Source organism: Corynebacterium sp. c7Ub_26 (assembly GCF_053760365.1).
In genome coordinates, this window is record NZ_JBSNBL010000002.1 from 57,672 (window position 1) to 115,342 (window position 57,671).

A 57,671-nucleotide genomic window follows, 5' to 3' on the forward strand; every position below is an offset into this window, starting at 1 on the left:
ATCGACGCGACTAACGAGGACGACTCCCGTAAAGACATTGAGTCCGAACTTGATCGATTGGGAGTCGACGACATTGTCACTCTCAAAGGCGATTCGCTAGGCTCGCTGGCTTCGTCGGCGAAGACTCACGAAACGACGCCTGATTCGTGGCCAGATGGATTAGACAAAGGTCAATACTCTTTCCGTGACCTTGTGATCATTCCGGATGCCCCCATTGAAGGCGACGGCTCCGGGACTGCGCCGGCAGCGGCGGCCAGTGCGGCGGCGAGCACATCGAGCACCACAAGCTCGTCGAAGCCGTCGTCCAGCGCTAAAAAGAGCGCGAGCAGCAGCGCACCGAGTACTCCCAACCTTCCGACCACATCGGATGGTGCACCGTACACTCCCCGCCCGGTTCTCACGGCGCCGTGGAACCCGGACAGCAAAGCGGACAAAGAGCCTGACTCTGACGGACACGTGTTCGTCGCTCCCGACACGAGCCCCGCAAGTTTCACTAACGCATCCGTCGCGGGCCAGAACGTCGTTCGCCTTCCCGCAGCCGACCCCCGCGCCACCCATGAGTCGATCGAGATCGTCAAAAAAGACGACCATGTCATTGCCCTGGGCGAATTGTTCGGCGACAAGGACACACTTTCTCGTCGTATCGACAAAGCCAAGAACGTTGACAAAGAACAGCCTGGCGGAGGGGGACTCGTCACGCCTGGCCGGCACATCGTCGCACTTTACGGCTCCACCGACGGGCCCGATCTCGGGTGCCTCGGGGAACAAGGAAAAGATGCGTCCGTCGCTCGGGCGAAGAAAATGGCCAAGAGCTATGAAGCCTTCACAGATCAGCCTGTGATCCCGGCGTTTGAAATCATCGTGACTGTTGCGTCGTCGGAACCAGAAAAGGACAATTCCTACAGTCGCTTCATCGATTCCGACACCGTCGAGCCGTGGATTGATGCTATTAACAAGGCCGGCGGGTATGCGGTCATTGACCTTCAGCCTGGGCGCATGACTCTCCTGGAACAGGCAAAGAAGTACGAGAAGCTGCTCAAGAAGCCCTATGTCGGACTGGCGCTCGACCCCGAGTGGCGTCTCTACGGCAACGAACTGCCCATGGAGCAGATCGGTCACGTCGATGCCCAGGAAATCAACGACGTTGTTAAGTGGCTGGACAAGCTCACTGAGGGCAACAAACTGCCACAAAAGCCCCTGGTCGTTCACCAGTTCAAGGTTCATATGATTCGCAACCGCGACAAGATGATCCCAGGCACCGATAACATTGCGATGGTTATCCACATCGATGGCCACGGATCGCAATCCATCAAACTGGATACCTGGCACGTGATCCAGCAGGATTTGAACCCCAAGATCAGCCTCGGGTGGAAGAACTTCTACGACGAGGACAAGCCCATGCTCGATCCGAAGGACACGATGGTAATTAAACCTCGCCCGGACTTCATAAGCTATCAGTAACTCACCCGGTGCCCCAGGGGCAGATTGCTGCCTAACTCTATCGAGCATGGTGCGCCTACACTGGTAAAGCACATCGCGTCCGATCAGTGAACGGATACGGTTCACCAGAAGATGGAGGAAAAGAATGACAAACACTGCAGATATAGAATCCATCGCTCATGTTCGTGCCCCCGGTGCAGCCATTGCAGAGTTGCTTGATGCCAACCCGACCGACCTCAGTTGGCAGCAAGAGTTCTATACCTGGATGCATTCTCATCCCGAGTTGTCTGAACGCGAAGAAAAAACTGCGATTGCCATATGCGAGCGGTTATCTCACTACAACTGCACCGTGTCACGTCCCATAGGTGGGCATGGGCTGGTGGCAACGATCTCTAACGGCGAGGGGCCGACGATTCTCTCACGCGCGGATTTCGACGCCCTATCCGTCACCGAAGATACCGGCGCGCCCTACGCTTCCACTGTTCGCACGACTGGGCGTGATGGCAACGAGACTGGTGTCATGCATGCCTGTGGGCACGATATGCACACCACCGCTTTGCTCGGGGCGGTTGCCATTCTCGACGCTACACGTCAGCGCTGGTCAGGAACCTTCCACGCCCTGTTCCAACCTGCCGAAGAAGTCACCGCTGGGGCGGGCGCCATGGTCCGCGATGGCCTGGCCGATGAGATTTCGCGCCCTGACCTCTGCCTGGGCCAGCACATTGTTCCTGGAAAAGCCGGAACGATTATGAGTATGCCCGGGGCCGCCCTCGCAGCGTGTGACTCCATCACGGTCACCATTCATGGAACGAGCGCTCATGCGTCGAGTCCTCATCAATCCGTGGATCCCATTTATGTTGCGGCGCACGTCATTCTTCGTTTACAAGGGATCGTCGGCCGAGAAGTCGACCCCGGCGAATTCGCCGTCGTCTCGGTCGGCCAAATCCACGCCGGTAACACGAATAATTCCATCCCTGACACCGCTACCCTGACGTTGAACTGCCGGTTCTACAACACCGACGTCCGCGATCATGTTTATCGCGCTATCGAGCGAGTGATCCGCGCCGAGTGTGAGGCGTCGGGGTGCCCCGCCGAGCCGGACATAGAGTACTGGGCTCACGGCGAACTGACCGTCAATGACCCCGCCGTGTTTTCCCATGTCCGCGAGACATTTGATGCTGTCTTTGGGGATTCCTCCATTGATGCTGAGCGATGGACAGCGTCGGAGGACTTTTCTGAGATACCGCGGCACTTTGATGTACCCTATTTGTTCTGGACTGCCGGCATCACCCCGGATGAACAATGGGAGAAGCGCGACGAGACGCCTGTTCCCGCCAACCATATGGCGACCTTCCTCCCCGATCTCTCGACTATTTCATCGACGACGAAGGCTGCGGCGGCAGCACCGCTCAGCTTCCTTTTCAAGGAATAACGCGTAACTGGGGAAAGGTTCGAAGCGCGAGGCATAGAAAAACCGGGCCGCACACATCATGGTGCGACCCGGTTTCGCGTTCTGATTGGCATCCGCCACAGCCCAGCCATCGCGATACCTCGCAATGGTTACGGTGTGGGAACCGACAATCTAGCGCTCGTGGCCTTCGAGGTCTTCACCCAACATGTGAACGTGAATCATGTTGGTGTTGCCTTCAACTCCGGGAGGAGAACCGGCAGCGATGACGACCGTGTCGCCGCGCTCATAGCCGTCGATAGCCAGCAGAGCTTTATCAACCTCAGCGACCATCTCGTCAGTGGTCTTGACCTCAGGCGTCAAGAAGGTCTCCGCGCCCCACGTGACAGCCAACTGCGACCGCACGGCGGGGTTCGGGGTGAACACCAACAGCGGCAGGAAGCTGTGGAGGCGAGCCACACGACGTGCTGTATCGCCTGAACTGGTGAACGCAACAACTGCACGAGCGTTCAAACGCTCCGCAATATCGCGTGCCGCGTAAGACACAACGCCACGCTTGGTGCGCGGAACGTGGCTGAGCGGCGGCACCGTGCCGTCCTGCTCGGCAGCCTTCACGATGCGGGCCATGGTCTTGACGGTCTCTACCGGGTACTTACCGACGGAAATCTCGCCGGACAGCATGACCGCGTCCGTGCCGTCCAAGACAGCGTTAGCAACATCGGACGCTTCAGCACGCGTAGGACGTGAATTCGTGATCATGGAATCCAGCATCTGCGTTGCCACGATGACTGGCTTAGCGTTTTCACGAGCAATCTGGATGGCGCGCTTCTGAACCATCGGCACGTCTTCGAGCGGAACCTCGACACCCATGTCACCACGGGCAATCATGATGGCGTCGAAGGCCATAATGATGGGCTCCAGGGCATCAATGGCTTCAGGCTTCTCCAACTTCGCGATGACCGGAAGTCGACGGCCCTCCTCGTCCATGATCTTGTGGACGAGCTCAACATCTGCCGGCGAACGGACAAACGACAGAGCGATAACGTCGACACCCAAGCGAAGTGCGAAGCGAAGGTCCTCAATATCTTTTTCAGATAATGCCGGGACGGAGATATCCATGCCAGGCAGGGACACGCCCTTGTGGTCTGACACGGGGCCACCCTCAGTGACCTCACAAATCACGTCGTTGCCTTCAACGGCCTTGCAGACCAGGCCAACCTTGCCATCATCGACGAGGAGGCGGTCACCGGGCTTAGCATCCTTGGCGAGATTCTTGTACGTCGTGGATACACGGTCGTGCGTACCCTCAATCTCGTCAACGGTAATGCGCACCGTTTCGCCGGTTTCCCACATTTCCTCGTGGTTCTTGAACCAGCCCAACCGGATTTTCGGCCCCTGGAGGTCAGCCAAAATCCCGACGGCGCGGCCGGTTTCGTCGGAAGCCTGCCGAACCCACTTGTAGTTCTGTTCGTGGTCTGCGTGAACGCCGTGTGAGCAGTTCAGTCGTGCTACGTCCATTCCTGCGTCAACCAGAGCACGGATCTTTTCCGCACTGGCTACCGCCGGACCCAATGTACAAACAATTTTCGTTCTTCTATCCACGAGCACCAGGTTAGCCCGCTCCACCCGGATTAGCTACTACAAAACGGTCGAAATAAGCTTTACGGCGCCACGGCGAAAAACGAAAAAAGTCGGTGACCAGGGAAAATTATTTTCCGATACGGTCACCAAAATCACTTTTTTCCTAGATTTATGCCCGATTATGTCCGAAGTTCTTCAGGGGTCTCGCGACGGCGTGACCGCGTCCACACCAGAAAAATCACTGCGCACACGAAGCAGACGGCCGACGTGATGGTATTAATGCGGAGCCCAAACACATGCGTGGCGGTGTCCGCACGCAGAAGCTCGATCCAAAATCGACCTGCTGTGTACCCGGCAACATACAAGGCAAAAACTCGGCCGCCACCCAATCTGAACTTGCGGTCAATCCATACGATCAGAGCGGCGATGGCAAAGTTCCACAGCATCTCGTAGAGAAAGGTCGGCTGAACGACGGCGATAACGTGGCCGTTCGAATGCCCCAGTACTGGGTCCAGAACACCGTGGTCGTCGACGCGCTCAAAAATCTTTAGCCCCCAGGGCAGATCGGTGGGTCGACCATATAATTCCTGATTAAACCAGTTGCCTAGGCGTCCAATGCCCTGCGCGACCAGAATCGGTGGCGCCACCGAATCTGCAAATGGCGCCAGGGCTAGATGCTTCCATCGGAGAACCGCCCAGGCAGCCAATCCGCCGCCAATGACGGCTCCCCATATTCCCAGGCCGCCGTTGGTGATCTTCCACCAATCTCCGGGTGTTCCGTTGGGGCCCCAGTACGTGCGCCAATCCGTCGCTAAGTGGTAGAGGCGCCCACCGATAATGCCTGCTGGGACAGCGGCGAGTGCCACGTCGAGAACCACCTCGCGGTTACCGCCGCGTGCGGCATAGCGTCGCTGCGACCACAGCACTGCGCCGAGAATTCCCACGAGGATCGACAGGGCATATCCGCGGATCGGAAAACCGCCGACCATCCACACACCTTGGGAGGGTGACGGAATCGCAGCTGATAGCGTCACATCGGGCGAATGCCCACCTAGTCCCCCGTCGTGAGGAACTAGTCCGTTCTGCTGGACAATAGTGGCCTGGACGTTAGTCACCCCTAACCCCTTCGCTGAGTTCTTTCACCAACGCCTCGAACGAGTGGAGCCCATCCTTCGCCGCGCGGATAAGTGCCGAACCGACGATGACGCCGTCGGCATACTGCGCGATCTCTGCGGCTTGCTGCCCATTGCTGACGCCCAACCCGACGGCAACGGGGAGGTCGGTGTACTCCCGCACGCGATTCACAAGGTCACGAGCGCCGCTGCTTACTGATTGCTGAGCACCTGTGACCCCCATGTGCGAGGCTGCGTACACAAAGCCATCACCGGCTCCCACTGTGAGTGCCATCCGCTCAGGGCTCGTCGACGGAGCGACGAGGTAGATGGGTGCCAATCCGTGCTTGTGGCATGCCTGTGCCCAGGGCGCCGATTCTTCGGGGAGGAGGTCGGGGATGATTGTCCCCAGTCCTCCCGACTCGGCCAGCTCTTCGGCGTATCTTTCCGGGCCATACTGCAAGATCGGATTCCAGTAACTCATGACAACGCTTCGACCACCGGCGTCGGTAATCTTGCGGACAGAGCTGAGTGAATCTTTGACGCGAAAACCTGCTTTCAATGCAGCCATGCCGGCTTCCTGGATGACAGGACCGTCCATCATGGGGTCAGAGAACGGGATCCCGACCTCAATGACGTCGGCGTAGGACGCCAGGCACGCCATCAACTTGTCAGAGTCGTGCTTCGTCGGGTACCCCGAGGGAAGATAACCAATAAACGCAGCTCGTTGCTCACGGCGGGCCTGTGCGAAAACGTCGCGAAGCGCCTCTGCGGGGGAATCAGAAGAAAATGCCGCCATTAGTCCAGCTCCTCCTTGGGTTTAAGGTCAAACCACTTCGCGGCGGTATCCACATCTTTATCGCCGCGGCCCGACACGTTAACAATCAGAAGCGGGCCGTCATCTGAGTCATGATCCCAGCGATCGGCATAGACTCGCGCTGCTGCAAGAGCATGCGAAGACTCAATAGCCGGGATAATTCCCTCGGTCTTACACAAGAGCATGAACGCATCCATGGCTTGTGCATCCGTGATAGGAAGGTACGCAGCGCGCCCGACATGGTGAAGATACGAGTGCTCCGGCCCTACACCCGGATAATCTAGCCCGGCCGAAATGGAATGGGACTCGGCGATTTGGCCATCCTCATCTTCCATGAGTGCGGCGTACGAGCCCTGGAAGACACCTTCATTACCCGCAGTAATCGTCGCAGCGTGGCGGCCAGTCTCAAAACCGTCACCGCCGGCTTCGGCACCGATGAGATGAACAGAGGAATCGTCGATAAAGCGATGGAAAAGACCGATCGCATTCGACCCACCACCAACACACGCGACGACGGCGTCGGGAAGACGATTTTCCGCCTGCAGGATTTGCTCACGCGCTTCGTACCCGATGATTCTCTGGAGGTCCCGAACCATTTGGGGGAAGGGATGTGGGCCGGCTGCAGTGCCAAAGCAGTAGTACGTGTCATCGGCATGCGATACCCAAAAACGCATGGCCTCGTTGATGGCATCCTTAAGAGTCTGGGACCCGATGGTGACAGCTGTGACCTCAGCCCCCAGTAGACGCATGCGCGCAGTATTCAGGGCCTGACGCCGCGCATCCACGGCCCCCATGTAGATGTGACACTCTAAACCGAGCAATGCACATGCGGTAGCAGTTGCGACACCATGCTGGCCGGCACCCGTCTCAGCGATAACACGCTTTTTACCCATGCGTTGAGCCAACAGCACCTGGCCGAGGACGTTATTAATCTTGTGGGACCCGGTGTGGTTTAAGTCCTCCCGCTTTAAATACACCCGAGCATGGATAGCGGCGGAAAAGCACGAAGCATAATACAGTGGCGACGGCCGACCCGAATAATGGAAATGCAGGTCATTCAACTGCTCAATGTACTCAGGGTCAGTTCTCGCCTTGTTCCACGCGTCGGTAACTTCGGTAATGACCCCCATCAGGGCTTCCGGAATATACCGGCCACCGTATTCACCCCAATGGCCACGATCATCGGGCTCAGTCGATGTCGTCTCCGCGAATACATCGGCGATAGTAGGCAGGTCACTATACGGATTGCGATGAACTGATTCTGAGTTACTCACGCACACCAGTGTGCCTTATCACTCGCATAGACACGGCATCCAGGTGACGGCAGATTACTCAGCGAGATTCTTCGGACATGCCGGGTGAATGCCCGCAGCGACCAAACTCTTACACGCTAAACCGGGATTACCTGCAGTAACCAGCCCCTCGCCGACCAAGACCGCATCCGCCCCGGCACCAGCATAGGCCAGCAAATCATTGCGATCTTTCACCCCCGATTCAGCGATCTTAATGACATCCGACGGCAAACCCGGCGCGATAGTGCCAAACACGGAGGTATCGACATCGAGTGTTTTGAGGTTGCGGGCGTTGACTCCCATGACTTTTGCGCCTGCGGCAATGGCTCGCTCCGCTTCTTCTTCGGTGTGGACTTCAACGATGGCAGTCATCCCGAGGGATTCGGTGCGGTCGAGAAGCGATTCAAGCTGGGGCTGCTGTAGTGCTGCCACGATGAGGAGAATGAGGTCCGCTCCATGAACGCGGGCTTCATGAATTTGGTAGGGAGTGACAACGAAATCTTTTCGAAGGACCGGAATATCGACGGCTGCTCGTACGGCATCCAGATCAGCCAAGCTGCCTTTGAAGCGTCGTTCTTCGGTGAGGCAGGAAATGACTCTGGCACCATTGGCTTCATATTGCCGAGCGAGCTCGGCCGGTTCGGGGATCCGCGCCAGGCTTCCTTTGGATGGGCTTGCCCTTTTGACTTCGGCGATCACTCCCACACCGGGAGCAGACAATGCGGACATGGCATCGCGAGGGGTGGGCGTGTCATGCGATTGTGCTTTGATGTCCGCAAAACTGACGCGAGCTTCACGGGTTGCAAGATCGTCTAAGACGCCATCGACGATAGTGTCTAAAACCGAACTCATCTTCTACTCCTCAGCCCGTGTTACAGCGGTGTACTTAATCCTAAAGGCAGCACTGACTGGCGCATAAATCGGCACGATGATGCCTGTCTGACATTCCCCGCATATGTGGACTTTAGTTGTGCAGCCCACGACGCCGGGCTGCATCAACCGCATCGTCTTGTGTTGGGTCAACCCCAGCATCCATCGCATCCCACAGCACGCGCCCTGATTCTCTATCGTTCTCGAGGTCGGTCGCCAGTGAATCGCGCCGGGCTGAGGTGGTGTCGTATTTACTTCCTTTAACGGTGTCTATTCCTGGCCATAGGAACAGGATGATTGCACCGGCGATGGTGATAACGGACGCTATGAGGGCCAAGATGACCGCTACTTTGTGGACATCGACTCCCGTGACGACGGCCCATTCGGTCAAGGTCTGCGGATCGTTTTTCTTTTGGGTTGCTTGCCCGTTGACAAGAAGATTTCGCGCGCGTGTCGTACTTGGTGAGGTGAGGAGCACATTGAGGGGGATCCATAAGGAGGCAGCACCGATGACTGCCGACACTGCTGCGAGTATCCGTCGGCCTGTTCTCTTGAGAACCAGGGTGGCAAGGCATGCTGCAATGAGGGCAATAGCGATCGCATCAGTGCTGGGGGCCCACGTGGATCCGACCAAGGTGCGTGTTACTTCACCCTGTTTATCGTCGCTGGCATGAACGGTCATCCAGGTCATACGGGATGTTCCACCGATAGCGACTGCCCCAATCGCAACCAGGGCTAGGCCTAACCAGCGTCGCTTGGTGTGGGGAGAACTCGACGTTTCCGTGTCTGTCGGCATCGTGTTGACGGCCTCGTGTCCGTCCGCATTGGTCGGGTTTGAGGCGATTTCTTCCGACGCGTTTGCTGCTGTTGCGTCGTCCCGACGCGAGTCATGTGAACCCATTCATTCTCCCTAACGTCACCGCACTAATTCCCTATCGTCACTCATTTCCCGACGTCACCACGCTCGCCCGGTGCGCCGCCGAGTGTCCACCACGTGTCCAATAGGCTACTCAGCGCATATAGCGTCGTCACTCTTGGCCACTCGCACTCGAAGACGACGCAGCCACACCGGAAACCGGGCGGGCGACAACACGGCGGGCGACAACTCACAGAGAGCCATCAACGTCGACAATTGTTTCGGCAGCTGCCGTTGCCCGCAAAACGGCTGCAGCCTTGTTCCGCGTTTCTTCATCTTCGGCAACAGGATCCGAATCGGCGACGATCCCGCCACCGGCCTGGACATACATCGTTCCGTCTTTGAGAACCCCTGTCCTGATGGCAATTGCTTGATCGGTGTTCCCCGAAAAATCGAAATATCCGACGGTTCCGCCGTAGATGCCGCGGCGCGTGTCCTCGAGCTGGTCAATGATGGTTAATGCGCTCGTTTTGGGTGCCCCGGATAAAGTTCCCGCGGGGAATGCCGCCATGAAGGCGTCGACCGCTGTCATGTCCGGAGCCAACTGTCCCGTGACCATAGAGACCAGGTGCATGATGTGGCTATACCGCTCGATATGACGGAAATCATCGACCTCGACCGTTCCAGGGACGCAGACTTTACCCAGGTCATTGCGTCCCAGGTCAACCAGCATGAGGTGTTCGGAATTCTCTTTAGAGTCGGCAGCTAACTCGCGCTCAAGCTGGAGATCAGCTTTCCTTGTGGAGCCGCGAGGCCGAGAACCAGCGATGGGGTGCGTCGTCACCACATTGTTATCGACAGCAATCAGTGATTCAGGCGACGACCCAACAATAGTGAACTCCACCGACGAAAAGTCATCCGACGGAATATTCATCAAGTACATGTAGGGGCTGGGGTTCGAATACTTCAGCATCCGATACACATCACGAGCCCGCACATCCGTGTCAATCTCGAAGCGCTGTGACAGGACGATTTGGAAGGCGTCCCCGGCGCGAATGTGTTCTTTACACAACTCGATCCGGCGCATGTGCTCGTCGGCAGTGCGTTGGCGGCGGACTACCGGTTCAGGCGTCGTAAAACTGTTTACCATAGGTTCACGCGCTGCCTTCAGGCGCTCGGTTAATGAATCCAATCGGCGGACGGCGTCGTCATAGGCCTCGTCGACATTGTCGTCGGAACCATTGAAATTGAATGCATTAGCGATCAGCCACATCGTCCCTTCGTGGTGGTCCAAGGCGACCATGTCCGCGACAAGGAACTGCATCATTTCCGGAATCTTGAGGTCATTGTCGCAGGTATCGGGGATATCTTCGATGAAGCGAATCGCGTCGTGGCCACAATATCCCACCATTCCCGACGTCATCGGTGGCATTCCCTCGATGGGGTCGGTGTGCAATTCCTTCAGCACGGACTTCAAAGCGTCGAAGGGATTGCCTCCTGTCTGGACACCTTCAGGAGTGGTGCCCAGCCATGCTGCTTCCCCATCGCGGACGGTTAATGCCGATCTTGCTCCTGTGCCGATAAACGACCACCGTGACCAGGAACGTCCCGGTTCAGCCGACTCGAAGAGGAACGTGCCTGGCTTGTCCTGGGCCAAGGCATTGTATGCGCTGAGCGGTGTTTCTCCATCGGCTAAAATTTTGCGCGCTACGGGCACGACCCTGTGGTGAGCGGCTAATTCGCGAAACTGTTCCCGCGTCGTCGTTGTGCGGCCGGCTCCGAGATCCGGAACCCCCACGGGTGCCAACGAACGAGCAGAATCGTTCAGTTCGGCGCCGTCCTCAGGCCTTTCAGTCGTACTACCGGACTCATCGGCATGGTTTTTGTTTGACGTGGTCTCGCCATCTGAAAACTCTGCGCCCGGTGTAGAAGAATCCGCGCCGGATGTAGATGATGAATCGGTCAAAACAAGGTAACTATCGAAACACGTATGGGTTCCGGTGTGGCACGCCGCGCCCGTCTGGTCAACCTTCAACAGAATGGTGTCACCATCACAATCCAGCCGAACCTCGCGAACGTTCTGGACGTGACCACTGGTCATTCCTTTGACCCAATATTCGGACCGCGACCGTGACCAATATGTTCCCCGCCGAGTTGCCAGAGTATAAGCCAATGCGTGGTCGTCCATCCACGCCTGCATTAATACCTCTCCAGAATGTACATCCTGGACGACAGCGGGAACCAATCCCCTATCGTTGCGCTTCAAACGGGCAGCAATTGACGGGTCGAGTAGGTAGTCGGCGGGACCGGTATGCCGGACCTCATGCCCCGCCGCTGCCAACGCACTCTTAACCTCAGAAACACTCACATCACCGAAGTGGAAAATCGAGGCAGCTAACACCGCATTTGCCCCTGAATCAATGGCCGGGGGAAAATGGCTCGCTTCGCCGGCACCACCTGACGCTATGACGGGGATATGAACCACTTGGCGAACGGCGGAAATAAGCTCGCTATCGAATCCTTGCTTAACACCGTCGCTATCCATGGAATTGAGAAGAATTTCTCCGACACCTAATTCTTCACCACGACGAGCCCACTCGATCGCATCAATCCCTGCGCTCCGTGTGCCGCCGTGGGTCGTGACTTCAAAACCACTCGGTTGAGGCGTTCCGCCGTCAGGAACACGCCGGGCATCCACCGACAAGACGACACATTGTGATCCAAAGCGCTGGGAAAGTTCCCGCAACAGTTCCGGCCTCTTAATGGCCGCGGTATTGATGCTGACTTTATCTGCACCGGCACGTAATAGCTGGTCGACGTCGTCAGCGCTACGGACCCCACCGCCAACAGTGAGCGGGATAAACACTTCATCCGCAGTGCGTCGAACCACGTCCAGCATCGTTCCCCGTGCTTCCGTCGAGGCTGACACGTCGAGGAAGGTCAGTTCGTCGGCGCCCTCTTTGTCATAGCGGGACGCCAATTCAACGGGATCGCCGGCGTCGCGAAGGTTCTCGAAATTGACCCCCTTGACGACGCGACCATGAGACACATCAAGACACGGAATAACTCGGACTGCTACGGACATGAAAACGCCTTTCGGCAATAAGGTAACTATTATTCACGAACGAGATTAATGAAAGGCCACGTAAAGCAAACACGCGCTAGTAACACTAGACACGTCCAAAATGACTAACCGCTTCACGCGACGACATAAGCATCTAGCTTAGTGGTTCGAAAGGCCGCGGAACCGCATGGATCCTCGCCAGCAGCGTCGAGTGAATGCTCGGGGATCCCGCGACCAGACCAATAGTTCCAGGTGTCCAAGGCTCACCATCAAGGTTCGTGACGACGCCACCAGCGGCTTGAACTAAGCAGATACCTGCTGCGTTATCCCACAGGTTAGGGCTGAACGTCAGGGTCCCCGCAAAAACACCGCCGGCTGTAAAAGCTAAGTCGGCACCCACAGAGCCCGTCACACGCATACGCGGATATGATTCACCGATACTGAAAAGTAAATTCTGGCGATATTGCCGCGGAACGTGACCACGTCGGCCCGACAAAATAGAGCCGAAACCAATTTGGATCACTTCTGGGTCATCTTTCGGCAATGGCGGAAATGGCTCACCATTAACATGTAATGGCCCACCGCGAACAGCGCTATAAAACTGTCCCAACAGGGGTAACGACGTCAACCCAATAACTGGTTCTCCCTTATGAATAAGTGAGACCAAAATGCCACACATCGGGTTGGCGACGGTGTAATTGGACGTTCCGTCCACCGGATCGATACACCACATTGTTTCGGGCTGCTTACCGCCGCCCATGCTGTTGACCGAAACATCCCCGGAAGCCGTCGATCCACCCTTCAAACCGAATTCCTCGCCCAAAACGGGAAACCCAGTTTCTTTCACAAGTTGTTCGCAAAACTGCTGTTCTAGTGACAGATCAACGTCGGTTGCGAAATCCTAGAGATCTTCGTTCTTAATAACAGAGGGCTGGGCACCAATGTTCACACAAAAAAGATCTTCAGAAGATTTGACTAAGCGCTCGGCAATAGACAAATATGCCACCAAGTCAGAATGTTCAATCACGGTTCCGTCACCTAGCCTTTCACTACCGATAACCCGGGGAGCCTATTTCGCAGGCCCCTCAGGAACGGCTCCATCAGGAATCTTGTGCGACTGCTAATGCTTCTTCAAGGATAAAGTTCCCTGCATACAGGGCTTTGCCAATGATGGCTGAATCAATGCCCTCGTCCACGCAGGCCGCAAGCTGGCGAATGTCGTCGAGAGTTGATACTCCGCCCGAAGCAACAACAGGGGCATCTGTGGCCATCGCGACGTCGCGAAGAAGGTCAATATTGGGGCCTTCTAATGTGCCATCGCGCCCGACATCGGTAACGACGAGGCGGGATATCCCCTCCGAATCTAAGCGCTCAAGGACTTCCCACAGATTGCCGCCGTCGGAAACCCATCCTCGACCACGCAACCGCCACTCGCCGTCGATGAGCTTGGTATCCAAACCGATGGCGACGCGGTCGCCGTACTCCCCGATGATCCGACGACACCACTCAGGATCTTCCAGCGCAGCAGTGCCGATATTCACCCGTCGGCAACCAGTATCTAATGCCCTGCGCAGCGAGTCATCATCCCTGATTCCCCCGGATAATTCGATGTTAACGTCTACCCGCTCGATGACATCTTTCAGCAGTTCGTAGTTCGTACCGCGGCCGAATGCGGCGTCCAAATCTACAAGGTGGATCCACTCGGCACCAGCGTTCTGCCACGCCATCGCGGCATCAAGGGGGCGACCATACGTGGTTTCGCTCCCAGCTTCGCCCTGAACGAGACGAACAGCTTGGCCGTCGGACACATCTACTGCGGGTAATAACGTTAAAGCCATAGATGAATCATAACGGAGATCACACCTACAGCTGATAAAACTTTACAAAGTCTCCACCCAGTTGCGGAGAATCACAGCACCGACCGAACCCGATTTCTCCGGGTGGAACTGAGTCGCCCACAAGGGGCCATTTTCTACCGCGGCAATAAAACGACAGTTCTCAAGGGTGGACCAGGTCACTTTCGCTGGGGCAACGTGATCATCCGATGTCATATCCCAGTGTTGAGCCGCATAGGAGTGTACAAAGTACACCCGATCATCGGGGGTCACTCCCTCGAACATTCGAGATCCCTCGGGAATGTCAAGTGTGTTCCATCCCATATGAGGCAGCACTTTCGCTGTCAAGCGCTCCACCGTTCCTGGCCACTCACCACAACCAGGAATACTCAGCACCCCATCATCAGATATCTCTGTCGACGACACCGTCGGGTCGAGTGGTCGTCCCGTCTCTGGATCACGAATTACGTCGTCGCCTCGGCAAGAGGTCGTGGCGTCCCCGCTATCTGGGGAATCCGATACGGGGAGGGCCTCTGCTTCGTCGTGAATACCGTCGGCAAACTCGACTCCGCTATCGAAAAGGACCTGCATACCCACGCAGATGCCTAACACAGGCCGGCCACCGGCGAGGCGCTGCCCGATAAGCCGCGGACCATAGACCGAGTGCAGGCCCTTCATGCACGCTGCGAATGCCCCGACTCCAGGAACTAACAATCCGTCGGCGGCAAGAACACGTTCTGGATCAGCGGTAACCGTAACCTCGGCCCCTGCACGTTCTATAGCGCGTTCGGCGGATCGAAGGTTTCCCGAGCCGTAATCAAGGATTGCCACTGAAGGACGTGACGTGCTCTGCGCCATATTTACAGCGCCCCTTTCGTGGATGGAACACCATGGACTCTCGGGTCACGTTCGACGGCCTCGCGGAGGGCGCGGGCGACTGCCTTGTATTCAGCCTCAGTGATGTGGTGCGGATCGCGTCCATACAGAACGCGGACGTGTAAAGCGATACGCGCGTGGAAAGCGAGAGATTCGAAGAAATGCTGGTTAATCACGGTTGCATAGTGATTACCAATCACCGTATTCATCATTTCTTGAGGCTCACCGCGCGTGACACAATACGGACGCCCCGACACATCCACGACAGCCTGGGCCAGCGTTTCATCCATCGGGATAAAACTTGACCCGAAGCGGCGGATACCGGCTTTATCTCCCAAAGCTTCGTGTAATGCCTCGCCCATAACAATGGCCGTATCTTCCACGGTGTGGTGAGCATCAACGTCGATATCGCCCTCTGCTTTAACTGTTAAGTCAAAGCTGCCGTGGGTTCCCACCGCATTCAGCATGTGGTCGAAGAATGGCAATCCCGTCGAAATGTCAGTAATGCCAGAGCCGTCGAGGTTAATGTCAACGGTGATTCGCGATTCTTTAGTCTCGCGCTCACAATGGCCCCGTCGGGAGGGGAATTCTCCGCTATTTCTTTCTTGCTGGTTCAGACTCTCGTCATTGTTATTGCTCATATGGTTCACCGTAACCCGTTGTGTTCACTCGCATATTGGCCAGCCGCAGAAAGGAACTCATCATTCTCTGTCGGAAGTCCAATGGTCACCCGCAAATATCCGTCGACCCCTACATCCCTAATGAGGACTCCACGATCAAGGAACTCCTGCCACGCTGCTTGTGTGAGCTCATGACGGGATGCATCTCCATTAGCGGACGCTTCACCAGAAGAATTCGTCGACTCATCAGGAATGACTTTAAAGAAAAGGAAATTAGATTTACTCGGGACAACAGAGAAGCCCATTTCCTGCAATGATTCCTGAACCCGCTCACGTTCGCGAATTATTTTTTCCACCGAGGCTAGCGTATCGGAGGAATACCAGAGCGCGATAGTCGCAGCAGCCTGCGATAATGCCGATAAGTGGTAAGGAAGCCGGACCAACATAACAGCTTCGACAAAAGCTGGAGCAGCGACAAAATACCCCAACCGACCACCAGCGAAGTCGAATGCTTTACTCATCGTTCGGGATACGACGAGCCGATCAGGATAGTCCTTCAACAATTCACATGCGCTCGGGCCATCATCGAATTCACCATAAGCCTCATCAACAATGACGATGCCATCAACGTCCGGATCAGAAACAGCATCCATTAGGACCCGAATATTATCCAAACTTGTTGTGCCGCCAGTCGGATTATTCGGCGTCGTAATAAAGACAACGGACGGGCGGTAGTTCTTAATAGCCGCAGTCGCTTCGTCAATATCAATAGAGAAGCCACGAGCTTCTTGTCGTGGACATTCGACAAACTCCGTGTGCGTCCCCGCAGCAAGAATTGGGTGCATGGAATAACTGGGAGTAAACCCTAGTGCTCGCCGACCAGGTCCTCCAAAGGCCTGCAAGAGCTCTTGAAGAACCTCATTGGACCCATTAGCAGCCCATATATTGTCTTCAGTCACTGCTACACCGGTTTGTCCCGACACATACCGCGCAAGCTCCTGGCGCAGGATAATGGAATCACGCTCGGGATAACGGTTAAGCCCCGACGCCACCTTTTCCACTTCTTTAACGAGATCGGCAACTATTCGTGGCGAAGGAGGATACGGATTCTCGTTCGTGTTTAACCTGACGTCGAGCTCTAATTGCGGCGCCCCGTACGCGGTTTCCCCGCGGAATTCTTCACGCAGAGGTAGGGCATCAAGCGTGACATTTCCTCCTAATGTGTGGGTCTTATCGGTGGTACCGTCTTCACCGCTGCCACGTGATAATTTTTGATCATCATTCGTCGGTGCCACTATGTACTCTCCCCTTTTCTATCGACGTATGGTTGTGAAAAGTATTTCGCTACTCCGGTCGATACGGCTTTTTATTCGTTAGGGTTACTTATTCCCGGCTGTAAGGTCCTCGAACCGTGCACGTACTGCTTCTCCATGCGCCGGAAGCTGCTCTGCATTTGAAAGAGCGACGATAGTATCGGCCGTGCCTTTAAGCGCAGCTTCATCGTATTCAATAACGTGAACCGACTTAACAAACGTATGCGTCGATAAACCGGAGCTGTACCGCGCCGATCCCGACGTGGGAAGAACATGGTTTGATCCAGCGGCGTAATCCCCCAGCGGAACTGGTGAGAAAGGCCCGACGAAAATGGCCCCCGCATTACGGATCTGAGCTGCATCCTCACGGGCGTTGTGAGTCTGAATTTCGAGATGCTCGGGTGCATAAGCATCAGCCACCCGAATCGCAGCAGGTATATCGTCGACAAGAATGATGCCAGATTGCTTACCTTGTAATGCCTGAGCAACACGATCGGTATTCCGGGTAATTGAATACCGCTTCTCTACTTCTTCATCGACCTGCTGGGCGAATGGCGCGGAATCCGTAATCAGAACGCTGGCCGCCATCGGATCATGCTCCGCTTGGCTAATGAGGTCATAGGCGACATGAACCGGATCAGCAGTGGAATCGGCGATAATTGCTATTTCCGTCGGCCCCGCTTCCGCATCAATTCCCACGACGCTACGACACAAGCGCTTCGCTGCGGTGACGAAAATGTTGCCCGGCCCGGTCACCATGTCAACCGGCACCAATGGATCATCTGCCTGCTCGTCACCATAAGCCATGAGAGCTATTGCCTGTGCGCCGCCGACAGACCACACTTCATCCACACCAAGAAGTCCACACGCAGCAAGAATCGTCGGGTGCGGCCATCCACCACATTCTTTTTGCGGAGGAGAAGCAACGACGAGTGAACCGACCCCTGCTTCCTGCGCCGGCACAACATTCATGATGACACTCGACGGATAAACGGCCTGCCCACCGGGGACGTACAACCCGACTCGCCCGACCGGGATGAATTTTTCCGTCACCACGCCGCCCTCGGTGACAGAAATAACGTTATCGCTGGGCTTAATCGCAGCGTGGACCCGCCGAACGCGCTCGATGGCGTGCTCTAATGCCTCCCGCACGATGGCATCCAGGGAGTTCACAGCGTCGGTGATCACGTCGCGAGGAACTCGGATACTCTCCGGTACGACACCATCGAACCGCTGCCCGTACTCTTGCGCAGCCGCCACGCCATCTTTCTTGACGGACTCAACGATGGGCTGAACTGTCGGGATCACGGAATCGATGTCGGTCCCGCCGCGAGGCAAAGTGGCACGAAGTTCAACAACGGTGGGGTTGGTTCCACGCATGTCGGTTAGGGAGAGCATTGAAATCCTTCGGTTCTGCCGAGGCCTAGGAGACGGCCATTACTGCTTCTTTCGTGTAATGCTAATCTACCGCGCTACTGTGACGCTCAAGAGAAGGTACTTCATCAGGAAAGTCCCCCTTTCCGACGACAGCTGCGCACCAATATGTCAATGACGCCAATAGCGGTGGAACAGCAAGAGCCGCCCCTGGAGTGATGTGAGGCGCCCACGTAATCGTTTGGCCGGAATGGACATCGTCGACATCCGGAATTGGGTGCAAGCTGGACGCGACAGCGTTTCCCAACTCGATAAAAATAATTCCTCCGAGCACCGCCACGATGGCTAGAAGCCATATCATGAGCGGGCCACGCGAACGTGGTGCCCATCCCCACGCGGCCAGGGCGCTCCCCAACGACAGCACAAAAAGGCCGGCAACGAGGGCTACAAGACCGGTGAACTCTCGTCCATCTTGAGTCGGATCGGTCGACAGATAACCGCTATCTACGGTGGCGGTGGTCGTCGGAATGAAAATTCCCCATACGCAGCCGCCCACGGCGAAGACAGCAAGGATAGCTATCAAAACTATCAGGGCTCGGCGATACCGATCAGAACGTAACACCGGAACCATTATAGGGGTGGCCACGATAATGGGGATGTGTGGTCAATTCAGCGATGGGGATCGAGAAGAACAGAATCTAGCTCCCCGTGCCTCGAGCAGACCGCAGTCCATCCATCTGGACGAACCTGAACCACCATTCTCCTACCGCACAACTGGCAAAACCGCGGAGCTTCGAGTCCCGCCCTCATGGAGGGCGAATAGTGGGGAGTCTCGCCGGTACTGAGTTCAGTGCCGGTGAAGGGATCGTACAGAGGGGTGTCGCCAGCGATGATGGCATCCGCCAACTCGGTAGAGGCAATTTTACGGGGCCGACGCCGAACGGGCTTCTTCTTCGGTACTCCCTCGCGGGCAGTGGTTACTTCCGACATTGCGCCACCTTAGACAGTCGCATTCAGAGCTTTAATCGGCAGGTGCAACCGGTTGAGCATGTCGACGTCGGTTTCCTGGGGGCGACCCAGCGTCGTCAAGTAGTTACCGACGATGATCGCGTTAATGCCGCCAAGGAGGCCTTTTTCTGCGCCCAAGTCGCCCAGGGTGAGCTCGCGTCCGCCGGCGAACCGCAGAATGGTCTTGGGCAGTGCCAAACGGAAAGCACCAATAGTTTTGAGCGCTTCGTTTGATTCCATGACCGGACGGTTGCCAAAGGGCGTGCCGGGGCGAGGATCAAGGAAGTTCATGGGGACTTCGTCGGGGCGGAGTTCAGCCAATTGAGCAGCGAACTCTGCGCGTTACTCAACGGTCTCCCCCATTCCCACGATGCCGCCACAGCAGACTTCCATGCCTGCATCACGGACCATCTCGCAGGTTTCACGGCGCTTCTCCCAGGAGTGGGTTGTTACCACGTGGGGGAAGTAGCTCTTCGCGGTTTCCAGGTTGTGGTTGTAGCGGTGGACTCCTGCCTTCGCCAGGCGTTCCACTTGCTCTTTGGTGAGAATACCGATGGAAGCAGCAACTTCGATGTCGACTTCTGCCTTAATCGCCGCGATGGCCTCTTCGAGCTGGCTCATCAGGCGCTCGTCGGGTCCTTTGACGGCGGCAACGATACAAAACTCCGTCGCGCCCGTCTTTGCTGTTTGCTTAGCAGCTTCCACAAGGGCCGGAATATCGAGCCACGCCGACCGGACGGGCGATTCAAAGAGCCCCGACTGTGCACAGAAGTGGCAGTCTTCCGGGCACCCACCCGTTTTCAGGGAAATAATTCCTTCTGCCTCAACTGCATCGCCACACCAGCGCAGCCGAACCTCGTGCGCCAGAGCAAGGAGTTCGTCGATACGATCGTCGGAAATCGTCATCGCCCGAACAATTTCGGGTTGAGAAAGCCCTTCCCCACGCTCAAGGACTTTTTCGCGGACCAGGTCCAAAATGTCTTGTTCGGCCGAGGCTGTATCAGTGCTGGTGGCCGACTGACTCGTTCTTGTCTGTTGCGTCGTGTTCTCCGACATAATGCTGTACCTCCATAACCGTGGTGATTCTCCGGATAACCACCATCGTTGTGTTCAAGGTTATTCCATTCCTGAACACTGTTCAATGAGACACAGCAAGGGGGTAATTTCTAGTCAGAGCAGACTTTCCACTGACCATCTTCCTTGGTGAACAACATCGTCCCCGTCGAGGTCGCACCATTGAACGTGGTGTTCACCGAAGCAGTCGCCCGGTCACCGTCGACTTTGATGTTGGAGATGTTATTAAATTTCGGGATCGACCCAGCTAAGCCCATCTTGTCAATCGACTCATTGGGCAGAGAATTGATGTTCTCGTCAGAGAACACTTCCGGATGAGCGGCAATGCGATCCCTGCATGTATAGGCTTTCGTGCTTTCGTAGTAGTGGCGCACGGTTCCGGAGGTATCTCCGTAGTGGCCGAGGGCATCTTTAATGCTCTCGACGTCTTGTTCACTACCGGGCTTTCCGTTGATCGGCTTGGGCCCACTTGACGGGGTTTCGTTGGAGTCTGGAACGGTGGGGATATCCGCACCGAGTTTCGCACCGCCGGACTGCTGATCCCCCGCGGCGTTATCTGATTGTGTTGCGGGCGGCTGTGTTGTTTCAGCAGACGATGCGGGTTTCGTAGAAGAACTACTCGATGATGCCTGAGCTGCCGAAGAACTCGTTTCATCATCCGACGATGACCCGTGTGAACAAGCGGCTAATGCCCCACATAGCGATGCAGTCATGAGCGCGGCCCCCCAACGACGTACCTGCGCACGAGACTGTCCCCTTTTATCGCCCTGATTCGCAGCCTGTACCTCATCTGCTTCTGACAACACTACATCTGGCACGACACATAGCTCCTTTACCACTAAGATACCGCGGTCATTCTACCTTTCCCGCTAGTAATATCCGCATATTCCCCAAAGCTTCCAGGGTTCTCACAGAATTTTGACACCTTAACGCGACACGTCCACTGGTGACACTAGCTAGCCGACGCCGAACACCCCGGCGACGATTGCCGTCGTTGCGAAAAACTACGCTACTTTGCTCGAAACGCAGTCCACGAACGGTTTATCTTTGAAGGCATGCAGCTCACAACGACGGCGATCATCACGAGTGCTCTAAACATTCTGCACGAGTACGGGTTAGGAGACCTCACGATTCGGCGTCTCGCCCGCACCTTAGACGTCGCCCCAGCTGCACTGTACTGGCATTTTCCCAACAAGCAGACCCTCCTCGGTGGGGTGGCTGATGAGCTTCTTTCCCCTCTGGATGATCTTAAGGAGCGACTTCTTAAGAGCGTCGATGACGGCGAAGCATCGCAGGATTCCAGATTATCGGGATTATCGGAACCCGTATCGGCGACGACATCGCAGCCCCCTCGCCCTCAGTGGTATCGACATGCGTATATATTCTGCGCCGGCTTTTACCGACAATGCATCTGTTGTCGGGACGCTGCAGACCTCATATCCGCAGCACTACCAGCGGGAATGGTAACCAACGATCCTATCGACGCATTGTCACAAATCCTACGTTCTTCCTTGCCTGATGACAGTGAGAGCGAAATCCTCGATGGTTCAACAACGCTCATCTCCTTCATCCTTGGTCTCGCTATCCGTGAGCAAACAGCGGCGGAGGCGTCGAAAATTGTTGCTTCCTCAGTGTTTACTGCCGACGATGACCACGATGGAAACGGCGACGAACCATCCCAAACAGACGACGATGCTTCTTCCGCATCAAGCCATCCACGTGCTCCTGAGTGGGACGAACTTCTGGCACACAACACCGCGAACATTGACGCGTGGAGAGCACTGCTCAGCGCAAGCGCAAATGCAGGATTACGAATCATCCTCGACGGAATAGCTCAATCTCACGCGGGGAAATCATGGTTTGTCCACCCTCCCCGCTAAAATTAACGTCATGACAAATACACAGGAGCAGGCTTCCGAGAAGATCGTCGATAATGACCACGAGGCCCCAACGATATCCGGGCAAGCGACTTCTCCAACCACAGATGACGCCACAGCCAACGATGGATCGTCGGCGACATCCTCCGATAACGCACCTGACCCCGTCGTATGGCCAGGAAACTCATACCCTCTGGGGTCGACATACGATGGCTCAGGAACAAACTTTGCTCTGTTCTCAGAGGTCGCCGACAAGGTAGAACTCTGCCTGATTGACAGTGATGGTACCGAGACGCGCATTGAGATGCGAGAGGTCGACGCCCACATTTGGCACTGCTACCTACCTGGAATTATCCCAGGACAACGCTACGGTTACCGCGTTCATGGCCCGTGGGATCCACATCAGGGCCTTCGCTGCGACCCGTCAAAAATCCTGCTCGACCCCTACGCAAAGGCTTTTGATGGGAAATTCGACGGCGACGCTTCCCTGTTCAGCTATGACATCGATAACCCCGATGAACGCAATACCGACGACAGCTTGGGCCACACCATGTTGTCCGTCGTCATCAACCCCTACTTCGATTGGGGGTCTGATCGGCTACCACGGCACCCGATGAACAAGACCGTTGTTTACGAAGCTCACGTCAAGGGTATGACCATGACGCACCCTGACGTGCCCGAGAATTGTCGCGGTACCTACGCTGGCCTTGCTCACCCCTCGATCGTCAAGTACCTCAAAGACCTTGGTGTCACGGCGATTGAGCTGATGCCCATCCACCAGTTCTATCAGGATGATCGGCTCCACGAGCTCGGTCTCAGCAATTACTGGGGATACAACACCTTCGGCTTCTTGGCACCTCACCAAGACTATGCAGCTGCCAAGAAAACCGGCGCCGCTGTTTCTGAGTTCAAGAACATGGTGCGGGCCTTCCACGACAATGACATCGAAGTCATTCTCGACGTCGTCTATAACCACACGGCGGAGGGCAACCATATGGGGCCGACGCTGAGCTTCCGGGGTATCGACAACGCGGCTTATTATCGCCTGGTCGATGATGACCGTCAGCACTATATGGACTACACGGGTACGGGAAATAGCCTGAATGTCCGGCATCCCCACACGCTGCAATTGATTATGGATTCGTTGCGGTACTGGGTTACCGAGATGCATATTGACGGATTCCGCTTCGATCTTGCGTCGACACTGGCCCGCGAGCTCCATGATGTCGATCGACTGTCAGCGTTCTTCGACCTCGTGCAGCAAGATCCTATTGTGAGCCAGGTCAAGCTGATCGCCGAACCTTGGGATGTGGGCGAAGGCGGCTACCAAGTCGGAAACTTCCCCGCCATCTGGTCAGAATGGAACGGAATGTACCGGGATACTGTCCGGGACTTCTGGCGCGGCGAGCCTGCGACCTTGGGTGAGTTCGCTTCACGCTTGACGGGATCGTCGGATCTCTACGCCGCAAATGATCGACGTCCGACCGCGTCGATTAACTTCGTGACCGCGCATGATGGGTTCACCCTCCATGACCTCGTTAGCTATAACGAGAAACACAACGAGGCTAATAAGGAAGACAACCGCGACGGAGAATCTCACAACCGATCGTGGAATTGTGGCGTTGAAGGCCCCACGGATGATCCCGACATTATCCAGCTGCGAGGCCGTCAAATTCGGAACTTCTTGACGACGCTGCTGCTCAGCCAGGGCACGCCCATGATCTGCCACGGCGATGAAATGGGACGTACGCAGAATGGCAACAACAACGTCTACTGCCAAGATTCGGAATTGTCGTGGGTGGATTGGTCCCAGGCAACTGATAATAAAGATCTGATCGACTTCACTCGACGGTTAATCGAGCTTCGTAATGATCACCCCGTGTTCCGTCGTCGGAGATTCCTTGCCGGTGGCCCGTTGGGGTACGACGTGCAAGATCGCGATATCGCGTGGATGACGCCCGCCGGAACGCTCATGACGACGGCCGACTGGGACCACGACTTCGGACGGTCTCTCATGGTTCACCTCGGCGGAGAAGCGATTGCTGAACCCGACGAGCAAGGGCAAAAAATCTTCGATGATTCATTCATCTTGTGCTTCAACGCACACCACGAGCGGATAGATTTCACTCTTCCAAAAGATGATGCAGTGAAGGCATCGCGAGATCCAGAAGACACGGATCCTTCGCGCCTCTGGAGCGTCGTCGTCGATACATCACTGCCCACCGGATTCTCCGAAGATGATCCCGATGTCTATAAGCCCGAATCAACCGTTCCCGTTGAGAGCCGATCTGTTGTCGTGCTGTGCCGCCGGCGCCGTCACTCGGCATAACATTCGACATAAGGCTACCTGCCATCGCTCGGCGTAAAACTGGTTAGAGTGGAGTGCATCATGACGAATTCCGACACTGATATTTCTTCCCCGGGAAATGAAATCCCAGCTGACGCTAGTTTTTCGCAAATTCAGGCTGACGATGAGACGACGCCCGCTGAGTATGTTGCCGCAATCCCGATCCTCGGGGGAACGGCGTATATCAGTGAAAGTGGGGTCACTATCTCACGAATTCCCGCTGCACAGATTTATCTTGACCCGGAGACGAAGATAGATCGGGATTCAATTCGTGGTTGGTCACGGACCGACCCCACCCCACTTGAACCGGGCTTTATTGACCTATTTTTGGATGGCACCCCCCCGATATCGCGAGAGCGCTCGCGATTCGCGCCTAACGCTCTCCGATTTTCACCGGCTCACTCCGTCGACACATCCATTATTGATTTCGCGAATGAAGCCCTCACTGCGATGCAGGCGGATGACTTAGAAAGCTTGCGTCGCATAGCACGGGCCGTTTCTCATCAGACGGATTCGCGGTCGGCATTTGGCGGCGCAGGTGGTACCGGTGCACGGGGCAACAGCACAGCCGGTCCCAGCTCAGAAGGCAACCAAGCGAAATCAGCTGAGAAGAAACAGGATGATAGTTCTGCCGCACCGGATAACGATGCTCAGCGCAGCAATGTTCTTCAGCCTGCCGATGGCACATTAGATTCACGTCCGCCCTCGTTTATTGCTTTTGACGTCGAAACGGCGAACGAAGCTAATGGTTCGATATGCCAATTCGGTGTCGTCGTGTATCACGAGGGGAAAGAAGCTGAATCCCACACGTGGCTGTGCCAACCGCCTTCGGCCTGGCCAGATTTCACGCCGGCGACCACCGCGATCCATGGGATTACCCCTGATAGAGTCGCCAATGAGCCGTCATGCCATGACCGGTTGGAGCAACTTGCAGAGCTCCTCGGGAAAGAAAACCTCCCCATCGTCGCTCACAATGCCAAGTTCGATATGGTCGCGCTCCGGGACGCGGCTCGGGCAGAGAAAGTCGACATTCCGAACATTACTTTCGCCTGCACCTACCTCCTTGCACGCGCGCTCCACCCCGAGCTTCCGAATTATAAATTGACGACGGTGGCTCAATCGGCGGGTTCAGACGCATTTCATCATCACGATGCCCTGGCAGATGCCCGCGCGTGTGGCGAAATCATGCTGAGTTTGTGCGGAATTTCTCCTCGCGACACTGAGCCGCCATCAGACGTCCAATCGATGGCGGAGGTCGTCGAATCGGCGGGCTACACGTTCGGAACAGTGAAAGACAATTCGCTGTCACTTTTCCGGAAACCGCGACGGTCTCGGTCGGATCACCAGCAGTCATCACGAAATGGGAAAACGCGGGGGAGCCGTGGCCCTTCCAACTGGGAATCCGTTGCTACTCCTCGTGATATTCCTGAGACGAATACCGACGCCGACCCGAACGGACCGCTCTTTGGTAAAAACGTGACGTTGACTGGTGAATTCTCTCCCCTGGATAAGGGACAACTGTGGCAAGCGATCGCTCAGGCGGGCGGAACCGTCGGCAAGAATGTGACAAAGAAGACGACTCTCCTTGTCTGCGGGGAATGGAATGGGAAGACGTCGAAACAGAAACGTGCTGAGGAGCTTCAGGAAAAAGGGCAAGAGATCGAGATCTGGAATCAAGGCCAGCTTCTCGATGCACTAGATATCAATTAAGTATCGACACCTGATTCCATGTTTTCCTTCGAGGAGGTTCTTCAGGCTCACGATTGAGACGCGGGGATCGAGGGCCGGAACCTTACCATCGAAGCCGGAAAAGGGATGGATTGAGCCGCATAGCCTGGGTTACACCCCATATAGCCCTGTGAGGTTCGTCACAACATTTTCTTATGCTTCACGATGCCCGAATAGGGCGATAATGTGCCCGATTAGTTGCGATTAGCTACGGATGGACATTACTGCACGTAAACGAACTGAGACTCGTCGCAAACTCCACTTCCGCCCTTATCCCACTGTCATAAAAGGCGGACACAACGATGAAAATTCGCCAGAAATGGTCGCAATTTTTTGTCCGATCGGTGTTCATTCAGACATTTTCGGGCTACCATAGAGCGCGACAGATGATCTCCCACAAATAACGGAGAACGTCTACACGACATCGACGTTGCCCATGATGGCAACATAGAAGGAGTTGTAATGAACCAGGAGCAGGCCACTCGCATGACTGAGGCCAAGGGCTTCATCGCTGCCCTTGACCAATCCGGCGGATCCACCCCGAAGGCGCTTCGCGCTTACGGCATCCAGGATGACGCATATTCCTCTGATGCCGAGATGTTTGATCTTGTCCACGCTATGCGTAGCCGTCTGATTACCTCTCCATCCTTCACCTCTGAGAAGGTACTCGCAGCCATTCTGTTCGAGATGACGATGGACCGCGAGATTGAAGGCATTCCTACCGCCCAGTACCTCTGGGAGAAGAAGGGTATCGTTCCGCTTCTCAAGATCGACAAGGGTCTGGCCGACGAAGAAAACGACGTTCAGGTCATGAAGCCCATGCCTGAGCTCGATAAGCTCCTCGACCGTGGCGTCGAGAAGGGCATCTTCGGCACCAAGGAGCGTTCGGTTATTAACGCTGCTAACACTGAGGGTATCCAGGCTGTTGTTGACCAGCAGTTTGAGATCGGTAAGCAGGTCCTGGCCAAGGGCATGGTTCCGATCCTCGAGCCCGAGGTCACCATCTCCATCGACGACAAGAAGGAAGCTGAAGAGCTTCTGAAGGCTGCCCTTCTGAAGGGGCTGGATGACATCCCTGAGGGCCAGCAGGTCATGATTAAGGTCTCGATCCCGACCGTCGATAACTTCTACGAAGACCTCATCAACCACCCGAAGGTTATGCGTGTTGTAGCGCTGTCCGGTGGTTACGAGCGTGACGACGCTAACGAGCGCCTTTCCCGCAACAAGGGTCTCATCGCATCGTTCTCTCGTGCTCTCCTCGAGGGACTGACCGCTGATCAGTCGCAGGAAGAGTTCGACAAAACCTTGGCTACCACGATTGATGGTATTTACAAGGCTTCGGTCGCAGGCTAATAGCGACAAAACCAGGGCTAACCCAGCTCATTGGTGATGGAATTCCGGGTGGCAGTGTAGCTGTCACCCGGTTTTTCTATGCGTGGAAGTGTCACAGCGCAGTAGTGCCACGCAGTGTTACATCGCCACCTCACAAAGACCCTCGCCACATATTGAGGTCACCGGGAACCACACGGTGGTCGCGTCGTCAATAAGAAGCATGACACCTCATCAGGCAACTGCTTCGCTTCTTCCTTCCCGTCCCGCCTCGTCATTCGATGTAGACAAAACACGCTCGAGCACTGAGACACTGAGCAGCTCACCGGTCGATGCGCCCATGCAGAGTCATCAACTCGAACTCCAACCACTGACTCAGGTCTCGCAATACCGCGACGCGCTCGTTCACCTCGGTGCAGGTCTTGTAGCCCGGCTCACTGATAAACACGGGACGCCCGTCGACCGCGATAGCCTCACGTACCCGGCGAATCACGCGTGGGGTAGCGCAGCAGATAATTTCCTGGAGTTCTTCTCTACGGAAAAAGGCCTGCGAATCCACTACCGCTCTCTTGACACCACTATTCCAGGTGCAACGGGGTGGGAACTCCGCACACCGCCCCCACCCCCACTAAATATCGATAGGTGCAACGATTCATCGCCGCAGCTGAAGGCATCAGTTCGTTCTCGCGGCCAGAGCACCATGACGCGTCCGCAACCGAATGAAGACCAGATAGTCCCCAACGCTCATGCATGGCTGAGCCATCCTATCCTCATGCGAATTCTCCGGGACTACCTCTATAAACAATGGTCTCGTCCCACGGTGATCGGGTGCATCAATAACGGGAATCTCATCGCCATCCCCATTAACAACACACCGTCCCTTCTCCGCGCCCATCGATGGTTAAAACACCATTGGTCCGATAGCACGTTTGAGGTCTTCCGCCAGCTATGGAAGATTGACAACCGTTTTCCCGAGCCCTGGGTCTTTCCAGAAAAGCAAGTACAGTGGAATCCTGAATCGAGCTGTAGCCAGACTGGGCCCGTTCCGGGCACAATCCGCGCGAGCGACAGCGCTCTGTCGCGTCACACGACCTACATGCCGACACCGCCTAGCAGCTATTACGGTGTTCGAGACCACTAAAGCCGTGGACATCAACCACTCCACGGGATAATGAGGAAAGAGGTAGACCATGCCACGCCGTTCACTCTCAGCCACGTACCGGCTGCAATTGCGCGGCCCGGATGCCGATCCGCACGGGCGGTCTTTCACCTTTGCCGACTCGAAGGCCATCGTGCCGTACCTCAACGAACTGGGCGTCTCTCACCTCTACCTCTCCCCTATCCTGACCGCCCCATCGTCGTCGAACCATAATTACGACGTCATCGATCCCACCGAAGTCAATCCCGCCCTGGGGGGACGCGAGGGATTCGAGGAATTAGCTCAGGCAGCGCATGAGGAAGGGTTGGGAATCATCATTGACATCGTTCCCAATCACTTGGGTATCGATGTACCGAAGGATAATCCGTGGTGGTGGGATGTCCTCACCTACGGGGAAGAATCACGATTCAACTCGTATTTCGATATCGATTGGTCCCCCGGCAACGGGGCCGACGGAAAGCTAGGCATCCCGGTTCTCGGCAGCCCCGACGACGTCAATGCCATCACTATCGTCCCCGTCGACGAGGACAACGCACCTGCTCATGTAGAAGGGAGCGGTGAACCCTGCCGATTCCTCCTGGACTACTACGGCAACTACTTCCCAGTTCGCCCTGGTACAGAAGGAGACGACCCCCTCGACGTCCTCTCAAAACAGCGCTATGCCCTGCGGTATTGGCGCGATGGGGTCATCGGCTACCGTCGTTTCTTCTCTGTGAACGGCCTCGCGGGGATCCGACAAGAAGATCCCGTTGTCTTCGAGCACACACACCGCGTACTGCGGGAACTCATCGCGGCGGGCTTTATCGACGGTGTCCGCGTCGACCATCCTGACGGGCTCGCCGACCCATTCGGTTATTTGTCACGTCTTCGTGGCCTGGTGGGTGATCACCGCTTACTCCTCATCGAAAAGATTCTCGGCAACGCCGAGCCTTTGGATCCGCGGCTCGACGTCGACGGAACGACCGGTTACGACGCGCTTCGTGAACTCGACGGCATCTTTATCAACCGTGCTGCCGAAAAGGGCCTAGGTGCTATCGCGCAGGAGAGGTCCAAATCGACCTGGGATTCCGACAGTTATGAGTCCGCCATCGTCGCTCTGAAACGCGATGTCGCAACAAATGAGCTGGCTGCAGAGGTGCGCCGACTGGCACGCGCCATCCGGCATGACAACTGGTCAACCATCGGTAGGGATGTCACCGATGAGGAACTGACGCTGACCGTCACCGACGTTGTTGCTCATATGCCGGTTTATCGTGCCGATTACCTATCATTTTCGCGATTAACCTCCACTGTAATCCGGAAGATGGCCCACGATAACCCCGAGCGGAGCGCGGCCCTCGACCTCATGACGGCAGGTCTCATGAGTTATGGGGAGGCCTGGACGCGATTCGCCCAAGTGTGTGGTGCAGTCATGGCGAAGGGGGTTGAAGATACTGCCTTCTATCGCGCGTGCCGTTTAATCGCTCTTCAAGAGGTAGGGGGTTCACCTGGTCTTTTCGGTGTGTCAGCGGCGGAATTCCATCTTCTTCAGTCCGAACGGGCAAATTTGTGGCCACGGTCCATGACGACCCTGACAACCCACGACACGAAACGTGGTGAAGATACCCGGGCGCGGATTATCGAGCTCACTGAAGTACCCGATGACTACCGGGAGTTCCTGGTCGGATTAGACACCCGCGCTCCTGCTCCGGATCCGGCGACATCCCTGTTCTTGATTCAGAACATTATCGGCGTGTGGCCGTCGTCGGGTCGGATCGACTCACAACTCATTGATCGACTTCATGAATACGCCACCAAGGCTGTGCGCGAAGCCGGCCTGCACACCGAGTGGACCGACGTCAATGAAGAATTCGAAAAGTCCATCCACGAATGGATTGACTCGCTGTTCACAGAAGAAACAGCAGAATTCATTACCAGCTTTGTGCAAAAGATAGCTTCATCTGGGCATATCGTTAGTCTGTCACGGAAACTGCTTCAGCTCCTCGCCCCCGGGATACCTGATATTTATCAAGGCACCGAGTTCCCCGAAGACAGTTTGGTCGATCCCGATAACCGCCGTTTCGTCGACTACCACTTACGACGGGCCGCGTTGGCAGAAATCCGCGAGACTGTGGGGCTCGGCGCTCACGGGTCATCACCCAACGGCCCTAGCGTCGACGATATCCTTCTGCTTCCTGATTCCCAGGCCCGCAAGATCGCGGTCACGGCTGTGGCACTAGCGGTCCGGCGCGAACGCCCGTATAGCTTTATCGGAGGGTCCTACGTCCCCGTTTTTGCACAGGGCCCAGCAGCTCATCACGCCATAGGTTTCGCACGAGGTAGCCGCCATACCGACGTTGACGTCGTCGTTCTGGTCACGCGAAAGCCACTCGAACTCGAACAATCTGGTGGGTGGAAAGACACGACCCTATCCCTTCCCGCCGGACGGTGGACCGACCGGTTTACGGGTGAACGGTACAGCGGCGACATTGCTCTCGCGGACCTCTTCCACCAGCATCCATACACCGTTCTTGTTCGCGACACACCGTCATTGCCCGACGAATCTCCGCGTTAAGTTCTAGCCCGACGATGTACTGTCCATAACGGGTCACCCGTCGTCACGGATCATACGAAAGGAACCTTTACTCAACCTTGTCCCACCGCCACCACAAGCTTCCCAAGGAAACCTCGAAGCAGCGCGAGGCACGAAAGAAATACGCGACATGGACCTCCGCGCACCCACTTGCCGCGAAGCAATTCGCTCGAACGATCGAGGATCTCCTTGGTGATTCCGGAATAGCTTTCGACGCCGTCACTGCTCGAATCAAAGCGCTACCCAGCCTCTTAGACAAGGTAGAGAAGAAAACTGCTACCGGTGAGTGGTTCTTCCCCCACGGATTCGATGACGCCTACGACTTTATTGGCGTGCGGGTAACAACTTTTCACTCCACTGAGATCCCGGAAATCCGGCGCGTACTCGAACAGCACTTTCAGATCGACCGTGTCGTCGACAAAGCAGCTGAAACCCGAATAGCTGGTGGGTTCGGTTATGGTTCTCTCCATCTCATCTGCCGGATCCCAGATATCACCTCTGACTCCACCAATATTCTGATTCAAGAATTAGCCGAATATTCAGGGCAAATGATGGAAGTTCAAATTCGAACTGTCCTTCAACACGCGTGGGCCGAGTTCGAGCATGATGTCCGCTATAAAGGGCCAAATACGGGAAGCGATCCACGAATCGATCGGGCATTCACTCTTGCCGCTGGTCTTATCGAACTAGCCGACCAGCAATTCGACCAAATCGCGTCCATTGCCAACCAGACTCCCCGAGCAACGGATAGCTCCGACGATGCGACGCTCTCTCCGGAAATCCTGCCGGGCGTGCTGACCGTCATCCTTGGGCCGCTTTTCCCCCGCTCAAAAAGCGAATACTACCGCTACGCGTACGCCATGTTGGCTGCCCACGGCATTACCGACGTCGGTGGTTTACGCGAGCTACTGTCCGACGACCTCGCCGAAGCGGTCAGGTCGGTCATGCACCCAGATTTTCCTCCAGGGCAAGTCCGCATGGTCGACGATGTCCTCCTGGCACGATACGGGCGGGACCACATCAAGAAAACCGTCGATATCGGGGATCACGGCGAGACACGATCGGGCCGCTTGGGCAACCGGTGGAAAAAACTTCTTGATGCCGGACTAGGCGCGGCAAGTAAATCGTAGTCTCATCGTTATCGTTAGATAATCTGAGGAACGGTGGGTCACCGCTATACTCGCCACATCACAGAAGGAGCAGAAAGATGAAATTCCGTGCACAAGACGCCATCCTGATCCTTATTTCAGCGATCTTTTCCCTAGCGTTCTTCCCACCCAAGTGGGCACTGGTTGTTTTTATCCTCCTTGTGCTCGTCGCCGTTGGGCTCAAGTACTGGAGTGAGCGAGAACAATAAACTAAGCGCCCATATCCCATCGCACCTATTCTAATCCGGTCTTTACCGACGACCCCGCAGCTTCTCCATCTGCCGACGCTCTTTCTTCGTCGGTCGACCAGCACCACGATCCCGGCGCGGCATGGACGCAAGTATTTCGGGTGACGGTGGTGGCGGGGAATGGTCGATATAGCACTCTCGCGCTACGGCTGCGCCTACACGTTTGGTGGGAGTTTTGACGACTTCGACAATGAATTCCCGGTGATGTGACCATGCGCGGACAGTGTCGCCAGGGACGACTGTTTGTGCCGGTTTGATTTGTTTGCCGTTGACTTTGACGTGGCCAACACGGACTGCGCTGGTGGCAGCGGTGCGGGTTTTGTATAGGCGGACAGCCCACACCCATATGTCGGTACGAACAGCTGAGGTGTTGTCCGCTGCGGAACTGTGTTTCGTGGGTGACATGACCAGGCTTTATGTCCACGTATCTTCGTGCTTGAGGATTCTCATGACTTTGTAGCCATCCCATGCTCCAGCGGCAACGATGAGCATGCTGACGATAATGAAGAATGTCGAACTTGCTACTGCGCTGGTAATCAGCGCGATAATTCCGACACCGGCGAAGGTGGCACCGCGAGCGGAGTATTTTCTCACATCAGCTTTACGTTGTGCGGGTGAGGCTGCGACGTATCGATCAACCTGAGAACTCATGCTTACACTCTAGCGAAGAAATGGTCACCCGATTTTTGATAGTGCCCAAGGGACGGACAGGGGGTTTGGCATGCTCATGGCTGTTCCGAGTTCCTCCTGAAGAACCTGAGTGCGGCCTTCCTGCGCTACGTCGAGTGAGCTGAACACAGGGTCATGGAGAAATGCCTCGCTTTTGCCTGCATAATCAATGACGAAAAGCTTGTCGAGACCTCGAAAGATGTCATAGTTTTCGGCTGATATTTCGTGGTAGAATGCCGAACTCTGACCGCCAGAACCGTCCCCTTGGACCGATTGAGGGATGGTGTAGCCCATGTTCGTTATGAATTGTCCCCAGCCGGCCGAATCATCGTAGACGGCGACTTTGCCATCGTAGGGCATGACGATGGCAGCCTTTTTATTCTGGATGTCAGGGTGCTTGTCCCGGTATTTCTTGAAGGACTCCTTGACGCCTTCAATCAGCTTGCTCGCGTCCCCTTCCCTATCAACTGCTTCGCATACTTCTTTGATCTGTTCATCCCAGGGAATTTCATAGTCCTGATACTTGTCGGAATGCGTCGCTATGGGTGCGATGGCAGAGAGACGCTGATGCGCTTCTTTATCCACTGCCGTATTAATCGCCATGATCAAAGAAGGATTTTTGTGGGCAATCGTCTCAAGCACCGACGTTGAGAACGCTTCTTGAGTGCTGTCCAACACGATGGGGAGGTCATGAGTCTTCCGCGACTGTAAAGCCTCGCTAGTCCAACTGTTCAGCGCCTTCGGCTGAACACCGTATGAGGTCGTAATCACGGGGATAATTCCCAAAGCGATAAGGGTGTCCCCATCGCCCATCCCTACCGCAGCAACCCGGCTGTCTTTCCCCTTCGAACCTTTCTGGTTGGCTCCCGACGATTGTCCTGCGGAATCATCTGACGAATCTGACGAGCATGCGGCGAGACCCCACCCCGCTGCCGCAATGACGCTGACTCCTGCGGCGTGAAGGAATGAGCGTCGGTTAATTCCCGGGCGCCCGGGCTCTCGATCGGACCGCCCATCACGGCCGCCGATTCTATTTGTCTGGTTCTGGAATACGGACCCATTCACAGCCGAACCGTCACTTTCTGGGAGCATGAGACCTTAGGTGGAGGTTTCTCTCCATGTTATTCCGGTCTCGTAGGTGTTGAAAACCCCTTGCGTCAATGCGGCTACTGCGGATACCACGGCGTCGACATCGCTCGGGGAGACGACGACGTTGATCTGCGCAGTGTTTCCGCTGCCCCCGCTACCCTCGTTGAGCTGCGTTGCGCTGGTATCCAGTGGACGTGCGTCCTCAGGCGCACCCGACCCGTATACAGTGGGTTCCACTGACCAGTCATCGCTGCGGAGTGCGGATTCCACGCGGCCTGCGTCGGAAATAGAGACAATAAAGGTCATGCGTAAAGCACGACGACGTCGGGATGTCGGCGCGATAGATACTGTCTGCGCTACAGAATCTGAGTAGGCACGAACCAGGCCGCCCGCACCCAGTTTGGTTCCCCCAAAATATCGGACGACGACGGCACACACGTTGGTCATTCCCGATTCGCGCAGAACATTGAGCATCGGCTGGCCAGCGGTGCCTGCAGGTTCGCCGTCGTCGGAGGAACGCTCAATGAGCATCAGTGGTGCGTTCACCTTATCCGGCATGTCATCAGCTTCATCCGACGCAGCGGTAATAAACGCACTGCAATGGTGGCGTGCATCGGGGTATGCCTTGCGGATATCGGCAACATGCTGGCGCGCATCATCCTCGGAATCGGCCCGCCGAAGATGACAAATAAAACGGGATCGTTTGATTTCCTGCTCAGTGGTGTAGTCCTGATAATCCCGCGGGACGACATACGACGGCTGGGTGCTCATAAGGATTTATTGTAAAGCTGGCCTGCTCGCTGAGAACTGACCTGCTCTCCCCGGCGCAAATCTCCTACCCTAGATATATGGAACACACCAGGCCCGCCCAATCCACAGAGACCACAACATCCCCGGAACACTATTTCCGTTTGTGGTCGCCCGACGCCACCGCCGCACGTGTTCATGTACGGCGCCCTCATGAACAACAGGATAGTTCCAGCTCACGCGGGCATAGTTCGTCGGTACTTCCCGAGTCGACTCCTACAGAATCCCACGACATCACCAGTGACGCCGACACGGTGATCTACCCCCTGCATCGAACCGGGGAATGGTGGATCTCCGATGTCCCGGCGCATCCCGGTGACCGGTATGCCTTCTCCATCACCACCGATCCCGCTGCCAACCACGACACAGAGTCGACCAAGGATAGCGATGCTATTGAATGGGTCGGGCCGTTCCCTGATCCATGTTCCGAGCGACAACCGGACGGCGTCCACGGGTTCAGTGAAATATGGGAGCCCACATACGAATTCACCTGCACCCAGTGGCGTGGCCGCCCCTTGGAAGGGTCCATCCTCTACGAGCTTCACGTCGGCACATTTACTCCCGAAGGAACATTCGATGGACTCATCGCGAAACTTCCCTACCTCAAGGATTTGGGAGTAACGACGATTGAACTCATGCCTGTTGCCCCCTTCGGAGGCACGCGGAACTGGGGTTATGACGGAACCAATTGGTTTGCCGTCCAAGAGTCATACGGCGGGCCCGACGGTCTGCGGAAACTGGTTGATGAGGCCCACCAGCATGGCATGGCTGTGTGCCTTGATGTCGTCTATAACCATTTCGGTCCCGACGGATACTATGGCGGCGCGTTCGCGCCCTACACTTCAGGCGGTTCAACCGGGTGGGGCGAGGTGGTCAACCTCGTCGGTGATCATTCAGACACTGTTCGGCGCCTGATCATGGATGCGATCCGACGCTGGTTCACCGAGTTCCGTATCGATGCCCTACGGCTCGACGCCGTTCACGCGTTCAACGATCCGGGTGCCCATCCGATCCTGGAGCAGATGAACGACGTCGCACGAGACGTGACAGCCCGTACCGGTATTCCCCGCACGCTCATTGCCGAATCAGACCAAAATGATCCGCGCATCGTGAGCCCCGTCGCAGCCGGCGGCTATGGGTTGGCCGGCCAGTGGTGTGATGATGTCCACCACGCCATTCATTCGGCGGTCTCCGGTGAACACCACGCCTACTATGGCGATTTCGGGTCGCCTCAGGTTCTTGCTACGGCATTAACCCGCGCCTTCTGGCATGATGGCCGCTATTCGCAGTTCCGTGGCCGGACGCATGGCCGACCGATCCACCATGCGACACAACCTGCATCGTCCTTTGTCACATATACGACGACTCACGATCAGACTGGCAACCGCGCGGCCGGCGACCGGCCGAGCATGAATCTCACGCCGGAGCAGCAAGTCGCGAAAGCAGCGCTTGTTTTCACTTCTCCCTACACGCCCATGCTCTTTGAAGGCGAGGAGTGGGGCGCCTCCACGCCATTTCCGTTCTTTGCTTCGCATGAATCCGATGAACTGAATGAATTGACCAAGGAGGGGCGCAAGCGCGAATTCGCCCGTGCGGGATGGAGTGACGATGCTGTGCCGGATCCGTCTGCGCAATCAACATTTGATTCCGCGCGGCTCGATTGGGACGAGCTCACCGAGGGCTCTCATCAGGCCATTCATGATGCGTACCGGAAGCTCATCGCGCTGAGGGAAGATTTCCCTCTCCTTCGCTCAGGTAACTTCGCGTCCATCTCAGTGTCCTGGCATGACGATAGTGGCAACCCTGCCGCGGCAGCTCACGGAGCCGACGTTAATGCCTCGGGTGCGCTCTCAACCCCGCCGGTTGTCGACGAATCACCCGGACGCGGTAGGTGGATCCGGGTAGATAGGTTCTCTCCGGTCACGAATACAGCTGTCCCCGCCGGTGGAGGTAACACAGCATCGGCCCAGGCCAACGGCGACAACGCCATATCTGCCTTAATCAACCTTGCTGACGAGCCAGCCGATGTTCCACTCCCCCACGGCAGCGATATTAACGACTGGCATGTCATCTTCGGGTTTGGTGCGTCGGAACGCGAAGAAGCGTCGTCACCAACGCAGACGTCCACCGCTCTGAAGCCGTCGGCAGAAGATAAAAGCGCTGGTAACGACGAGGAAAACCGCGTCACGCTAGCACCCTGGGAAACGATCATTGTTACGCGATAGGCCGGCACAATGAACCAACACGATTGGCCAGCCCAGTAGCGAATATTCACACTCCCTAGGTCGACACTAACACTATCGACCTAGGGAGTTACCGTTCCACGGGAACAGCTAGGCCACAATGCCAGCGCCCAACGTGGCTTTCAGATCCCCCATCAGAGAACTCGAACGGTCAACGCGCAGGTGATTTCCCAGAACCATCATGGTGGAGTTGGCGCCGTCGACAAGGGTCAAATACACATCAGAGTCGCCCTTATTTTCGACCAAAACTTTCTTCAGCCGGGCAATATTCTCCTTGGTGCATTGGTCAGTGCGCATCTTCAATTTCAGCGGACTCCCCTTGCCACCACCATTGAGACTCAAATCCGCTTGGGTGAGGTCATCACAAAAGATACTCATGCGGTCATCACGATATTTAATATGCGCCTTAGCTTTAATAATCGTGTCTTCCACAATGAGCGGTGCCACTAATGCATAGAGTTTATTGAAAACGAGGATATCCACAGAAGCGCCGTTATGGTCCTCAATAGTGACAATGGCCCATGGTGAACCATCTTTCTTGGAGAAACGACGGTCCACGGCGGAGATAATTCCGCCAATAACGATGTCCTGTTTATCCTTCAATTCTCCCGACAACACAGTGGTCAGTGGCGTATCCGTCTGAGCAGCTAATGTCTCTTCATACCCGTCAAGCGGATGTTCTGAGACATACAACCCGAGCATTTCGCGCTCTAAAGCCAACTTATGCTTACGGTCCCATTCCTGGTCAGGAACCTCAATGGAAAAAGCCGAATCTTCTTCTTCAGCTTCTCCACCTAAACCAGCGAAAAGATCGAACTGCCCTTTGTCCGCGGCCTTCTTAGTTGAAATGACGGAATCAACAGCGTCTTCGTGGATCAAATAAAGGCCTTTACGCGGGTGCCCCATCGAATCGAATGCGCCAGCTTTGATCAAAGATTCCGTCACTCGTCGATTACACGCAATAGTGTCGATCTTATTCAAATAGTCAGTGAAGTCCTTAAACGCACCTTTCTCCCGGCGCGTCGAAACAATCGACTCCACGACATCTTCACCAACATTGCGGACAGCGCCGAGACCAAAGCGAATATCTTTACCAACGGACTGGAACGTGTATTTCGACGAATTAACGTCGGGAGACAACACATCAATACCCAAGTGACGGCAATCCGAAAGGTAAATGGCAGACTTATCTTTTTTATCCGACACCGACGTCAAAAGAGCCGCCATGTACTCGGCCGTGTAATTCGCCTTCAAATATGCCGTCCAGAAGGACACTAATCCGTAGCCGGCGGCGTGAGACTTGTTAAAGGCGTAACCGGCGAACGGCAGAATAACCTTCCACAGCGTATTAATAGCGTCGTCCGAATAGCCGTTCTCTTTCATTCCGGCTTCGAAACTGACACGTTCTTTCGCCAGAACCTCTGGCTTCTTCTTACCCATCGCTTTTCGGAAGCTGTCAGCTTGGCCAGCGGAATAATTGGCTACCTTCTGCGAGATCTTCATGATCTGCTCCTGGTAGACAATCAGGCCGTAGGTCTCCGCGAGAATGTCCCGGAGCGGTTCCTCCAATTCCGGGTGAATCGGGGTTATCTTTTCACGCCCGTTCTTGCGGTCAGCGTAGGACCAGTGCGCGCCCTCACCCATCGGTCCTGGGCGGTAGAGCGCCAACGCCGCAACAATATCCGAGAATTCGGTTGGGCCCATGCGTTTGAGCAGCTCACGCATACCACCACTATCCAGCTGGAACACGCCGAGGGTATCGCCGCGCGAAAGCAACTCGTACGTCGGCTCGTCGACAACAGACAGACCCTCAAGGTCGAGGTCCTCTCCCCTGTTTTCTTTGATGTTCTCAATACAGTCGCCGATAACGGTGAGGTTTCTAAGCCCCAGGAAGTCCATCTTCAACAGGCCAATGGCTTCACACGCCGGGTACGGCCAGCCGGTAATGATCGCCCCATCCTGGGCACGCTTCCACATGGGGATGTGGTCCAGCAACGGCACCGACGCCATAATCACGGCACACGCGTGAACACCAGCTTGACGGACGACGCCTTCAAGCCCCCGAGCCGTGTCGAAAATCTTCTTCACATCGGGATCAGTTTCGATGAGCTGGCGAACCTCAGCGGCCTCGCTGTAGCGGGGATGCTCAGGGTCGACGATGCCGGACAAAGGAATGTCCTTCGCCATGATCGGCGCCGGCAGGGCCTTCGTAATCCGCTCCGCCATTTGGAAACCCGGTTGCCCGAAGTGCGCGCGAGCAGAGTCTTTCAACGCTTGCTTCGTCTTCACTGTGCCGAAGGTAATAACCTGGGCGACCTTGTCTTCACCCCAGTTATCTGCCGCGTAACGGATCATCTCACCTCGGCGGCGATCGTCGAAGTCGATATCGATATCAGGTGCCGACGGGCGCTCAGGGTTAAGAAATCGCTCGAACAGCAATCCGTGCTGGAGCGGATCGATATTCGTAATAGTCAACGCGTACGCAACCAGGGACCCTGCAGCTGAACCACGGCCGGGCCCAACGCGAATACCAACCCGGCGCGCGTGCTTGATCAAGTCGGCCACGACGAGGAAGTAGCTGGGGTAGCCCTTGAAATCGATGACACCGATTTCGTACTTGGCCCGATCTGTGTACTCCTGCGGAACGAGCTGGCCCTCGAAGCGCTTTTTCAGGCCTTGTTCAACTTCGTGGGTGAGCCACGACGTCGGCGTGTAACCCTCTGGGACGTCGTATTTTGGCATGCGGTCGTGGGTGTGGGGCTCCCAAATTTCGCTGTAATCCCCGACGCGCTCGGCGATCAGCAGGGTGTTATCACACCCGCCAGGGACCATGTCGTCCCACGTATCTCGCATCTCCCGGGCCGATTTCAGGTAGTAGCCGTCACCGTTGAAGGCAAAGCGGTTACCGCCTTGGTCCAAGGTGGGTTCGTTCATCGTCGAACCCGTTTGCACACAGAGCATCACTTCGTGTGACCGGGCCTGATCCTTGGTCACGTAGTGGCAATCGTTCGTCACCAGCGGAGGGATGTTGAGCTTTCGGCCAATTTCTAATAGCTCATAACGGACCCGCTGCTCGATCTCGATACCGTGGTCCATGAGCTCCAGGAAATAATTGTCTTTCCCGTAAATGTCCTGCCATTTAGCGGCTGCTTTGAGGGCCTCGTCGAACTGCCCGAGCCGGAGGCGGGTTTGAACTTCACCCGACGGGCACGCCGTCGTGGCAATAATCCCTTCGGAATGCTCTGCGATCAGCTCGGCATCCATGCGGGGCCATTTACCAAGCTGCCCCTCATACGACGCCATCGAGGACAGGTAAAAGAGGTTTTTCAGTCCGGTGGCATTCTCCGCGATCATCGTTTGGTGCAGGTAGGCGCCCGAGGCCGACACGTCGTCACGCTTCTGGTGGGCTTCACCCCACCGAACGCGCTTTTTATTAAAGCGGGAGTCGGGGGCCATATAGCATTCGACGCCGATAATGGGCTTGATGTCGTTCGCCGTCATGGCGCGGTAGAAAGCGTCGGATCCGAACATGTTGCCGTGGTCGGTCATTCCGACTGCGGGCATGTTCTGCCGTTTTACTTCGTCCACCAGCAGGTCAACCTTGGCCATTCCGTCGAGCATTGAATATTCAGTGTGGTTATGCAGGTGAACAAAGGAAGAATTGGCCATGCTCGCGATCATAGGGGGCATTTCTAGTGTGGTCGAGTGTCCAGGTCAGGGCATTTTTGTGGAGACGTCCCCCTCGTCGATAGGTCTTCTCTCTGGAGCATTTGTCGTCTTTTCGAGAAAAACCGCACGCCCTACTCCAAGAACCATTAATGTGACTGCTATCACTTCACAGCTTCCGTCACAGAGCCGTCACAGCACCGTGAGCGTCTTTCCAACGCACGGTCTGCAGAAGGCTCCCGACGGTGGAGCACACACGTACACAATCGACCCGTGAAAGCAACCCGAACGAAAGCAAGGCGTCATGAACTCCCCGAAATCAACACCGACCCCGTCGCAATCGAATAACGAGGCATCAACGCGATTGTCCAACGCGTTCACCGCAGCAAAGCGCCGGTTAAACTCTGCCTTCTCTGCAGCAGACGATAGCACGGAGCGCGCGCGGAAAAGCGGCGGAGTTATCGTCGAGACGATGAAAGATGGTTTACGCCCCAGTGCTCCACAGAGCGGGGTCTATCACCATAACTATGGTGTTCCTCAAAAGGTGCGCGAGGCCGTTGCACGGTACAGTGCTCCGCTCACGGTGTTGGATTTGGATGCTTTTCGTGCCAATGCCAAGGACATGGTGACGCGATCCAATGGCACACCGATCCGTGTGAGCAGCAAGTCTCTCAGGATGAAGAACGCCATCAGGGAAGCTCTTGCTCAACCCGGATTTTCGGGTGTGCAGGCCTATTCTCTCCAGGAAGCCATTGGGCTGGTAAAAGACGGAGTAACAGATGACGTACTCGTTAGTACCCCCTCCACGGATAAAGATGCCTTGCACGAAATTGCTAATGACGAACATCTTGCACGCGCCATCACACTAACTGCGGATTCGCCCGAGCACCTCAATTTTCTCGATTCGGTGACCGATCCCGAGAATCGCCATGAACTCCGCATCTGTTTAGATGTCGATGCTGCCCTCGTGATTGGGCGCGGCATGTACATTCCCGGGCTTTCTTCGGGAGAAGCAACAAAACTGTGGACAACGCAGCCCATTGACAAGGACTTTTCGCTCCGAATCGGAGCACTCCGCTCACCCATCCATGGAATCCGCGACGCGCAATCCTTCGTCAAAGAAATCTGGGGCCGAAAGAACATGAAGGTCGTCGGAATCCTTGCCTTCGAGAGCCAAATTTCCGACGAAGGCGACGCGGGAACTGGTGTCCGGCCGACGATGCGACGAATCATGCAGTCGCTGTCCCGCGGTGAAATTGCGAGCCGACGACAAGAAATTGTCAACGGCGTCGATTTCGCCCTGATGTCCGCGGGCCTTGATCAGTTAGAGTTCGTCAACGGTGGCGGCACCGGCTCACTGGAGTCGACGGGAACAGAAAGCGCTGTGACGGAAATTGCCGCAGGTTCTGGACTCATCGGCCCTGGTCTACTCGATCATTTTCGCAGTTTCCAACCCCACCCGGCCTGCTGGTTCGTATTACCCGTTATCCGACGCCCCGGCAAAGGAATCATCGTCGTGGCTGGTGGAGGACGTGTCGCGTCGGGAACCCCTAGCCACGACAAACTTCCTGTCATCGATTTCCCCACAGAACTGGAATTCGCTCCGCGAGAAGGTGCCGGAGAAGTCCAAACCGCACTGATCGGCCCCGCCAGCGATGGCTTGGCCATTGGCGACAAAGTGTGGCTCCGACATGCCAAAGCCGGAGAGGCGATGGAATGGACGAACTCGGTTCTGGTGGTATCCGGTGGCGAAGTCGTCGATACATGGACGACGTATCGCGGTGAAGGTTTCGCCTTTTAAGTGAAAGATCTTGACCCGAAGGCCCCTTCACCAGCGAGGGCTACGACGACGCGGCACGCACGCGATGTGCCCGTTTTCGTGATATCAAGGCCAAGTCTGTGACGAAGAATCCAACGCTAATCCAAATAATGATGAAACCGAGCCACCGGCCAAGGCTGAACGATTCCTGTGTCACGAAAACGGCCCACAGCATCTGCAAAACGGGAGTGAGATACTGCAACATTCCCAAGGATGTTAGTGAAATCTGCTGGGCCGCGTACCCAAAGAGCAGCAAGGGCACGGCTGTGACGATCCCGGCTGTCATCAGTAATAAGGTGTGGCCGATTCCCTCTGTGGTGAATGTTCCTTCGTGTCGCTGCCCCAGAATGAGCAAATACACAATCGCGACTGGCGCGATACATAACGTTTCACACGTCAGAGAAATCATTGGGGTCAGGGGAACTCGTTTTTTCAGCAAGCCATAGAAGCCAAAACTGAACGCGAGGGCCAAGGAGATAACGGGAGGATGTCCCAGGCCCACGGTGAGAACGGCGACTGCTACCACGGCAATTCCGACGGATAGCCACTGCAGCGGGCGGAGCCGTTCCGCCAAGAAAAATACCCCGAGAAGAACGCTGACTAGAGGGTTGATGAAATAGCCCAGCGCGGCATCGGCGACGTGGTCCGAATTGACCGCCACAATGTAGGTTCCCCAGTTCACTGCGATGAGTACAGCGGCAGCGAACACCGTCACCCATACTCGCCAAGGAATCCTTAGTAGTTTCTTGAACTGTCCGCTGAACAGCACGATGGCGAGCATGAAAACGAGGGTCCATACAAATCGGTGCGCCAAGATTTCCAGAGGCGACGCCGGTTTGAGAAGAGGAAAGAACGCGGGGAACAATCCCCACAACACGTAACATGCCCAGGCCCATAACACGTGAATGATGGTAGCGGAGACCTAAGACTCTTTACAGACGACGATCACCAGTGGGTGAAGGAAGAGTAATGGGGTTCACATCATCCTGGGATGTCGCCGAATCTTGAGACGAACCTGGGGTATCCTCGACGCCCGCGATAGCAGGATTTCTTACTCCGATCCGTCCCCACACGGCATCGGAAGGCAGCGCTTCCACAGCAAACGTCTTCTTGCGGATAGCCCGAAGCTGATCCAATGTCCCATACACAATGACACCGGGGATCTCGTCGTCGTTGGACGTGTCTTCGAGCTCATTGGCCCACTGCACCTGGTCAGAAAATAGTTTCTCCAGTGGGTACCCGGGAGTCGGATTGGGAATTCCGGAAACCACCCCCGGCCCTACCAACACCGACCCCACTCTGACATCGCTGCCACCCAAGGCCTCCGCAGCTTTCGCAGGTGTTGTCGGCGGATTGAAGGTCACTAACGCCCAGTGTTTGCTATCTTTCGCTCCCCGACCGGACGACTTCTGGTGCCCCGTACTATCCGAACCGTTATCCGCTTTGCCACTCTCAGCGGTCTCAGACTGCAGCGTCGCATCCGAGCGCTGTTGGTACTGCGACATGGTTTCATCCTCGGGGCCAAGTGTGTCGCCATTGATCGCCATGGTCGCTGAGGTGGTATCCGGACGGACCATCATAATGATAAAAACGGTCACCAACAGGCCGACTGCCACTAGGGCAGCAATATTCCACCCCATGCTGCGCTCACCAGCAGCTTTTGCAGAGCTGACCTCCGACGTCTGATCCCGACGCTGGCCTGAGACTTCAGATAACTGGTCTTTAGTGACGGAACCGGGACGTTGAGCTCCCCAATTAATACGGCTTGTCGACGACGACGATGACGAGGAAACGTTCGACGTAGGAGCCGTCGAAGGAGACGAGGCGGATTGAGACGACGTGGATGACGGCTGCGTAGATGGAGAAGCGCTAGATGAAGCCCACTCATCAGCCTTCACGGAGGAACGCGACGACGAACGCCCCGCACCTGGAACCCATGACGCCGATCTAGAACGTCGCGAGGTGGATCCACGGCTGTGCCGGTTGTGACTGCGTGGGTCATAGCTATGACGGTTGTGGCTATCCATCAAGCATCCCGTTATCACGCCGGAGCGTGGTTAAAGCGTGATCCAAATCCGCAGGATACGGGGATTCTACCACCATGTAATGGCCATCAGGATGGGTAAAACCTAAGGAAACCGCATGGAGCCACTGCCGCGACAGGCCCAAATGCTCCGTCAACTTCGGATCAGACCCATACATCGGATCACCACAACACGGGTGATGCAGCGCAGAAAAGTGGACGCGGATCTGATGCGTCCGCCCCGTTTCGAGATGAACCGACACCAACGTCGCTTCCCGAAAAGCTTCCATAGTCGAATAATGCGTCACCGCTCGTTTGCCATCCGAACGGACAGCGAACTTCCACCCTGCACCTGGGTGCCGAGCGATAGGTGCGTCAATCGTGCCCACCGTCGGATCCGGATGTCCTTGGACCAGGGCATGGTACGTCTTATCGACGGTGCGATCCCGAAACGCCTGCTTGAGCAGCGAATATGCCCGCTCCGACGCCGCAACAATCATCACCCCGGACGTACCCACATCGAGGCGCTGGACAATGCCTTGCCGCTCCGGCGGCCCCGACGTCGACACGCGAAATCCAGCGGCACGTAAACCCGAGGTCACAGTGGGGCCATCCCACCCCATCGTCGGATGAGCAGCCACCCCCACCGGCTTATCGACGACGATGACGTCGCTATCGCTGTACAGAATATCCATGCCCTCAACCTCACGGGCAGGCTCATCCGCGATCGATCGCGACTCCGGCAGAGTGACATCCAACCACGAATCCGTCGTCAAGCGATCGGACTTCGACGCCGGAACACCGTCGATAAGAATGTCTCCCGATGATGCGAGATCGGCAACAACCGTGCGAGATAGGCCGAGTAACTTTGACAAGCCCGAATCGACGCGGAGACCGTCGAGCCCCACGGGAACAGGCATGCGCCGAGAATCACGCATTATTTCACTCACCTACCTATTATCGCGCTTCTCTCTGTCTACCACCGAAGAGAACCCCAGCAATATAAAGCACCACACCAATGGTGATCGCCGAATCTGCCAGATTGAAAATTGCGAAACGACCCACCGAAATGAAGTCCACCACGTGCCCGACGCCAAAACCAGGACTCCGAAACAGGCGATCCAGAAGATTACCCAGCGCACCGCCACCAATCAGACCGAAAGCTAGCGTTTCCCACCTCGCCTTCATGCGTGGGGCCCACACCAGAACGGCGATGACGGCGAGGACCTGGATCACGGTGAACACGATCGTTGCACTGCTGCCCATACTAAAGGCTGCCCCCGAATTACGGATGAGGTACAGACGAAAACCCGGAATGATCGTATACGCGTGTCCGGGTGTAAGAACCGCCACAAGGAGCGATTTCACCAGTTGATCAACAATCGCCACCGCCGTCACGATGCCCAGGACAATCCATCGATTCACGCAGACCATAGTAACGAAGTGTCGCCCTATCACCCCATGCCGCTACGTCATGTCCAGGGTCGTCGGTAAAATTGGCGGCGTGAATGTCATGCTCCGTCGAATCGCTGCCGCTGGAAGTGCCATACTCCTCTTATTCGCGACAGGTTGTGGCTCAGATAGTAACGACGCTAAAAAACAGAATTCCGCCACCGTGAACCTGGAGGCGACCGTCGTTACTGTGACAAACCCGGGGGAACAACCGCAGTCGAAGCTCACATATGACCTCAGTGACTCTGACCAGCACGGAACGATGGACGTGACACAAGGGTTCGGGCAGGAAACCAATGCCGACAATGTGCCGGACGTGACGTCCACGACAATGACGCTGCCCTACACCGCGAAACGCGACACCATCACACTCGGAAAACCGACTGGGTCTAACGACAAGCTCAATTCCGATATTGCGACCGCCCAAGGGTTCACACTGAAGACGAGTAATTCCCCCAGCGGCATTAAGTCTGAAGCAACCTTCACTGCCCCTGAGAAGGCGACGGAAACTGCGCGTGCCTCCATTGAACGTGCGCTCACGCAATACCTCTCTACCCCCGTCGTGTTCCCCACTGATCCGGTGGGCATCGGGGCTCAATGGGACGTCCGGATTAAAGTAAACGAACCTTCACCTGCAGTGAAGACGATTACCTACACCCTGAAGAATCACGAGGGTAATACCGTCGAACTCGAGGCCAGCGTTCAACAACGCCCTAGCACCACGTCCCTCTCCCTCTCGGAAGCGCCTGATGTGCCGTCCGATACTAAGGGCTCGCTGGATGTCAAAGACTCGTCGACCAGCACCCACGTCGGCACAGTCACTGTTGACCTGACGAAGCCGATCCCGGTCAAGGGCTCCATCGACACCACGACGATCACGACCTATGCCGGCGACACCAGCGGACAGTCTGACGACAAGTCGCCCGCCCCCGAGAAAAACTCAACGGCGGGCGGGACGTCGATTATTCAAAAGAATCAGCGCGCGATGACGTGGAAGTAGGTTACCCATCATGACATTTTCAGCGACCAAACCAGACGATGCCACCGCGTCACAGCAGGAGACCTCCGCTCAGCCCTCTGCCACGCCCCCGCGCATCGTTGTCCTCGGCACCGGGGGCACAATTTCCTGCACCCACGACTCGTCCGGGGCACTAGTGCCAACCTTGTCGACACAACAACTCGTTGATCCGGTAGTTCAACGCTTTGAGGGCAACGTCATCGTCGAAGCGCGCGATATATCGCAGCTCGACAGCTCCTCAATCACATTCGACGATTACGACACCATCAACGCGGCTATTAAAGAGGTCCTCAGCGATCCTGAGGTCACCGGTGTCGTCGTCACGCACGGAACCGACTCGATGGAGGAATCAGCCATCGCGGCTGACATTGTCCATAATGATTCCCGTCCGGTCATCTTCACTGGTGCACAACGGCCCGCCGACCACCCGGAGGCCGACGGGCCCGGAAACTTGTTCGAGTCAATTGTCATCGCAACAGATAATTCTGCTCGCGACATTGGAGTGCTGATCGTCTTCGGACATGCGGTCATTCCCGCACGTGGAGCGGTGAAATGGCACACATCCGATCCGCTTGCTTTTGCGACCAACGCACCCGATGAACCACCGCGGCCGCGCCCGTTGCCCAAGGTCACATTCGCAGGGCATCGCGTCGACATCATCCCGGCATACCCTGGAGCCGACGCCACCCTGTTGAACGCGGCTATCGACGCCGGCACCGAGGGACTCGTTATCGAGGGCATGGGCGCGGGAAATGTCGGCGACGCCTTAGCGACGGCGATCACGTCCGCGCTGAAACAAGGAATTCCCATCGTGATGGCAAGCCGCGTCCCGCGAGGAAACGTCAATCCCCTATACGGTGGCGACGGAGGTGGACTGACTCTCTCTCGGCAGGGCGTTATCGGTGCCGGGTGCGTTCATGCTGGCCAGGCGCGAATTATCCTTGCTGCGGCCATTGACGCTGAGGTTCATCCGCAAACGCTATTTGACGTGTGATCATTCACCGTGAACTAGCCCTAGCCAGTCGCCCCACTCAAGGCTATCGATGGGATCTGCAGGAATGAGCTCCGGCGTATCGACCGGAAAGCTTCGTACTAGCCCTTTCCCCGTCGTGCGCGTTTCGAACCGAACACTCACCACGCCGTGTCCCGAACCTTGTACCCACCCGTGGCCGTACTCAGGATGGTAAACATCGATCGTCGCAGGCCACACAGATGTTTCCGTGTGGGACGCATCCGTCGGAGCACCATCGAACTCAGGTTGCTCCGCATCCGCTTCCGTCGAAGCGTTCGCAAGTTCGTCACTATCGACGGACGCCGTCGGAGTATTCGCCGCTGACACAACTCCCGCCTCGAAATCACTATCAGCCTCCGTAAGGGCTCGGTAGTCCGCCCCTTGTGACGGATCGAGATCCGGAAACAATGCTTCCTGGCGAGCAGATTCCAGCCCTGAGAGAGACACTCCAACCAGGCGAACAGCACCAAAAACAGCAGGATCGGCCGCGAGGCGGCTGGCAACGCGGTACAGCACGTCCCAATCCGTCGTCGAAAAAGGAAGTGTTTCTGATCGCGTGTGCTGCTCGAAATCGGCACGCTTAAGCTTGACCGTCACCGTGCGGGCCCCACGGCCATCATTCATGAGACGACGGTGAGCCTTCGTCAAAGCCGCACGTATGCCCTCGTCCACCCCATCCAAGGTGGTGACGTCGTCGCTGAACGTCGATTCCGACGACACTTGCTTCGCTTCCGCCCGCGGCGCAACAGGGCGTGGATCATGCCCCTGAGCAAGCAGCCACAAGGCTGGCCCATTCGTCTTCCCCAACGTCATTTCCACATCGGTTCTGGACATACGGGCGAATTGCTCGATCGTCCTCACCCCAATGTCGGCCAATTTAGCTTCCGCTACCGGGCCAATTCCCCACAGCTTTCGCACCGGCAGCGGATCGAGAATAGCGTGCTGGTCCTGCACCGAAATGACAAAGGTTCCATCGGGCTTGGCCAAACCCGACCCTATCTTGGCGAATTGTTTCCCAGCTCCGGCTCCCACCGACGACGGCAGCCCGGTTTCCTCCCTAATGCGCTTCCTTAGATGTCCAGCCCATTTGCGCACTTCATCGGGAGTGGCGCCACTGAGTTCGTCCGGCTCCATGAAGGCTTCGTCCACGCTGAGCTGCTCAATCAGCCCGGCTTCTTCACGAAGAATCTCCATGACCCGTCGAGACGCGGTTTTATAGACATCAAAACGCGGCCTCACGGTGATCCCGGCGTACCCGACTAAGCGACGGGCACGCATTATGGGCATCGCAGAATGGACACCGAACACGCGGGCTTCATAGGAGGCTCCGGCGACGACGCCACGACCGGACACTCCGCCCACTAATACCGGGCGGCCACGCAGGGTCGGGCGGGTTAATTGCTCACACGAAGCAAAGAAGGCATCCATGTCGATATGGAGAACCCACCGATGCTGGCTGGCATCGTCGTGCGTGGTGTTCGCCATATCTCTACAGATGTCATCCTTTCTGACTAAAACCACTCGCCCGGTATGAGAGCGCTCTTATGCCCGTCGCCGTTATGACGCGTCGGAGTTGTCGCGTCGAAGATCAACTGCCACCGAGGCAAAGCAGCCATCCGACAGATCTGTGGCCTCAGAGGGCGCCTCGGATGCGGCCTTGATCTCCACCGAGGTCGCCAAAACCTCGGAGGCGATGGTGTCCTTTTGGGACTTCACCATATCGACCTTGTCGTCGGGGACGTACATCGTCAACGCGATGCGGTCAGAGACGTTCAGCCCTGCCTGTTTGCGGGCCTCCTGAATTCCGCGAATCCGGTCGGCCGCCCAGCCTTCAACCTCGAGCTCCGGCGTCATCGTGGTGTCGATGACAACCAGGCCCTCAGTTCCTTCGATTTCAGCAGTCGTGTCTGGGTTCACCGCAACAAGACGACGCGTGAATTCCTCGGGCTTGAGGTCAATATCGTCGGCACGAAGAACGTCTCCGTCAACGGTGTAGTCACCCGCCTTCACTGCCTTAATCGCCTTCTGGACATCCTTGCCCAGACGGGGGCCGGCAACGCGAGCATTGACAACAGCTTCAAAGCGGCCCACGGAATTAACATCGTCAGTCAAGATAACATCCTTGACATTGACTTCATCGCGAATGATGTCCGCAAATGGCTCCAAGGACGACGAATGAGGCATCGCCACGGTCACCGACAGCAAGGGCAACCGGTTCCGCAAGTGATGAGCCTTCCGCAACGACGACGCAGCCGAGCACGCGGACCGCACACCATCCATCGCCTTGACCAAGTCAGGATCTGACGGGATGGCATCAGACGAAGGCCAATCAGCCAGGTGCACCGAACGCCCACCAGTCAGGGCACGCCACAGCACCTCCGAGAGCATCGGCAACAGGGGTGCAGTCACACGAGTCAACGTTTCCAGCACCGTATACAGCGTATTAAAGGCTTCCGGCTTGACCGTGTCCCCAGCCCAGAAACGATCACGTGACCGACGCACATACCAGTTTGTCAGCGCATCGCAGAACCAGCGCACCTCATCCGTCGCGCGCGCAACGTCAGTATCGTCTAAAGCCTTCGTGACTTCGTCGATAGTGTCGTGCAATTTAGCGAGGATATACCGGTCCAGGGCATTCGTCGACGACGTCGACCACTCCGCCGGTTTCGAGGCGTACAGAGCAAGGAACGAATACGCGTTCCACATTGGGAGCATCGCCTGGCGCACGCCCTCACGGATGCCTTCCTCGGTGACGATCAGGTTTCCGCCGCGAAGGATCGGCGACGACATCAAGAACCAGCGCATCGCATCCGACCCGTCGCGGTCGAACACTTCGTTGACGTTCGGATAATTGCCCTTCGATTTGGACATCTTCAAACCGTCATTACCCAGGACAATTCCGTGGGCGACGACGCGTTTGAACGCTGGCCGATCAAACAGCGCTGTTGCCAACACGTGCATCGTGTAGAACCATCCGCGCGTCTGGCCGGAGTATTCCACCACGAAATCCGCCGGAGCATGCTTTTCAAACCATTCCTGGTTCTCAAAGGGGTAATGAACCTGAGCAAACGGCATCGACCCCGACTCAAACCAGCAGTCGAGAACTTCTGGCACGCGGTGCATCGTCGACTTGCCCGTCGAATCGTCCGGGTTGGGGCGAGTCAGCTCGTCAATGTAGGGGCGGTGAAGCGACTCGGGACGTGTCCCAAAATCTCGCTCGAGTTCGTCAAGCGAACCGTAGACGTCGACACGCGGATACTCCGGGTTATCAGAGACCCATACGGGGATGGGTGAGCCCCAGTACCGATTTCGGGAGATGCTCCAATCGCGGGCGCCTTCGAGCCACTTCCCGAACTGCCCGTCGCGAATATGCTCCGGGAGCCACTCAACTTGGTCGTGGTTGAGCTCGACCATGCGGTCGCGGAACTTCGTCACCGACACAAACCACGACGGTAACGCCATGTAGATCAGTGGCTGGCCCGACCGCCATGAGTGCGGATACGAGTGCTCGATCGTCTGGTGGCGCACGATACGCTTGGCCTTCTTCAAATCCTTGATGATCTGCTTGTTCGCATCAAAGACCAGTTGGCCTTCATAATCCGGGACCTCAGACGTGAACTTCCCGTCAGCATCTACGGGGATAACCAGCGGGATATCAAACTGGTTCGTCGTGTTCATATCGTCTTCACCAAAAGCCGGGGCCTGGTGGACGATACCCGTACCATCTTCCGTCGTGACGTAATCCGCTGGGAGGATCTGGAACGAATTCGGATTATCTTTGAAGTAATCGAAGATCGGCTCATAGGTCAGGCCGACGAGGTCGCTCCCCGGGTGAGTGGAGAGGACTTTATAGTCCTTACCCAGTTCTTTCTTGTAGGCGCCGACGAGGTCTTCGGCTAGCAGAACGCGTTGACCTTTGAACCCGTCAAGCCCGGTGCTGCCGACCTCAACCTCGACGTAGGTCACGTTCGGATTAACAGCCAGCGCCAAGTTCGACGGCAGCGTCCACGGCGTCGTCGTCCAGGCAAGGGCCAAGGCGCCGACCAGACTGTCGTCGGCACTAGTCCCCTCTTTCACCCCGGTGATCGGGAATGTCACCGTAACGGTGGGGTCTTGACGCAGCTTGTACGAATCGTCGAGACGAGTCTCCTGATTCGACAGTGGCGTGTGCTCTGCCCACGAGTACGGAAGGACGCGGAACCCCTGATAGATGAGCCCTTTGTCGTAGAGAGTCTTGAAGGCCCACATCACAGACTCCATGAAGTCGAGGTTCATGGTTTTGTAGCCATGCTCGAAATCAACCCACCGAGCTTGCCGGGTGACGTACGCCTTCCATTCCTCGGTGTAGCGAAGGACGGACTTCGCGCAGTAGTCATTAAAGGCTTCGAGCCCCATCGACTCGATTTCGCCTTTGTCCTTGATGCCTAGCTGCTTTTCTGCCTCAAGCTCGGCAGGAAGACCGTGGCAGTCCCACCCAAAGACGCGGGCAACTTTCTTGCCACGCATCGTTTGATACCGGGGGATGATGTCCTTGACGTACCCGGTGAGCAAGTGCCCGTAGTGGGGCAAACCATTTGCGAAGGGAGGGCCGTCGTAGAACACATACTCTGGGGCGCCATCGCGCTGGATAATTGATTCTTCAAAGGTGCGATCTTTCTTCCAAAAATCCAACACCTTGGGTTCCATATCGGCAAAGCGCGTAGATCCTTCTGCAAGATCGACACGCGGGTATGCGCCACCCGCAGGAGTCGCATCCTCCGGGTTCCTGGGAGAATCAGATTTTGTCTCCGACGTCGACATGTTATCGGTCACCCTGGCTCCTCTTATCTAGGCTGTCATAACAACGAATGACGTAGCGGAGCCGATGGCACGGATACCTGTGGAAGGCGAACTGCGCTTCATCGAGCTCAGCATTGCTCGGCCAGGGACGCTCACGCGCGGTACCACCCTGATTGGATATGGCCTTACGCTGCTTCGATCACCACTGGAACGGAGCACGGACCATATCCCACTCATTAACGACGGTGACGGTGCCGAACCGCTCGGTTCTACTGGGGCACCTCATCCGCACTATTACGGGCATCGCCGCCACAATGCAGTTCTGGTGTCTGTTCTTCCGAGTCGCTCCCCGGAGATAGCCGGATCATAGCGGACGAACAAAACTATACGGGATTATCGATGATGCTAAAAATTTACAACCGGGAACGCGCGTTCATTATTCCCCATTCACGGATTTACCGCTCTTCCCAGCGCGCTCTTTCCGTTTAACGATGATATCGATGATGACGATAAGAACTCCTATAGCTCCTACCACGATGCAGGCTATTGCCCACGCTTTTGATGCCAACACCAGGGCAAGAACGAGAAAGGCAAAAGCCACAACGGCTAGAAGCAGAGCTAATACGGTCATAACCACATCCTTTGTTTGTCACCAGCCTAGCAAATCCAAATAAGACAAAAATTAACCCACCGCGGGAAACTAGCCCGCAGTGGGTCGATAAAACGAAGGGAACTACCTAGTCATTGGACTCGAGCTGGCCGGCGGGTGCCGCAGAACCACGTGAGTTCAAATCCTCCAGCTGAGATTCGAGGAAGGTCTTCAGGCGGGTACGGTATTCGCGCTCGAAGGTACGGAGCTCTTCGATACGAGCCTCCAGAGCTTCCTGCTGCTTCTTCACGGTGGTCATGATCTCTGCGTGCTTACGCTCGGCGTCGCTACGCAGCTGATCTGCCTTCTCCTGAGCCGACCGGACCTGAGCCTCCGACTGTGCGGTGGCGTCGGAAATCATTGTCTCCGACTTCTGCTTAGCATCTGCCACCATGGCCTCGGACTTCTGGCGAGCCTCGGCGATCATGGAATCCGACTTCTGCTTAGCGTCGTTGAGCTGGCTTGTCGAGCGGGACTCTGCATCGGCCAGCGTGCGCTTCGAGGACTCGTCAGCGTCGGAAATGGTCTTGTTGGCTGCAGTACGAGCCTCATCCAGCATGGACTGGGATTCCTGACGGGCGTCGTTGGTGAGACGATCCGCCATCTCCTGGGCCAAGCTTAGGACGCGAGCTGCCTGCATGTGAGTCTCTGCCGTGGCCTCGCCGGTCTCGCTGTCGGTACCGGGGACCGACGATGCAGCCTGCGCGGGCTGTTGCGGCTGGCTTTGCTTCTCAGACTCGAAGCGAGCGCGAGCATCGGCCTCGGCTTGTTTGCGAGCCTCGACCAACCGTGCTTCGTACTCAGCTTCAAGGTTCTGGCGAACTTTCTGCTCAATGTCTCGGCGGAGTGACTGTTCCAGTTCACTGCGGACCTGGCTCTCAATCTCCGCACGGAGAGCGCCCTCATCAACCGAGGACCCAGCACTTGGTGCCGATGCTGCAGAAGATGAAGCAGCATCACGAGACTCTGTCGAGTTGCTTTCTACGGCACTCTTGAGTTCAGAGTTTTCATCAAGCAGCTCACTGAGAGTGTCTTCGACAAGGTCGAGGAACTGGTCAACCTCATCCTCGTTGTAGCCACGCTTGCCGATCGGCGGCTTGCTGAACGCTACATTATGCACATCAGCGGGAGTCAGCTGCATGGAAATTCCCTTCACTTTCATACGGAACGCCAACCGCCGTCCACCGCACGCGGTGGACTCGGATACCATCCCGAGTTTCTATCTGTCTCTGGAAACGCAGTTGTGAGATCTACTTTAACTTCATTGATAACGCTTTACACGTTACATCGCCGAGAAATGTTCTGATCACAACAGCCCCGGCAACCTCAGCAGCTCGTAGCTACTACCGATTAGCCGTTGCTATCTACTGCGACCCCAAAATATCCGATTAACGTCGTTAATCTACCGCACTATAGCGCATATAGCGTATCAAGTGTCCCCATTTTTTCGCCAGTTTCACGAAAAGCGGGCCACTCGCGCGGAATTAGTACAAGCCGAACACACCAGTCGGTCGGAATACCATCGCAATAACTTCCAGCGCGAAGAACAAAACGAGGACTGATAGGTCCAGGCCCACGCCGCCCCCAAGGTTGAGGGGAGGAATGAGTTTTCTCAGAGCTTTGACCGGTGGGTCTGTGACAACAAAGAAAGGCTCCGCAGCCAACGCAAACCACCGCGGAGGCCGCCAAGACCGGGAGAAACTGGCGATCATTTCAACGACGATCCTGACGATCAGGATGAAAGAGTAAATCCGCGCGATCGTATAGATAGTGAGCGAAAGAGCAGTCACACGTGTCCTTTACCGCATTAACAAATAATTTCGATACAGCGTACCGGACGGACGGGGCTTAGAGAGAGTCGGGCTCTTTCAGCTGCTCTTTCTGCTCGTCGTCCAGCCTGACGCCTTTCGGAATCAGCGCAAACTTGCGCGGAGTAAGCTTCTCGGTCCGCGCGTCGAGCGCAATCTGAATCCCCGCAGCGAAGTCAGCGACACGCTGCGCCTGGGACTTTTCCATCGCGGATACGTCGTACACGACGATGTCACCATTGCGGAACGCCTCCCCAATTTGGCGGGCTTGCCGGAACGAGGCCAGGGTTATCCGCACAATCTCGGGCTCACGAGGCGTCTCTGTCGTCGTTTCCCGGGATTCCGGCGTCGACGAGGAATAATAACGGGATCCACCGTAGCTACTCCCCGACCGATAACCATAGGAATCGCGGGAATAAGAGTCGGCGTGGCGCTCACGCTCTATGGGGCGATCGTCGTAATCGTCGTAGTCCTCGTAATCATCGTCATAATAACTATCACGCTTATAGTCTTCTACAGGCTGAAGGCCGAAGAATTCTTTTACTTTATCCATTGAGCCGGCCATAGTAAGAGTCCTTCCTCCGTTGATATGCTCACAAAGTTACTGGCCTAGAGCCAAGAATAGCTGTTCCGACACGCACAACTGTTGATCCGGCCGCAATCGCATTTTCTAGGTCGCCCGACATCCCGGCTGACAAACCCCCGCGACCACCGTGCTTCTGGCGAATGGCCTCAGATAATTCAGAAGCGCGGGCAAAGACCTGTGCTGAATCATCATCCCGCGGCGGCACCACCATCAGTCCCTCGAGGGTGAGATACTGCGACGAATTAACGGCGTCTGCGAGGGAATCGAGATCATCTTCCTTCGCTCCCCCACGAGACGGATCACCGTCGGCACTCCATTGAATAAAAACTGGGAGCTGATCGACGTTCTCATGCTCTGTGCTTACACGCTCACCCGCGTCTACAGCGCGCTTCATGCCGTTGTCAAGACCATGAACAATTTTGAGGCGATCAACAGTGTGAACACGGTGGGCCCACCGCGCAATGTGATTGGTTTTCTTCGACTGCACCTGGCCGATCATGTCGATATGAAGTCCCACCCCATTTTCGCCGAGCCGGCGGGCTTTGTCCCGCGCTTCCTGCTCACGGTTTTCACCCACCACGGTGACCCCACAATCCGCTAACGCCTGGAGGTCCTCATAGGGGTGAAACTTTGTGACCGGCAGTAACTCGATATCCTTAGGATCCCGCCCCACTGACTCAGCTGCGCGTGTGATGCGACGAGACACTTCATCAAGGCGGGACGACAACTCCGCTTTTCGCTCCTCGTAGGTAGCCATCACCAGCCCATTCCTTTCCAGCTACTCACATTATTTGCCTGTCAGCGACCTCTTCGCCTGTCAGCCACGCACCCGCTTGTCAGCGAGGGCGACGCGATCTTATGTCCACGCCGCCGACGGCATCCACACTGCGGCCGCCTGCCTACCTGTCGTGCCCTCACGCCTGTACGAGAAGAACGTTGCGTCCTCGCTAATCGTGCACCGGGGATCCGCATCAATCGCCGTGACACCCATGCTCATCAGTTGACGAACCAGCCCTCGTCGTAAATCGAGGCTCGGAGTTCCCCACTGCGTGGTGCTCGATGACCCGGGCAGGTGCTGCTCTACATCACGGACCATATCAGCG

48 protein-coding genes and 3 pseudogenes (2 of these 51 cut by a window edge) are annotated in these 57,671 nt (G+C 56.3%); 15 read left to right on the forward strand and 36 right to left on the reverse strand.

Features of this window, described 5'->3' with window-relative positions; translation table 11 throughout:
* Both ACWORE_RS03630 and ACWORE_RS03635 read left to right on the forward strand, forming a co-directional pair.
* Positions 1-1,461, forward strand: the 3' portion of a protein-coding gene (locus tag ACWORE_RS03630; protein WP_455302672.1) for a hypothetical protein. 333 nt of this gene lie to the left of the window's left edge; the window shows 1,461 of its 1,794 coding nt (coding positions 334-1,794); the start codon falls outside the window, past its left edge; its stop codon occupies positions 1,459-1,461.
* A 124-nt stretch (positions 1,462-1,585) separates the two neighbouring features.
* Positions 1,586-2,872 (forward strand): amidohydrolase, encoded by a 1,287-nt coding sequence (locus tag ACWORE_RS03635; protein WP_455302673.1) that lies wholly within the window; start codon positions 1,586-1,588, stop codon positions 2,870-2,872.
* Positions 2,873-3,022: 150 nt separating this feature from the next.
* Here the strand turns inward: ACWORE_RS03635 and pyk are convergent, their stop codons facing one another.
* The 19 genes and pseudogenes from pyk to ACWORE_RS03730 all read right to left on the reverse strand — a co-directional run bounded on the left by pyk (position 3,023) and on the right by ACWORE_RS03730 (position 21,358).
* Positions 3,023-4,450 carry a pyruvate kinase gene (pyk, locus tag ACWORE_RS03640; protein ID WP_204088364.1) on the reverse strand — a complete coding sequence of 476 codons (1,428 nt, stop codon included), beginning with the start codon at positions 4,448-4,450 and terminating at the stop codon, positions 3,023-3,025.
* A gap of 158 nt (positions 4,451-4,608) precedes the next feature.
* On the reverse strand, positions 4,609-5,544 hold the full coding sequence (lgt, locus tag ACWORE_RS03645; protein ID WP_455302674.1) for a prolipoprotein diacylglyceryl transferase: 936 nt from the start codon (positions 5,542-5,544) through the stop codon (positions 4,609-4,611).
* Positions 5,537-6,340 carry a tryptophan synthase subunit alpha gene (trpA, locus tag ACWORE_RS03650; RefSeq protein ID WP_455302675.1) on the reverse strand — a complete coding sequence of 268 codons (804 nt, stop codon included), beginning with the start codon at positions 6,338-6,340 and terminating at the stop codon, positions 5,537-5,539. Before trpA ends, lgt begins: the two co-directional genes overlap by 8 nt.
* Positions 6,340-7,638 carry a tryptophan synthase subunit beta gene (trpB, locus tag ACWORE_RS03655; protein WP_455302676.1) on the reverse strand — a complete coding sequence of 433 codons (1,299 nt, stop codon included), beginning with the start codon at positions 7,636-7,638 and terminating at the stop codon, positions 6,340-6,342. Before trpB ends, trpA begins: the two co-directional genes overlap by 1 nt.
* Before the next feature lie 48 nt (positions 7,639-7,686).
* Entirely contained in the window at positions 7,687-8,502 is an 816-nt protein-coding gene (gene trpC / locus ACWORE_RS03660; protein ID WP_296138104.1) for an indole-3-glycerol phosphate synthase TrpC, read from the reverse strand.
* Positions 8,503-8,614: 112 nt separating this feature from the next.
* Positions 8,615-9,421 carry a TIGR02234 family membrane protein gene (locus ACWORE_RS03665; RefSeq protein WP_455302677.1) on the reverse strand — a complete coding sequence of 269 codons (807 nt, stop codon included), beginning with the start codon at positions 9,419-9,421 and terminating at the stop codon, positions 8,615-8,617.
* Between the two features lie 205 nt (positions 9,422-9,626).
* Positions 9,627-11,183, reverse strand: a complete 1,557-nt coding sequence (locus ACWORE_RS03670; RefSeq protein ID WP_406606053.1) for an anthranilate synthase component I — start codon at positions 11,181-11,183, stop codon at positions 9,627-9,629.
* A gap of 171 nt (positions 11,184-11,354) precedes the next feature.
* Positions 11,355-12,461 (reverse strand): annotated as a pseudogene (gene hisF, locus ACWORE_RS03675) (imidazole glycerol phosphate synthase subunit HisF); the annotation flags it as partial.
* A 133-nt stretch (positions 12,462-12,594) separates the two neighbouring features.
* Positions 12,595-13,329 (reverse strand): annotated as a pseudogene (locus ACWORE_RS03680) (inositol monophosphatase family protein); the annotation flags it as partial.
* 12 nt (positions 13,330-13,341) lie between these two features.
* Positions 13,342-13,467, reverse strand: a complete 126-nt coding sequence (locus tag ACWORE_RS03685) for a hypothetical protein (protein WP_455302679.1) — start codon at positions 13,465-13,467, stop codon at positions 13,342-13,344.
* A 73-nt stretch (positions 13,468-13,540) separates the two neighbouring features.
* Positions 13,541-14,278 carry a bifunctional 1-(5-phosphoribosyl)-5-((5-phosphoribosylamino)methylideneamino)imidazole-4-carboxamide isomerase/phosphoribosylanthranilate isomerase PriA gene (priA, locus tag ACWORE_RS03690; RefSeq protein ID WP_296138111.1) on the reverse strand — a complete coding sequence of 246 codons (738 nt, stop codon included), beginning with the start codon at positions 14,276-14,278 and terminating at the stop codon, positions 13,541-13,543.
* A gap of 42 nt (positions 14,279-14,320) precedes the next feature.
* The gene (locus tag ACWORE_RS03695; protein ID WP_296138114.1) at positions 14,321-15,133 is read right to left on the reverse strand and encodes an imidazole glycerol phosphate synthase subunit HisH; all 813 of its coding nucleotides are present in this window, start codon (positions 15,131-15,133) and stop codon (positions 14,321-14,323) included.
* Positions 15,134-15,135: 2 nt separating this feature from the next.
* Positions 15,136-15,792, reverse strand: a complete 657-nt coding sequence (gene hisB, locus ACWORE_RS03700) for an imidazoleglycerol-phosphate dehydratase HisB (protein WP_236881652.1) — start codon at positions 15,790-15,792, stop codon at positions 15,136-15,138.
* Between the two features lie 5 nt (positions 15,793-15,797).
* Positions 15,798-16,958 carry a histidinol-phosphate transaminase gene (locus ACWORE_RS03705; protein ID WP_455303108.1) on the reverse strand — a complete coding sequence of 387 codons (1,161 nt, stop codon included), beginning with the start codon at positions 16,956-16,958 and terminating at the stop codon, positions 15,798-15,800.
* Positions 16,959-17,150: 192 nt separating this feature from the next.
* Complete coding sequence (gene hisD / locus ACWORE_RS03710; RefSeq protein ID WP_448235758.1) at positions 17,151-18,482, reverse strand: histidinol dehydrogenase; 1,332 nt, start codon at positions 18,480-18,482, stop codon at positions 17,151-17,153.
* A 61-nt stretch (positions 18,483-18,543) separates the two neighbouring features.
* Positions 18,544-19,080, reverse strand: coding sequence for a hypothetical protein (locus ACWORE_RS03715; protein ID WP_455302682.1), 537 nt, complete (start codon positions 19,078-19,080; stop codon positions 18,544-18,546).
* Positions 19,081-19,127: 47 nt separating this feature from the next.
* A complete protein-coding gene (gene bsaP / locus ACWORE_RS03720) occupies positions 19,128-19,448 on the reverse strand; it encodes a biotin synthase auxiliary protein BsaP (protein WP_296138123.1) in 321 nt (106 codons plus the stop codon).
* A 9-nt stretch (positions 19,449-19,457) separates the two neighbouring features.
* A pseudogene (gene bioB, locus ACWORE_RS03725) lies at positions 19,458-20,522 on the reverse strand (biotin synthase BioB).
* 110 nt (positions 20,523-20,632) lie between these two features.
* Positions 20,633-21,358 carry an Rv0361 family membrane protein gene (locus ACWORE_RS03730; RefSeq protein ID WP_296138127.1) on the reverse strand — a complete coding sequence of 242 codons (726 nt, stop codon included), beginning with the start codon at positions 21,356-21,358 and terminating at the stop codon, positions 20,633-20,635.
* A gap of 237 nt (positions 21,359-21,595) precedes the next feature.
* Between ACWORE_RS03730 and ACWORE_RS03735 the strand changes: the two genes are divergently transcribed.
* From ACWORE_RS03735 to ACWORE_RS03770, 8 genes are all read left to right on the forward strand, one after another.
* Positions 21,596-22,420: a TetR/AcrR family transcriptional regulator gene (locus ACWORE_RS03735; RefSeq protein WP_296138129.1), complete on the forward strand. Its 825-nt coding sequence runs from the start codon at positions 21,596-21,598 to the stop codon at positions 22,418-22,420.
* A gap of 10 nt (positions 22,421-22,430) precedes the next feature.
* On the forward strand, positions 22,431-24,746 hold the full coding sequence (glgX, locus tag ACWORE_RS03740) for a glycogen debranching protein GlgX (protein ID WP_455302683.1): 2,316 nt from the start codon (positions 22,431-22,433) through the stop codon (positions 24,744-24,746).
* Positions 24,747-24,806: 60 nt separating this feature from the next.
* Complete coding sequence (locus ACWORE_RS03745) at positions 24,807-26,474, forward strand: exonuclease domain-containing protein (RefSeq protein ID WP_455302685.1); 1,668 nt, start codon at positions 24,807-24,809, stop codon at positions 26,472-26,474.
* Between the two features lie 480 nt (positions 26,475-26,954).
* Positions 26,955-27,845 (forward strand): fructose bisphosphate aldolase, encoded by an 891-nt coding sequence (locus ACWORE_RS03750; RefSeq protein ID WP_455302686.1) that lies wholly within the window; start codon positions 26,955-26,957, stop codon positions 27,843-27,845.
* Positions 27,846-28,044: 199 nt separating this feature from the next.
* The gene (locus ACWORE_RS03755) at positions 28,045-28,962 is read left to right on the forward strand and encodes a hypothetical protein (protein ID WP_455302687.1); all 918 of its coding nucleotides are present in this window, start codon (positions 28,045-28,047) and stop codon (positions 28,960-28,962) included.
* A 49-nt stretch (positions 28,963-29,011) separates the two neighbouring features.
* On the forward strand, positions 29,012-31,534 hold the full coding sequence (gene treY / locus ACWORE_RS03760) for a malto-oligosyltrehalose synthase (protein ID WP_455302688.1): 2,523 nt from the start codon (positions 29,012-29,014) through the stop codon (positions 31,532-31,534).
* Positions 31,535-31,611: 77 nt separating this feature from the next.
* On the forward strand, positions 31,612-32,682 hold the full coding sequence (locus tag ACWORE_RS03765; protein ID WP_406605896.1) for a GTP pyrophosphokinase: 1,071 nt from the start codon (positions 31,612-31,614) through the stop codon (positions 32,680-32,682).
* Positions 32,683-32,759: 77 nt separating this feature from the next.
* Complete coding sequence (locus tag ACWORE_RS03770; protein WP_406605895.1) at positions 32,760-32,909, forward strand: hypothetical protein; 150 nt, start codon at positions 32,760-32,762, stop codon at positions 32,907-32,909.
* 42 nt (positions 32,910-32,951) lie between these two features.
* Here ACWORE_RS03770 and ACWORE_RS03775 read toward each other — a convergent pair whose 3' ends face one another.
* The 4 genes from ACWORE_RS03775 to ACWORE_RS03790 are packed head-to-tail and all read right to left on the reverse strand — an operon-like array spanning position 32,952 to position 35,477.
* Entirely contained in the window at positions 32,952-33,353 is a 402-nt protein-coding gene (locus ACWORE_RS03775) for an RNA-binding S4 domain-containing protein (protein ID WP_406605894.1), read from the reverse strand.
* Positions 33,354-33,362: 9 nt separating this feature from the next.
* A complete protein-coding gene (locus ACWORE_RS03780; protein ID WP_221927402.1) occupies positions 33,363-33,599 on the reverse strand; it encodes a hypothetical protein in 237 nt (78 codons plus the stop codon).
* 24 nt (positions 33,600-33,623) lie between these two features.
* On the reverse strand, positions 33,624-34,709 hold the full coding sequence (locus ACWORE_RS03785; RefSeq protein WP_455302691.1) for an ABC transporter substrate-binding protein: 1,086 nt from the start codon (positions 34,707-34,709) through the stop codon (positions 33,624-33,626).
* A 6-nt stretch (positions 34,710-34,715) separates the two neighbouring features.
* Positions 34,716-35,477 carry an IMPACT family protein gene (locus ACWORE_RS03790; protein WP_455302693.1) on the reverse strand — a complete coding sequence of 254 codons (762 nt, stop codon included), beginning with the start codon at positions 35,475-35,477 and terminating at the stop codon, positions 34,716-34,718.
* 77 nt (positions 35,478-35,554) lie between these two features.
* Between ACWORE_RS03790 and treZ the strand changes: the two genes are divergently transcribed.
* Positions 35,555-37,738, forward strand: coding sequence for a malto-oligosyltrehalose trehalohydrolase (treZ, locus tag ACWORE_RS03795; RefSeq protein WP_455302694.1), 2,184 nt, complete (start codon positions 35,555-35,557; stop codon positions 37,736-37,738).
* A gap of 108 nt (positions 37,739-37,846) precedes the next feature.
* Here treZ and dnaE read toward each other — a convergent pair whose 3' ends face one another.
* Positions 37,847-41,425 carry a DNA polymerase III subunit alpha gene (gene dnaE, locus ACWORE_RS03800; protein WP_455302696.1) on the reverse strand — a complete coding sequence of 1,193 codons (3,579 nt, stop codon included), beginning with the start codon at positions 41,423-41,425 and terminating at the stop codon, positions 37,847-37,849.
* Positions 41,426-41,726: 301 nt separating this feature from the next.
* Between dnaE and ACWORE_RS03805 the strand changes: the two genes are divergently transcribed.
* Positions 41,727-43,223: an alanine racemase gene (locus ACWORE_RS03805; RefSeq protein ID WP_455302698.1), complete on the forward strand. Its 1,497-nt coding sequence runs from the start codon at positions 41,727-41,729 to the stop codon at positions 43,221-43,223.
* Positions 43,224-43,263: 40 nt separating this feature from the next.
* Here the strand turns inward: ACWORE_RS03805 and rarD are convergent, their stop codons facing one another.
* Genes rarD through lspA form a run of 4 tightly spaced genes read right to left on the reverse strand, consistent with a single transcriptional unit; the run spans position 43,264 to position 46,698 of the window.
* Positions 43,264-44,142, reverse strand: coding sequence for an EamA family transporter RarD (gene rarD / locus ACWORE_RS03810; protein ID WP_455302700.1), 879 nt, complete (start codon positions 44,140-44,142; stop codon positions 43,264-43,266).
* A 31-nt stretch (positions 44,143-44,173) separates the two neighbouring features.
* Entirely contained in the window at positions 44,174-45,271 is a 1,098-nt protein-coding gene (locus ACWORE_RS03815) for a hypothetical protein (RefSeq protein ID WP_455302702.1), read from the reverse strand.
* Positions 45,261-46,202 (reverse strand): RluA family pseudouridine synthase, encoded by a 942-nt coding sequence (locus ACWORE_RS03820; RefSeq protein ID WP_012731408.1) that lies wholly within the window; start codon positions 46,200-46,202, stop codon positions 45,261-45,263. The genes ACWORE_RS03815 and ACWORE_RS03820 overlap by 11 nt, the downstream gene beginning before the upstream one ends.
* Before the next feature lie 19 nt (positions 46,203-46,221).
* Positions 46,222-46,698: a signal peptidase II gene (lspA, locus tag ACWORE_RS03825; protein ID WP_012731407.1), complete on the reverse strand. Its 477-nt coding sequence runs from the start codon at positions 46,696-46,698 to the stop codon at positions 46,222-46,224.
* 79 nt (positions 46,699-46,777) lie between these two features.
* On the opposite strand from lspA, the gene ACWORE_RS03830 reads away from it, so the two are divergent.
* Positions 46,778-47,716: a DUF6263 family protein gene (locus ACWORE_RS03830; protein WP_455303109.1), complete on the forward strand. Its 939-nt coding sequence runs from the start codon at positions 46,778-46,780 to the stop codon at positions 47,714-47,716.
* A gap of 10 nt (positions 47,717-47,726) precedes the next feature.
* Complete coding sequence (locus ACWORE_RS03835; protein WP_012731405.1) at positions 47,727-48,728, forward strand: asparaginase; 1,002 nt, start codon at positions 47,727-47,729, stop codon at positions 48,726-48,728.
* Here the strand turns inward: ACWORE_RS03835 and ACWORE_RS03840 are convergent, their stop codons facing one another.
* Positions 48,729-50,231: a DNA polymerase IV gene (locus ACWORE_RS03840; RefSeq protein ID WP_406605886.1), complete on the reverse strand. Its 1,503-nt coding sequence runs from the start codon at positions 50,229-50,231 to the stop codon at positions 48,729-48,731.
* 72 nt (positions 50,232-50,303) lie between these two features.
* Complete coding sequence (ileS, locus tag ACWORE_RS03845; protein ID WP_455303110.1) at positions 50,304-53,546, reverse strand: isoleucine--tRNA ligase; 3,243 nt, start codon at positions 53,544-53,546, stop codon at positions 50,304-50,306.
* 64 nt (positions 53,547-53,610) lie between these two features.
* Between ileS and ACWORE_RS03850 the strand changes: the two genes are divergently transcribed.
* On the forward strand, positions 53,611-53,895 hold the full coding sequence (locus tag ACWORE_RS03850) for a hypothetical protein (protein ID WP_455302706.1): 285 nt from the start codon (positions 53,611-53,613) through the stop codon (positions 53,893-53,895).
* Between the two features lie 66 nt (positions 53,896-53,961).
* Here ACWORE_RS03850 and ACWORE_RS03855 read toward each other — a convergent pair whose 3' ends face one another.
* The 6 genes from ACWORE_RS03855 to pgeF form a co-directional block, all read right to left on the reverse strand.
* Entirely contained in the window at positions 53,962-54,156 is a 195-nt protein-coding gene (locus ACWORE_RS03855) for a hypothetical protein (protein ID WP_012731401.1), read from the reverse strand.
* A 106-nt stretch (positions 54,157-54,262) separates the two neighbouring features.
* Positions 54,263-55,315 (reverse strand): DivIVA domain-containing protein, encoded by a 1,053-nt coding sequence (locus ACWORE_RS03860; RefSeq protein WP_041629229.1) that lies wholly within the window; start codon positions 55,313-55,315, stop codon positions 54,263-54,265.
* Between the two features lie 343 nt (positions 55,316-55,658).
* The gene (locus tag ACWORE_RS03865; RefSeq protein ID WP_041628789.1) at positions 55,659-55,964 is read right to left on the reverse strand and encodes a YggT family protein; all 306 of its coding nucleotides are present in this window, start codon (positions 55,962-55,964) and stop codon (positions 55,659-55,661) included.
* 58 nt (positions 55,965-56,022) lie between these two features.
* Positions 56,023-56,547 (reverse strand): cell division protein SepF, encoded by a 525-nt coding sequence (locus tag ACWORE_RS03870; RefSeq protein ID WP_448235086.1) that lies wholly within the window; start codon positions 56,545-56,547, stop codon positions 56,023-56,025.
* A gap of 28 nt (positions 56,548-56,575) precedes the next feature.
* Entirely contained in the window at positions 56,576-57,325 is a 750-nt protein-coding gene (locus ACWORE_RS03875; RefSeq protein WP_406606049.1) for a YggS family pyridoxal phosphate-dependent enzyme, read from the reverse strand.
* A gap of 99 nt (positions 57,326-57,424) precedes the next feature.
* Positions 57,425-57,671 carry the end of a peptidoglycan editing factor PgeF gene (pgeF, locus tag ACWORE_RS03880; protein ID WP_296138483.1) on the reverse strand. It continues 455 nt past the right edge of the window, so 247 of the gene's 702 nt are visible here — the last part of the coding sequence; the start codon falls outside the window, past its right edge; its stop codon occupies positions 57,425-57,427.

Bases quoted from the DNA above. Each gene is read 5' to 3' on its own strand.
- ACWORE_RS03750 (WP_455302686.1), top strand. From the start codon at position 26,955: ATGAACCAGGAGCAGGCCACTCGCATGACTGAGGCCAAGGGCTTCATC.
- ACWORE_RS03785 (WP_455302691.1), bottom strand. From the start codon at position 34,709: ATGCTCCCAGAAAGTGACGGTTCGGCTGTGAATGGGTCCGTATTCCAG.
- ACWORE_RS03665 (WP_455302677.1), bottom strand. From the start codon at position 9,421: ATGGGTTCACATGACTCGCGTCGGGACGACGCAACAGCAGCAAACGCG.
- ACWORE_RS03875 (WP_406606049.1), bottom strand. From the start codon at position 57,325: ATGGCTACCTACGAGGAGCGAAAAGCGGAGTTGTCGTCCCGCCTTGAT.
- ACWORE_RS03770 (WP_406605895.1), top strand. From the start codon at position 32,760: ATGAAATTCCGTGCACAAGACGCCATCCTGATCCTTATTTCAGCGATC.
- ACWORE_RS03820 (WP_012731408.1), bottom strand. From the start codon at position 46,202: ATGCGTGATTCTCGGCGCATGCCTGTTCCCGTGGGGCTCGACGGTCTC.
- dnaE (WP_455302696.1), bottom strand. From the start codon at position 41,425: ATGGCCAATTCTTCCTTTGTTCACCTGCATAACCACACTGAATATTCA.
- ACWORE_RS03830 (WP_455303109.1), top strand. From the start codon at position 46,778: ATGCTCCGTCGAATCGCTGCCGCTGGAAGTGCCATACTCCTCTTATTC.
- hisB (WP_236881652.1), bottom strand. From the start codon at position 15,792: ATGAGCAATAACAATGACGAGAGTCTGAACCAGCAAGAAAGAAATAGC.
- ACWORE_RS03780 (WP_221927402.1), bottom strand. From the start codon at position 33,599: ATGAGTTCTCAGGTTGATCGATACGTCGCAGCCTCACCCGCACAACGT.
- ACWORE_RS03855 (WP_012731401.1), bottom strand. From the start codon at position 54,156: ATGACCGTATTAGCTCTGCTTCTAGCCGTTGTGGCTTTTGCCTTTCTC.
- ACWORE_RS03755 (WP_455302687.1), top strand. From the start codon at position 28,045: ATGACACCTCATCAGGCAACTGCTTCGCTTCTTCCTTCCCGTCCCGCC.
- ACWORE_RS03870 (WP_448235086.1), bottom strand. From the start codon at position 56,547: ATGGCCGGCTCAATGGATAAAGTAAAAGAATTCTTCGGCCTTCAGCCT.
- ACWORE_RS03835 (WP_012731405.1), top strand. From the start codon at position 47,727: ATGACATTTTCAGCGACCAAACCAGACGATGCCACCGCGTCACAGCAG.
- ileS (WP_455303110.1), bottom strand. From the start codon at position 53,546: ATGTCGACGTCGGAGACAAAATCTGATTCTCCCAGGAACCCGGAGGAT.
- ACWORE_RS03635 (WP_455302673.1), top strand. From the start codon at position 1,586: ATGACAAACACTGCAGATATAGAATCCATCGCTCATGTTCGTGCCCCC.
- lspA (WP_012731407.1), bottom strand. From the start codon at position 46,698: ATGGTCTGCGTGAATCGATGGATTGTCCTGGGCATCGTGACGGCGGTG.
- ACWORE_RS03695 (WP_296138114.1), bottom strand. From the start codon at position 15,133: ATGGCGCAGAGCACGTCACGTCCTTCAGTGGCAATCCTTGATTACGGC.
- hisD (WP_448235758.1), bottom strand. From the start codon at position 18,482: ATGCTCTCCCTAACCGACATGCGTGGAACCAACCCCACCGTTGTTGAA.
- ACWORE_RS03850 (WP_455302706.1), top strand. From the start codon at position 53,611: ATGGCACGGATACCTGTGGAAGGCGAACTGCGCTTCATCGAGCTCAGC.
- glgX (WP_455302683.1), top strand. From the start codon at position 22,431: ATGACAAATACACAGGAGCAGGCTTCCGAGAAGATCGTCGATAATGAC.
- trpC (WP_296138104.1), bottom strand. From the start codon at position 8,502: ATGAGTTCGGTTTTAGACACTATCGTCGATGGCGTCTTAGACGATCTT.
- ACWORE_RS03840 (WP_406605886.1), bottom strand. From the start codon at position 50,231: ATGGCGAACACCACGCACGACGATGCCAGCCAGCATCGGTGGGTTCTC.
- ACWORE_RS03860 (WP_041629229.1), bottom strand. From the start codon at position 55,315: ATGCAGCTGACTCCCGCTGATGTGCATAATGTAGCGTTCAGCAAGCCG.
- ACWORE_RS03735 (WP_296138129.1), top strand. From the start codon at position 21,596: ATGCAGCTCACAACGACGGCGATCATCACGAGTGCTCTAAACATTCTG.
- ACWORE_RS03775 (WP_406605894.1), bottom strand. From the start codon at position 33,353: ATGTCACCCACGAAACACAGTTCCGCAGCGGACAACACCTCAGCTGTT.
- trpA (WP_455302675.1), bottom strand. From the start codon at position 6,340: ATGGCGGCATTTTCTTCTGATTCCCCCGCAGAGGCGCTTCGCGACGTT.
- priA (WP_296138111.1), bottom strand. From the start codon at position 14,278: ATGGCTTTAACGTTATTACCCGCAGTAGATGTGTCCGACGGCCAAGCT.
- ACWORE_RS03805 (WP_455302698.1), top strand. From the start codon at position 41,727: ATGAACTCCCCGAAATCAACACCGACCCCGTCGCAATCGAATAACGAG.
- treY (WP_455302688.1), top strand. From the start codon at position 29,012: ATGCCACGCCGTTCACTCTCAGCCACGTACCGGCTGCAATTGCGCGGC.
- treZ (WP_455302694.1), top strand. From the start codon at position 35,555: ATGGAACACACCAGGCCCGCCCAATCCACAGAGACCACAACATCCCCG.
- bsaP (WP_296138123.1), bottom strand. From the start codon at position 19,448: ATGTCGGAAGTAACCACTGCCCGCGAGGGAGTACCGAAGAAGAAGCCC.
- ACWORE_RS03745 (WP_455302685.1), top strand. From the start codon at position 24,807: ATGACGAATTCCGACACTGATATTTCTTCCCCGGGAAATGAAATCCCA.
- ACWORE_RS03790 (WP_455302693.1), bottom strand. From the start codon at position 35,477: ATGAGCACCCAGCCGTCGTATGTCGTCCCGCGGGATTATCAGGACTAC.